61 protein-coding genes and 9 pseudogenes are annotated in these 56,174 nt (G+C 46.5%); 20 read left to right on the forward strand and 50 right to left on the reverse strand.

Annotation, left to right across the window (positions count from 1 at the left end):
* Positions 1 to 134 precede the first annotated feature (134 nt).
* The 9 genes from JCM17471_RS02565 to JCM17471_RS02600 form a co-directional block, all read right to left on the reverse strand.
* A complete protein-coding gene (locus JCM17471_RS02565) occupies positions 135 to 860 on the reverse strand; it encodes a serine hydrolase (protein ID WP_054776694.1) in 726 nt (241 codons plus the stop codon).
* Between the two features lie 34 nt (positions 861 to 894).
* A complete protein-coding gene (locus tag JCM17471_RS02570) occupies positions 895 to 1,143 on the reverse strand; it encodes a hypothetical protein (protein ID WP_054776695.1) in 249 nt (82 codons plus the stop codon).
* Between the two features lie 520 nt (positions 1,144 to 1,663).
* Positions 1,664 to 2,338, reverse strand: coding sequence for an ABC transporter ATP-binding protein (locus JCM17471_RS02575; protein ID WP_054776696.1), 675 nt, complete (start codon positions 2,336 to 2,338; stop codon positions 1,664 to 1,666).
* 4 nt (positions 2,339 to 2,342) lie between these two features.
* A complete protein-coding gene (locus JCM17471_RS02580) occupies positions 2,343 to 3,404 on the reverse strand; it encodes an ABC transporter permease (RefSeq protein ID WP_054776697.1) in 1,062 nt (353 codons plus the stop codon).
* A gap of 4 nt (positions 3,405 to 3,408) precedes the next feature.
* On the reverse strand, positions 3,409 to 3,930 hold the full coding sequence (locus tag JCM17471_RS02585) for a TetR/AcrR family transcriptional regulator (protein WP_054776698.1): 522 nt from the start codon (positions 3,928 to 3,930) through the stop codon (positions 3,409 to 3,411).
* A gap of 140 nt (positions 3,931 to 4,070) precedes the next feature.
* Positions 4,071 to 4,520, reverse strand: a complete 450-nt coding sequence (locus JCM17471_RS02590; RefSeq protein ID WP_054776699.1) for a MarR family winged helix-turn-helix transcriptional regulator — start codon at positions 4,518 to 4,520, stop codon at positions 4,071 to 4,073.
* Between the two features lie 128 nt (positions 4,521 to 4,648).
* Positions 4,649 to 5,065 (reverse strand): MFS transporter, encoded by a 417-nt coding sequence (locus tag JCM17471_RS13275; RefSeq protein WP_369395783.1) that lies wholly within the window; start codon positions 5,063 to 5,065, stop codon positions 4,649 to 4,651.
* A complete protein-coding gene (locus JCM17471_RS02595; protein ID WP_082395178.1) occupies positions 5,010 to 5,861 on the reverse strand; it encodes an MFS transporter in 852 nt (283 codons plus the stop codon). The genes JCM17471_RS13275 and JCM17471_RS02595 overlap by 56 nt, the downstream gene beginning before the upstream one ends.
* 396 nt (positions 5,862 to 6,257) lie before the next feature.
* Positions 6,258 to 7,391, reverse strand: coding sequence for a multidrug effflux MFS transporter (locus JCM17471_RS02600; RefSeq protein ID WP_054776700.1), 1,134 nt, complete (start codon positions 7,389 to 7,391; stop codon positions 6,258 to 6,260).
* Positions 7,392 to 7,730: 339 nt separating this feature from the next.
* Here JCM17471_RS02600 and JCM17471_RS02605 point away from each other — a divergent pair, with 339 nt between their 5' ends.
* A complete protein-coding gene (locus tag JCM17471_RS02605) occupies positions 7,731 to 8,123 on the forward strand; it encodes a DUF1398 family protein (RefSeq protein ID WP_054776701.1) in 393 nt (130 codons plus the stop codon).
* Between the two features lie 104 nt (positions 8,124 to 8,227).
* On the opposite strand, the gene JCM17471_RS02610 is transcribed toward JCM17471_RS02605, so the two are convergent.
* Positions 8,228 to 8,560, reverse strand: a complete 333-nt coding sequence (locus JCM17471_RS02610; protein ID WP_054776702.1) for a hypothetical protein — start codon at positions 8,558 to 8,560, stop codon at positions 8,228 to 8,230.
* A 183-nt stretch (positions 8,561 to 8,743) separates the two neighbouring features.
* Between JCM17471_RS02610 and JCM17471_RS02615 the strand changes: the two genes are divergently transcribed.
* Positions 8,744 to 9,751, forward strand: a complete 1,008-nt coding sequence (locus JCM17471_RS02615; protein ID WP_054776703.1) for a helix-turn-helix transcriptional regulator — start codon at positions 8,744 to 8,746, stop codon at positions 9,749 to 9,751.
* 31 nt (positions 9,752 to 9,782) lie between these two features.
* On the opposite strand, the gene JCM17471_RS02620 is transcribed toward JCM17471_RS02615, so the two are convergent.
* On the reverse strand, positions 9,783 to 10,406 hold the full coding sequence (locus JCM17471_RS02620; RefSeq protein ID WP_162208336.1) for a TetR/AcrR family transcriptional regulator: 624 nt from the start codon (positions 10,404 to 10,406) through the stop codon (positions 9,783 to 9,785).
* 123 nt (positions 10,407 to 10,529) lie between these two features.
* Here JCM17471_RS02620 and JCM17471_RS02625 point away from each other — a divergent pair, with 123 nt between their 5' ends.
* Positions 10,530 to 11,849 carry an FAD-dependent oxidoreductase gene (locus JCM17471_RS02625; protein WP_054776705.1) on the forward strand — a complete coding sequence of 440 codons (1,320 nt, stop codon included), beginning with the start codon at positions 10,530 to 10,532 and terminating at the stop codon, positions 11,847 to 11,849.
* A gap of 66 nt (positions 11,850 to 11,915) precedes the next feature.
* Here the strand turns inward: JCM17471_RS02625 and JCM17471_RS02630 are convergent, their stop codons facing one another.
* The 8 genes and pseudogenes from JCM17471_RS02630 to JCM17471_RS14895 all read right to left on the reverse strand — a co-directional run bounded on the left by JCM17471_RS02630 (position 11,916) and on the right by JCM17471_RS14895 (position 17,882).
* Positions 11,916 to 12,371 carry a hypothetical protein gene (locus JCM17471_RS02630; RefSeq protein ID WP_054776706.1) on the reverse strand — a complete coding sequence of 152 codons (456 nt, stop codon included), beginning with the start codon at positions 12,369 to 12,371 and terminating at the stop codon, positions 11,916 to 11,918.
* Complete coding sequence (locus JCM17471_RS02635; protein ID WP_225354098.1) at positions 12,340 to 12,645, reverse strand: glycosyltransferase family 2 protein; 306 nt, start codon at positions 12,643 to 12,645, stop codon at positions 12,340 to 12,342. Before JCM17471_RS02635 ends, JCM17471_RS02630 begins: the two co-directional genes overlap by 32 nt.
* Positions 12,646 to 12,775: 130 nt before the next feature.
* Positions 12,776 to 14,239 (reverse strand): annotated as a pseudogene (gene xylB / locus JCM17471_RS02640) (xylulokinase).
* A gap of 75 nt (positions 14,240 to 14,314) precedes the next feature.
* A complete protein-coding gene (locus tag JCM17471_RS02645; RefSeq protein WP_054776707.1) occupies positions 14,315 to 15,001 on the reverse strand; it encodes a D-lyxose/D-mannose family sugar isomerase in 687 nt (228 codons plus the stop codon).
* Positions 15,002 to 15,085: 84 nt separating this feature from the next.
* A complete protein-coding gene (locus JCM17471_RS02650; RefSeq protein ID WP_225354099.1) occupies positions 15,086 to 15,439 on the reverse strand; it encodes an HIT family protein in 354 nt (117 codons plus the stop codon).
* 12 nt (positions 15,440 to 15,451) lie between these two features.
* Positions 15,452 to 16,552, reverse strand: coding sequence for a zinc-dependent alcohol dehydrogenase (locus JCM17471_RS02655; RefSeq protein ID WP_054776708.1), 1,101 nt, complete (start codon positions 16,550 to 16,552; stop codon positions 15,452 to 15,454).
* Positions 16,513 to 17,661, reverse strand: a complete 1,149-nt coding sequence (locus JCM17471_RS02660) for an MFS transporter (protein WP_263849396.1) — start codon at positions 17,659 to 17,661, stop codon at positions 16,513 to 16,515. The genes JCM17471_RS02655 and JCM17471_RS02660 overlap by 40 nt, the downstream gene beginning before the upstream one ends.
* Positions 17,658 to 17,882 (reverse strand): hypothetical protein, encoded by a 225-nt coding sequence (locus tag JCM17471_RS14895; RefSeq protein WP_225354100.1) that lies wholly within the window; start codon positions 17,880 to 17,882, stop codon positions 17,658 to 17,660. The genes JCM17471_RS02660 and JCM17471_RS14895 overlap by 4 nt, the downstream gene beginning before the upstream one ends.
* A 128-nt stretch (positions 17,883 to 18,010) precedes the next feature.
* Here JCM17471_RS14895 and JCM17471_RS02665 point away from each other — a divergent pair, with 128 nt between their 5' ends.
* Positions 18,011 to 18,886: an AraC family transcriptional regulator gene (locus JCM17471_RS02665; protein ID WP_054776709.1), complete on the forward strand. Its 876-nt coding sequence runs from the start codon at positions 18,011 to 18,013 to the stop codon at positions 18,884 to 18,886.
* 109 nt (positions 18,887 to 18,995) lie between these two features.
* Here the strand turns inward: JCM17471_RS02665 and JCM17471_RS02670 are convergent.
* The 3 genes and pseudogenes from JCM17471_RS02670 to JCM17471_RS02680 form a co-directional block, all read right to left on the reverse strand.
* A pseudogene (locus tag JCM17471_RS02670) lies at positions 18,996 to 20,023 on the reverse strand (branched-chain amino acid aminotransferase).
* Between the two features lie 194 nt (positions 20,024 to 20,217).
* A pseudogene (locus JCM17471_RS02675) lies at positions 20,218 to 22,199 on the reverse strand (ABC transporter ATP-binding protein/permease).
* Positions 22,200 to 22,415: 216 nt separating this feature from the next.
* A complete protein-coding gene (locus JCM17471_RS02680) occupies positions 22,416 to 23,432 on the reverse strand; it encodes a linear amide C-N hydrolase (protein WP_054776710.1) in 1,017 nt (338 codons plus the stop codon).
* A 172-nt stretch (positions 23,433 to 23,604) separates the two neighbouring features.
* Between JCM17471_RS02680 and JCM17471_RS02685 the strand changes: the two genes are divergently transcribed.
* Positions 23,605 to 24,324 carry a hypothetical protein gene (locus tag JCM17471_RS02685; RefSeq protein WP_056993390.1) on the forward strand — a complete coding sequence of 240 codons (720 nt, stop codon included), beginning with the start codon at positions 23,605 to 23,607 and terminating at the stop codon, positions 24,322 to 24,324.
* A gap of 72 nt (positions 24,325 to 24,396) precedes the next feature.
* On the opposite strand, the gene JCM17471_RS02690 is transcribed toward JCM17471_RS02685, so the two are convergent.
* Complete coding sequence (locus JCM17471_RS02690) at positions 24,397 to 25,263, reverse strand: aldo/keto reductase (protein ID WP_054776712.1); 867 nt, start codon at positions 25,261 to 25,263, stop codon at positions 24,397 to 24,399.
* 82 nt (positions 25,264 to 25,345) lie between these two features.
* On the opposite strand from JCM17471_RS02690, the gene JCM17471_RS02695 reads away from it, so the two are divergent.
* On the forward strand, positions 25,346 to 25,618 hold the full coding sequence (locus JCM17471_RS02695; protein ID WP_054776713.1) for a MerR family transcriptional regulator: 273 nt from the start codon (positions 25,346 to 25,348) through the stop codon (positions 25,616 to 25,618).
* A 164-nt stretch (positions 25,619 to 25,782) separates the two neighbouring features.
* Here JCM17471_RS02695 and JCM17471_RS02700 read toward each other — a convergent pair whose 3' ends face one another.
* Entirely contained in the window at positions 25,783 to 26,430 is a 648-nt protein-coding gene (locus JCM17471_RS02700) for an SDR family NAD(P)-dependent oxidoreductase (protein WP_263849398.1), read from the reverse strand.
* Between the two features lie 226 nt (positions 26,431 to 26,656).
* Here JCM17471_RS02700 and JCM17471_RS02705 point away from each other — a divergent pair.
* Positions 26,657 to 27,576 (forward strand): annotated as a pseudogene (locus JCM17471_RS02705) (NAD-dependent epimerase/dehydratase family protein).
* Between the two features lie 204 nt (positions 27,577 to 27,780).
* On the opposite strand, the pseudogene JCM17471_RS02710 reads toward JCM17471_RS02705, so the two are convergent.
* Together JCM17471_RS02710 and JCM17471_RS02715 are read right to left on the reverse strand one after the other, a co-directional pair.
* A pseudogene (locus JCM17471_RS02710) lies at positions 27,781 to 28,463 on the reverse strand (type 1 glutamine amidotransferase domain-containing protein).
* Positions 28,460 to 28,795, reverse strand: coding sequence for an ArsR/SmtB family transcription factor (locus JCM17471_RS02715; RefSeq protein WP_054776714.1), 336 nt, complete (start codon positions 28,793 to 28,795; stop codon positions 28,460 to 28,462). The pseudogene JCM17471_RS02710 and the gene JCM17471_RS02715 overlap by 4 nt, the downstream one beginning before the upstream one ends.
* A 192-nt stretch (positions 28,796 to 28,987) precedes the next feature.
* On the opposite strand from JCM17471_RS02715, the gene JCM17471_RS13875 reads away from it, so the two are divergent.
* The 4 genes from JCM17471_RS13875 (at position 28,988) to JCM17471_RS02730 (ending at position 30,333) form a co-directional block, all read left to right on the forward strand.
* Entirely contained in the window at positions 28,988 to 29,131 is a 144-nt protein-coding gene (locus JCM17471_RS13875; RefSeq protein WP_156321566.1) for a hypothetical protein, read from the forward strand.
* Complete coding sequence (locus JCM17471_RS02720) at positions 29,128 to 29,544, forward strand: NAD(P)H-binding protein (RefSeq protein ID WP_054776715.1); 417 nt, start codon at positions 29,128 to 29,130, stop codon at positions 29,542 to 29,544. The genes JCM17471_RS13875 and JCM17471_RS02720 overlap by 4 nt, the downstream gene beginning before the upstream one ends.
* Positions 29,545 to 29,635: 91 nt before the next feature.
* A complete protein-coding gene (locus JCM17471_RS02725) occupies positions 29,636 to 30,052 on the forward strand; it encodes a Sir2 family NAD-dependent protein deacetylase (protein ID WP_054776716.1) in 417 nt (138 codons plus the stop codon).
* Positions 30,049 to 30,333, forward strand: a complete 285-nt coding sequence (locus JCM17471_RS02730; protein WP_054776717.1) for an SIR2 family NAD-dependent protein deacylase — start codon at positions 30,049 to 30,051, stop codon at positions 30,331 to 30,333. Before JCM17471_RS02725 ends, JCM17471_RS02730 begins: the two co-directional genes overlap by 4 nt.
* Before the next feature lie 159 nt (positions 30,334 to 30,492).
* Here the strand turns inward: JCM17471_RS02730 and JCM17471_RS02735 are convergent, their stop codons facing one another.
* From JCM17471_RS02735 to JCM17471_RS02755, 5 genes and pseudogenes are all read right to left on the reverse strand, one after another.
* Positions 30,493 to 30,849, reverse strand: a complete 357-nt coding sequence (locus tag JCM17471_RS02735; protein ID WP_162208337.1) for a hypothetical protein — start codon at positions 30,847 to 30,849, stop codon at positions 30,493 to 30,495.
* Complete coding sequence (locus tag JCM17471_RS02740; protein ID WP_054776719.1) at positions 30,813 to 31,142, reverse strand: hypothetical protein; 330 nt, start codon at positions 31,140 to 31,142, stop codon at positions 30,813 to 30,815. The genes JCM17471_RS02735 and JCM17471_RS02740 overlap by 37 nt, the downstream gene beginning before the upstream one ends.
* Positions 31,115 to 31,546: a hypothetical protein gene (locus JCM17471_RS02745; RefSeq protein ID WP_054776720.1), complete on the reverse strand. Its 432-nt coding sequence runs from the start codon at positions 31,544 to 31,546 to the stop codon at positions 31,115 to 31,117. Before JCM17471_RS02745 ends, JCM17471_RS02740 begins: the two co-directional genes overlap by 28 nt.
* A 6-nt stretch (positions 31,547 to 31,552) precedes the next feature.
* Entirely contained in the window at positions 31,553 to 32,242 is a 690-nt protein-coding gene (locus JCM17471_RS02750) for an SLAP domain-containing protein (RefSeq protein ID WP_054776721.1), read from the reverse strand.
* Between the two features lie 227 nt (positions 32,243 to 32,469).
* Positions 32,470 to 32,975, reverse strand: a pseudogene (locus JCM17471_RS02755) (MarR family winged helix-turn-helix transcriptional regulator).
* Between the two features lie 160 nt (positions 32,976 to 33,135).
* Here JCM17471_RS02755 and JCM17471_RS02760 point away from each other — a divergent pair.
* Both JCM17471_RS02760 and JCM17471_RS02765 read left to right on the forward strand, forming a co-directional pair.
* The gene (locus JCM17471_RS02760) at positions 33,136 to 34,077 is read left to right on the forward strand and encodes an ATP-binding cassette domain-containing protein (RefSeq protein ID WP_054776722.1); all 942 of its coding nucleotides are present in this window, start codon (positions 33,136 to 33,138) and stop codon (positions 34,075 to 34,077) included.
* Positions 34,078 to 34,091: 14 nt separating this feature from the next.
* A complete protein-coding gene (locus tag JCM17471_RS02765; protein WP_054776723.1) occupies positions 34,092 to 34,868 on the forward strand; it encodes an ABC transporter permease in 777 nt (258 codons plus the stop codon).
* Between the two features lie 58 nt (positions 34,869 to 34,926).
* Here the strand turns inward: JCM17471_RS02765 and JCM17471_RS02770 are convergent, their stop codons facing one another.
* The 6 genes from JCM17471_RS02770 to JCM17471_RS02795 all read right to left on the reverse strand — a co-directional run bounded on the left by JCM17471_RS02770 (position 34,927) and on the right by JCM17471_RS02795 (position 38,655).
* A complete protein-coding gene (locus JCM17471_RS02770) occupies positions 34,927 to 35,559 on the reverse strand; it encodes an NAD(P)H-binding protein (RefSeq protein WP_054776724.1) in 633 nt (210 codons plus the stop codon).
* A gap of 9 nt (positions 35,560 to 35,568) precedes the next feature.
* On the reverse strand, positions 35,569 to 36,516 hold the full coding sequence (locus tag JCM17471_RS02775; RefSeq protein ID WP_404820155.1) for an NADP-dependent oxidoreductase: 948 nt from the start codon (positions 36,514 to 36,516) through the stop codon (positions 35,569 to 35,571).
* Positions 36,517 to 36,687: 171 nt separating this feature from the next.
* Positions 36,688 to 37,008 carry a MarR family winged helix-turn-helix transcriptional regulator gene (locus JCM17471_RS02780; RefSeq protein WP_156321568.1) on the reverse strand — a complete coding sequence of 107 codons (321 nt, stop codon included), beginning with the start codon at positions 37,006 to 37,008 and terminating at the stop codon, positions 36,688 to 36,690.
* Between the two features lie 191 nt (positions 37,009 to 37,199).
* Positions 37,200 to 37,550, reverse strand: coding sequence for a hypothetical protein (locus JCM17471_RS02785; RefSeq protein WP_054776726.1), 351 nt, complete (start codon positions 37,548 to 37,550; stop codon positions 37,200 to 37,202).
* A gap of 101 nt (positions 37,551 to 37,651) precedes the next feature.
* The gene (locus tag JCM17471_RS02790; protein WP_054776727.1) at positions 37,652 to 38,134 is read right to left on the reverse strand and encodes an SLAP domain-containing protein; all 483 of its coding nucleotides are present in this window, start codon (positions 38,132 to 38,134) and stop codon (positions 37,652 to 37,654) included.
* Between the two features lie 203 nt (positions 38,135 to 38,337).
* Positions 38,338 to 38,655, reverse strand: coding sequence for a MerR family transcriptional regulator (locus JCM17471_RS02795; protein WP_054776728.1), 318 nt, complete (start codon positions 38,653 to 38,655; stop codon positions 38,338 to 38,340).
* A gap of 99 nt (positions 38,656 to 38,754) precedes the next feature.
* Here JCM17471_RS02795 and JCM17471_RS02800 point away from each other — a divergent pair, with 99 nt between their 5' ends.
* Positions 38,755 to 39,510 carry an SDR family oxidoreductase gene (locus JCM17471_RS02800; RefSeq protein ID WP_054776729.1) on the forward strand — a complete coding sequence of 252 codons (756 nt, stop codon included), beginning with the start codon at positions 38,755 to 38,757 and terminating at the stop codon, positions 39,508 to 39,510.
* 68 nt (positions 39,511 to 39,578) lie between these two features.
* Here the strand turns inward: JCM17471_RS02800 and JCM17471_RS02805 are convergent.
* A pseudogene (locus tag JCM17471_RS02805) lies at positions 39,579 to 41,002 on the reverse strand (NAD-dependent succinate-semialdehyde dehydrogenase).
* A gap of 356 nt (positions 41,003 to 41,358) precedes the next feature.
* Between JCM17471_RS02805 and JCM17471_RS02810 the strand changes: the two are divergent.
* Positions 41,359 to 41,550: a hypothetical protein gene (locus tag JCM17471_RS02810; protein ID WP_054776730.1), complete on the forward strand. Its 192-nt coding sequence runs from the start codon at positions 41,359 to 41,361 to the stop codon at positions 41,548 to 41,550.
* A gap of 119 nt (positions 41,551 to 41,669) precedes the next feature.
* On the opposite strand, the gene JCM17471_RS02815 is transcribed toward JCM17471_RS02810, so the two are convergent.
* The 5 genes from JCM17471_RS02815 to JCM17471_RS13285 all read right to left on the reverse strand — a co-directional run bounded on the left by JCM17471_RS02815 (position 41,670) and on the right by JCM17471_RS13285 (position 45,037).
* Positions 41,670 to 42,632, reverse strand: a complete 963-nt coding sequence (locus JCM17471_RS02815; protein WP_054776799.1) for a zinc-binding dehydrogenase — start codon at positions 42,630 to 42,632, stop codon at positions 41,670 to 41,672.
* 75 nt (positions 42,633 to 42,707) lie between these two features.
* Complete coding sequence (locus tag JCM17471_RS02820; protein WP_162208338.1) at positions 42,708 to 42,992, reverse strand: hypothetical protein; 285 nt, start codon at positions 42,990 to 42,992, stop codon at positions 42,708 to 42,710.
* A gap of 23 nt (positions 42,993 to 43,015) precedes the next feature.
* A complete protein-coding gene (locus JCM17471_RS02825) occupies positions 43,016 to 43,288 on the reverse strand; it encodes a hypothetical protein (RefSeq protein ID WP_054776732.1) in 273 nt (90 codons plus the stop codon).
* A 316-nt stretch (positions 43,289 to 43,604) separates the two neighbouring features.
* Complete coding sequence (locus tag JCM17471_RS13280) at positions 43,605 to 44,324, reverse strand: MFS transporter (RefSeq protein WP_263849399.1); 720 nt, start codon at positions 44,322 to 44,324, stop codon at positions 43,605 to 43,607.
* An 8-nt stretch (positions 44,325 to 44,332) separates the two neighbouring features.
* A complete protein-coding gene (locus JCM17471_RS13285; RefSeq protein WP_082395181.1) occupies positions 44,333 to 45,037 on the reverse strand; it encodes an MFS transporter in 705 nt (234 codons plus the stop codon).
* A gap of 160 nt (positions 45,038 to 45,197) precedes the next feature.
* Between JCM17471_RS13285 and JCM17471_RS02835 the strand changes: the two genes are divergently transcribed.
* Together JCM17471_RS02835 and JCM17471_RS02840 are read left to right on the forward strand one after the other, a co-directional pair.
* Complete coding sequence (locus tag JCM17471_RS02835; protein ID WP_054776733.1) at positions 45,198 to 45,623, forward strand: MarR family winged helix-turn-helix transcriptional regulator; 426 nt, start codon at positions 45,198 to 45,200, stop codon at positions 45,621 to 45,623.
* 231 nt (positions 45,624 to 45,854) lie between these two features.
* Positions 45,855 to 46,424 carry an SLAP domain-containing protein gene (locus JCM17471_RS02840; RefSeq protein WP_054776734.1) on the forward strand — a complete coding sequence of 190 codons (570 nt, stop codon included), beginning with the start codon at positions 45,855 to 45,857 and terminating at the stop codon, positions 46,422 to 46,424.
* Between the two features lie 127 nt (positions 46,425 to 46,551).
* On the opposite strand, the gene JCM17471_RS02845 is transcribed toward JCM17471_RS02840, so the two are convergent.
* The 3 genes from JCM17471_RS02845 to JCM17471_RS02855 all read right to left on the reverse strand — a co-directional run bounded on the left by JCM17471_RS02845 (position 46,552) and on the right by JCM17471_RS02855 (position 48,045).
* On the reverse strand, positions 46,552 to 46,926 hold the full coding sequence (locus JCM17471_RS02845) for a nuclear transport factor 2 family protein (protein ID WP_054776735.1): 375 nt from the start codon (positions 46,924 to 46,926) through the stop codon (positions 46,552 to 46,554).
* An 88-nt stretch (positions 46,927 to 47,014) separates the two neighbouring features.
* Positions 47,015 to 47,296: a hypothetical protein gene (locus JCM17471_RS02850; protein WP_054776736.1), complete on the reverse strand. Its 282-nt coding sequence runs from the start codon at positions 47,294 to 47,296 to the stop codon at positions 47,015 to 47,017.
* A gap of 158 nt (positions 47,297 to 47,454) precedes the next feature.
* A complete protein-coding gene (locus tag JCM17471_RS02855; RefSeq protein WP_054776737.1) occupies positions 47,455 to 48,045 on the reverse strand; it encodes a CPBP family intramembrane glutamic endopeptidase in 591 nt (196 codons plus the stop codon).
* A gap of 513 nt (positions 48,046 to 48,558) precedes the next feature.
* On the opposite strand from JCM17471_RS02855, the pseudogene JCM17471_RS02860 reads away from it, so the two are divergent.
* Positions 48,559 to 49,517: pseudogene (locus JCM17471_RS02860) on the forward strand (zinc-binding alcohol dehydrogenase family protein).
* Between the two features lie 462 nt (positions 49,518 to 49,979).
* Here JCM17471_RS02860 and JCM17471_RS02865 read toward each other — a convergent pair.
* From JCM17471_RS02865 to JCM17471_RS02875, 3 genes are all read right to left on the reverse strand, one after another.
* Positions 49,980 to 52,730: an SLAP domain-containing protein gene (locus JCM17471_RS02865; protein WP_054776738.1), complete on the reverse strand. Its 2,751-nt coding sequence runs from the start codon at positions 52,728 to 52,730 to the stop codon at positions 49,980 to 49,982.
* Positions 52,731 to 52,942: 212 nt separating this feature from the next.
* Complete coding sequence (locus JCM17471_RS02870; protein WP_054776739.1) at positions 52,943 to 53,128, reverse strand: hypothetical protein; 186 nt, start codon at positions 53,126 to 53,128, stop codon at positions 52,943 to 52,945.
* Positions 53,129 to 53,312: 184 nt separating this feature from the next.
* Positions 53,313 to 53,504 (reverse strand): hypothetical protein, encoded by a 192-nt coding sequence (locus JCM17471_RS02875; protein WP_054776740.1) that lies wholly within the window; start codon positions 53,502 to 53,504, stop codon positions 53,313 to 53,315.
* A 552-nt stretch (positions 53,505 to 54,056) separates the two neighbouring features.
* On the opposite strand from JCM17471_RS02875, the gene JCM17471_RS02880 reads away from it, so the two are divergent.
* Positions 54,057 to 54,779, forward strand: a complete 723-nt coding sequence (locus JCM17471_RS02880) for a CPBP family intramembrane glutamic endopeptidase (protein WP_054776741.1) — start codon at positions 54,057 to 54,059, stop codon at positions 54,777 to 54,779.
* 293 nt (positions 54,780 to 55,072) lie between these two features.
* Positions 55,073 to 55,339, forward strand: a complete 267-nt coding sequence (locus tag JCM17471_RS02885) for a hypothetical protein (RefSeq protein WP_054776742.1) — start codon at positions 55,073 to 55,075, stop codon at positions 55,337 to 55,339.
* A 658-nt stretch (positions 55,340 to 55,997) separates the two neighbouring features.
* Here the strand turns inward: JCM17471_RS02885 and gpmA are convergent.
* A pseudogene (gpmA, locus tag JCM17471_RS13880) lies at positions 55,998 to 56,120 on the reverse strand (2,3-diphosphoglycerate-dependent phosphoglycerate mutase); the annotation flags it as partial.
* Positions 56,121 to 56,174 lie beyond the last annotated feature (54 nt).

Genomic DNA, 56,174 nt, shown 5'->3' on the forward strand with positions numbered 1-56,174 from the left:
CAATTCAAGCGCAAAAAGACAGTGTCCCCAAACGATTCCACATTGGCCTACGGAATCGTTGGATCACTGTCTATCCGGCGATAGTTAATCAGTAAAATATAGCAAACTGGATGACAAAAGTCTAGTCACACAACTCAAGCAACTATTAAATCCCTGTACAACGCGCTCCCAAGCTGGCGCATCGCACTGATTTGAGCCGCCTCATTGCCATTTTGGCACATCACAACAGCGACAAAAGCGCCCTTCTTATCAGCAATAATGGCTGCATCATTTTGCACACCATAATCCCCGAATTCTCCGGTTTTGTTGTACACCGTAGCTGTTGCGGGCAGGCTAGCGGGCAACTTACTGTGATTCTGCGTCCGCTGCAAAATATTCAACATCTGCGTGTCAGCATCCGCCGAAAGCAACTGATGGCGATACAATCGCTGCAACAAGTGACCCACATCTTGAACCGAAGTGACATTATCTACACCGGCAGTGAGTTTCGCGGTATCCATCATTTTGCGATTCAGCTGACTGTCACGTGCGCCCAATTGCCTAATTTCGGCGTTCACTGCAGGCATCCCACCCACCAAATTGATGATGATATTGGTGGCCGTATTGTCGCTCTGCGTAATCATATCGTTTAATAAATCTCGATATGAGAGTATTGTGCCCGCTGCTTGACCGCCTAAAACCCCGGTGCCACCAACTTTATCAGTTTCCTGTAACGTGTAGTGCTGATCCAAATTAAACTGACCACGGCTCACCTTAGCATAGGCGGTTGCGAGAATAAATAATTTGATCGTACTGGCGGCACGTTGGGGCCGATTGTTGATGACAAGTGGCTGGCTCGCATTCATTGGTGTGACATACACCGAATTTGTGCCTGCTAGTGGCGTGATATATCGATTAATTTCTGCTCGAACCGCCGCCTGATTCCAGGTAACGGCCGCCGAAGTCGCCCGTTTTGAGCTTGATATGGCCGATACCTGAGACGATGCCGTTGCTTTTGAAATTTTGGCTAGAAGTCGTCTGTTTCGCTGATCTCGTCACCTGGCTCGAAACCTCTTCTCGTGTGGATGACCGTTTGGCATGTGGCTTCATGACCAAATAAAAGCCGCCCAGAATAACGACTAATGCGATTACCGCCACAGCCATCACGCCTCCCCACTTAGGCCGTTTTTGGCCCAGATGGCATTGATTGTCGCCGTGGCGGTAAAGCTGCTCGCCGCGATGTCGCTTTATCCCCTGTCACCCACTCAACTCCCATTACTTCTGTCATCCCGTGTCCTCCTGCAAGCCACTGTTTTCTTTATTATACGGTGAATCAAGCGGATGTACCACGACGCAAAATTGAGGAAGCTGTGACAAAAGACGCTTTGAGTGGGAGGATTAACAAGGATTGATGCTAAAGCCCGAACTTAGGCTTTTAAATCAATCCATTAACGTGTTTGAACTCGCAACAACTTGCGCCCAGCTTGGTTCGTTATTGGCATAAAACGCCAATTACACGACCCTATGCTGGTGCTCAGTTGCTAAGCGCGAGTTCGCACACTTCTTTGTTAACCGAAATTTTCAGTCTTTTGGAACGCGATTAGTCTAGTTTGTTCGGAAATTGAAACAGGGGTTGTGACAAAATTACGTTTTTATCACAACCCCCTCTATTTTATTTGCAGTATCAGGCGGTTTCTTTCATCTCACCATCCATAATTTCATAGATGTGGTCTGCGAAATCGCGTAACCGCAAATCGTGGGTAACCACGACGATTGCCTTATCCTGTGACTTTGCCAAATCGTGTAACAACTGGCCCACGACTTCCACACGCGAGCTGTCTAAAGCCGCTGTGGGTTCATCCGCTAACACGATATCCGGATTCGCGTAGAGTGCGCGGGCAATCGCCACCCGCTGTGTCTGCCCACCGGACAATTCACTGGGATACTTGTGCGTGAGATCCGCAATGCCCAATTGATCGAGTAACTGCTCGAGTTGGGCTGCATCGAGATTATCACTCGCTTTGATGCGATCCACCAATTGGAATTGCTCGGCAACTGTCAGATACGGAATCAAACTATAGGCCTGCAAAATGAAGCCAATACGTTGCAGCCGCAGGGCGTCGCGTTGTTTAGCAGACAAGCTTTCGAGTGCTTCATCTTCGACAACAACCTGCCCACTTGTCGGTGTTTGAATCCCACCGGCAATGGTCAAAAAGGTGCTTTTACCGGAACCGGATGGCCCTAAAACCAAGCTCAATTCGCCTTTATTGGCACTGAAATTAATATTTTTAAGCACGTCGATTTGGCTACTACCACTACCAAACGACTTATTGATGTTTGTTAATTCGATTGTTGCCATGTGTTTAACCTCCAATCACGGTCATTGGATCGACCCGTGTAATCACGCGAACAGGAATGAGTGCCCCAATCAATCCAGTAATCAAAATACCGACAGTGACGCCAGCGAGGATTGGCATGTTGAAGCTGATTGGAACAGCCGTTGGAATGGCGACTGCTGTCAAGCCGGTCAATGCCGCACCAATCACCAGACCGCTCACCACAAGAATTGTGGCTTGGCCTAATGTTGAACGCACCAGCACCTTAGCGGGCACACCTTGCGCACGTAAAACCGCATAGTTCTGAATTTTTTGAATCGTCAGAATGTACAAGAACACTGCAATCACGATCAATGAAATCAACATCAAGAAGACAATCATGAAGGTAAACGTCGTATTCTGAGCAGAATAACCCGGCAGCTTATTAATGAAAGCCTTGATGGTATACGTCGACAAGTCACTACCCTTTGCGCGATAGCTGGCTGACTGTGACACCACCGCACCGGCCTTGAAGCTATCAGGCAAGTTCTTTAGCGTACGCCATATTGACAGATCACCATAGACAACTGGAGCAACAGAGAGTTTGGCGTTGTGCGTAAAGCCGACAATCTCATATTTTTGTGAGAGCGAATTGAGCTTAACCTTGTCACCTAATTTGTAACCGTCTTGTTCCAACTGATCATCGGCAACGATTTGGTTTGCTGCTTCAACTTTGTGGCCACTGGTCAATTTGAGATTCTTCGCAATAAACTGTTGGCGTTCAAGCCCAACGAACTGTGCAGAGTCTTTTTGCCGGTTGCTGGCATTCACCACAACAGGCGCCTGACCCAAGTATGCTTCTTTATCCGTTAACTTGAGTTGGCTCGCTTCCTTAGTGGTCAGCATCGACTGACTCATGTTCACATTGGCATCCTTATTGAGCACCACGCGCTGAATCTGCCATGAATCGATGGCTTGCGTGTTCTGTTGCGCTAACCCGAAGGCCAACCCACTCAGAAAATAAACCAGATAACTGATTAACACAATCATGCCGATAATCAATCCATACCGTAACTTTTCGTGTTTGATTTCCTTCAATGCTAAAAACATCTTATCAGTCCTTTCCTAGTGAAATCAGGGTGCGTTGCAACTGCTGCAACAATGCTGATTTCAATTCCGGATACAACATAATCTGCTTGATTGTTTCGTGACTCAGAATCGAAGCCGCCCACACATTACTGGCAAGACTTGTCATCTGCTCCGCTCGAGCCAGATTGGGCTGGGTCACGCGGTCCGTATTATTCGTAAAGTGCTGTTGAATCAATGCATAGTACTGACTGTCTTGCACCTGATCAACGAACTGTTCAACCTGATCGAGATACGTCTGCGCATCGTAATCGCCTTGTGGCCGCAATTGCGCGTGGATATCCTGCATTGCCACACCATAGATGTAGCGATAAGCATCCGCCAAGTCATCAAAGTATTTATAAAAGGCGCCACGAGCGATATCTGCGTCTTTGACGATACGAGCGACCTGCGCCTCATCCAGACTGTATGTCGAAAATTCTGTTAATAACGCACTTGTAACGCGTGCTTTTTTGTCATCATGTAAGCTCTCAAATGTTTTTGAAACCATGTTATGTTCCCCTCTCGAAAAAGTGACACCGTGTCAACATCGAGTAGCATACCCCAAAAGGTGACACCGTGTCAACTTTTTAAAATAAAAAATAATTGTGGCTCAATCGACTGACTGAGACACAATATTTTGAGGTGACCTTATGCGAGCCAAAATTTATCGATTCCCGGTAATGGCAATAAGGCCTTCTTGAGGAGGCTTTCCAGTTGTCTGGCCTCATCCGGTTCAAGTCCTTCTGTGGCAAAAGCATTCGCCTGGCTCGCGATGCGTTTCAACTTTGGATAAGCGTCGTGTGCCTTTTGCGTTGGTGAGACCACCGAACGCCGACGATCGGCTGGATCCTTCGTCATCTCAATCCAACCCTTACTGACCAAGTAACGTACTGCCTTGGTAACGATGCTCTGTTCCCGATAGATATACTGAATCAATTCCGACTGTGCCAGTCCCGGATGTTCACACACGATGAGAATGTAGTAATAGTTACTCTCGTTGAGATCATCGAAATCGCGCAGTTCACGATTGAGCCATTCGCGAATGACCCGATTATACATTGAGACCCATTTTTCGAGTTTATCAGTTACTGGTTCCATGAGGTTCCTTTCCATACTTCATGACATAGATAGCGACAATGACTGTTACCAGTATAACGCCAACAAAATAATGCCCATACTCAATCGATATCCGCTCAATAATTGAGCTGGAATCAGACTGACCATAATCAAATGGTATTGGCAGCCGAGCCACTGATTTGGCGTAAGGTATTGTTCAACGCCGTCCCGTAACCGATCGACTTCAGTGGCAAGTCACTGAGCGATTCCGTCGTGACCGTCGACAACATCATTGAAACACCAATCATCCGCACGATATAGACAAAACCTAACCACCAGAGCGAAGTTTGCGCGGTCATCCAAAAGAATGGCAATGATGACACAACGAGCAGCCCACTACCGATCAGCAGTGGCCACTTGACCCCATAACGATCGTAAAACCGACCCACAATGGGTGCCGTAATCGCATTGGCAAATGCCCCCGGTAACATGACCAATCCCGCAATCAAACTGCTGTGGTGTAAGACATTCTCAACATAGACCGGAATCAGCGCTTCCGTCCCCATGAGAATCGCAAAGATCAGCATCAAGCTCACAATCATCATGCTGAAGCTGGGCTGTTTGAACAGATTCAGATCCAACAATGGTGTTTTGAGATTGAATTGTCGCCGGATAAAGTACAGCGTGGCAATTATCCCAATGACTAACATTGCGCTTGCCAACAACACGTTTGCGCAAAATCGAAATACTACTCATTATTAAGCCAATCCCGAGAATGGAACTGATCACCGAGCGAACATCGATTGTTGTGGCGTGCTTTTCCGTATAGTTGGGCAACCATAACCAACCGGCGATGAAAGCCAGAATCATGATGGGCAAGATGAGGTAGAACAACGCCTGCCAAGGATAGAAATTCATGATTAACCCTGACAGTGTTGGCCCAATCGCTGGACCGGCTGAGATAACCAGTGAGACATAGCCCATGACCAATCCACGTTGTTCAGGTGCATAGAGTGAGATCATGCTGACCATCACGAAAGTCACTAAGACCCCACCGGCAGCGGCCTGAATCAGCCGCCCCAATAGAATAATGGCAAAATTATTGGTGAGCGGTCCAATCAATGTCCCCAGAATAAAGACTAAAACGATGCTCAGGAAAATCTGACGACTGGTGAATTTTTCAATCAAATTTGCTGAAATCGGTGTGATCAATCCCACGGTCAACACATAACCAGCTGTCAGCCACTGAGCCAAATTCAGCGAAATGTGCAGTGTCTTCGCCATCACCGGCAAAGCGGTAATCATCAGCGTCTGGTTCAATAAGGCAACAAAAGCCGTCACCAGTAGAATAATGGCAATCAAGTTTCTTTTCTTCGCGTTCATAATATCCTCTTTTCATTTACATGCAAGTGCATTATTAATAATAGATGCAATTGCATATTTTGTCAATGATTTTCTGAAAAGAGCGCGACAAGGCCCGGGTAACAATCGAGTACTAGCAAACTTTGAACGTGGTGCCAGCCATGGCACGAGTGAAAAGTAGCTAGACGGAGATTGTTGGGACTTGGAGCGCGTTTAGAGCGTGACAAAAGGCGGTTAGAACATGAGGATTAGCAATAGCTTTGTTAGAAGCCGGTCTGTGGCTTCAGCAAAGCTGAGCTAACCGGAATGTTTTGCCTTTTGGAGCGCGTTTAGAGTGTGAAACCCCACGCTTTGGCCGTGAGCACTAGCGAATACTAAAAAGCCGTGACATCCATCTTTGTGGATATCACGGCCTCACTAGTTATTTTTCCTTACTGTCACACCGTATACAATCAGCATGGCCGCAATCACGCCCACCATATAGAGCGGCAAGCGCGTGATGGTGCCATCGTGCATCCGACTCATGAGATACGTGAGCGCGCTGATAAGTAGATAATAGCCAAAGCTAAACATCCCACTCGCGCTGCCCATCACATCTTCATAACCGATTAAAGCGAGATTCAATGCCATCGGTAATGTGATATTTAATCCCAGAAAGACCCCGAAGATACCGACAAGCATGCCGATAAAACTCGTTTGTAAACTCGCAGCCAGTAAACCACCGCTACAAATCAAAGCCAGCACTAACCCACTTTTGGCGACTGCCACTGCTGTGTAGCGCAGAACCAAACGATTCACAAGCATCGCCCCAGCCAAACTGGCGAAGGCGATGACTAACCCGAGCGCACCATATTGAATGGGGCTCAGCTTGAAGTAATCGATGAAAATAAATGGGGCTTCAGCGTAATAACTGAATAAGATCCCATTGATGCCAGCGATCACCAAGCTGTAGGCCCACACACGCTGATCTGTCAGCAATCGGATAATCAGTTGCCACAGATTGACCTGTTGATATTCGGTGGCGACGCGTGTCTCTGGCAACCGCAGACCCGCGTACAGCAGGATCACTGTCGCCATCGCAATCAAGGTACTGAAGACACCACGATAGCCAAAATAGGTCTGGGCTAAGCCACCGATTAGCGGTCCCAATGCGGGTGACAACGCCATGGCTGCACTCACTTTGGCAAAGACCTGGGCGCCGCGCACGCCACTAAAGGATTCTCGCATCATAGTTTGGGTCACAACTGACCCCGCACTAGCGCCGAAAGCCTGGATTAATCGCGCAGCAAGTAATAAATTGAAGTCGTCGGCAAGCCACAGACCGAGATTACCGATGAGATAGATCATAATCCCACCAAGCATAGCCGGACGACGACCAAACCGATCGGCCAAGTTGCCCCAAATAACCACACCAAAGGCAAAAGCGACGAAGTAACTGCTCATGGTGAGCTGCGCGGTTTGCGCGCTCACGTGGAACCCCTGACTCAGTGCGGGTAATACAGGCGTGAAGATGGATTCACTGATCTGTGGGAAGCCTACGAGAACAATAATTAATAGTAATGATGGTACTTTTTCTGGACGTTTTCATGTTTTTCTCCTCAATTGTAATCTGATGAAAAACGTCCTTAATCACTTACGGTCACACTCGCAATATATTGCACGTATTGCATTGACCACACCCCATTTCGTTTGTTTTCAGTCCGGTCAGTGTATCAAATGTTTAGAATAAAGGCAACACAGCCAGTTGCCTTTACGGATGCAGTGAATAACGACAATTCTGACTGTATAACTGCCATGGTTATTTCTATGCGTTGCATCATCGTCTGTAAATATCGGAAACTGTTTTTCAAAGCCACAATCGCTATAATCATTTTAAAAGGAGAAGACACAATGACACTTAACTATCGCGATATTGAAGCCGCCGTCAACAATGAGGCGGATGCGGGTGGATTCGCCAAATTGATGCAAGACTTCAAAGCACTAGGCGTTATTCGCTATGATTATCTCGTTTCTGAAGGCATCTATCGGTACTTTGATGCCAATACGCACGTTGATTTACCGATGAATGGTGTTCCCAAACCGGTGGCAACAAACAGCAGTGCTGACAAAATCAAAGCCGCTGTTCGTGGTGCGCAAGCCGGTGAATTTGATTTTGAGCGCTTCTGTGAACTAGCCGGGGAAGCGGGCGTTCCTGTTTGGCAATCAGACTTGATTGCCAAAACTGTTACTTACTATGACAATCAGCATCAAGCACTCTTAGTTGAACCCATTCCAGGTCTGTAACGTTCATTTTTCTGACACCACCGCGAGTGCGTGAATATTTGACGCAAACAAAGAAGGAGGTGGTCATCCTTTCGGGTGGCTACCTCCTTCTCGCTTGATTCGCATTAATCTGGCACAATCTGCATCGACGCAATCTTGCCTTCATCAGTCAGTACAAACCGAAATGGACTGGTCCCGTTAAAGCCGTTACCAGCCACCGCAAGATGCAGTAACCACTGATTTCTAGATTCTTGGGTTGCATCAACTAATGTAAATTGAGATTTCTTGCCAATATTATCGGTTTGATTCCAACTCGCAATCTGCTTGCTGCCGACGTATTTATTGCCCCAATCATCGATCACACCCGTCGTCGCATCGAATAGGTCAACAAAGCCAGTTGAGTCGCCATTATTCGTCATTGAAATCACATCTTGTAAAACTTGTGGTATTTCTTGCATACTTATCCCACCCTTGTGTTTTGCCCCCATTCTAGCGCAATACATGCCTCGTTCCTATTACGAGGATTCACAAAACAGCCAGTCTTATTCCCATAAACTTTTTGCATCATCCTCTAGGTCACATATTGTCTCCCCTTCGCGTATACTAAAAGTAAATATATTTGAATACTCGGAGATGGTTTAATGAAATCGAGTGCCTATCGACAATTATATATTCTCAATGCCTTACAACATCATAAACAGTTTACCAAGGTTGAACTCGCAGAGCATTTTGATACCAGCTTTCGCACCATCCAGCGTGATATCAGCGCGCTCAATGGCTTCTTTGAAGGCGAAGGGCTAGATCAGCGCATCGACTACAATTCCGCGCAGCACACTTTTGAATTGCAGCTCCGGGACCACCAATTAACGAATGCTCAAATCCTCGTCACGATTAAAATTATTTTGGCCAATCGGGCGTTGAATGTCACGGAAACAAACGAATTGACCGATGCGCTACGCCAATTGGTTTCGCCAGATCAACGACTGCTGGTCGATCGCATCATTAATATTGAGAGCTTCGATTACGCCCCCTTGCAACACAATCAGCCACTGATTGATCGCATCTGGGATTTCAGTCAATTCATCTTAAAAGGTGAATCCGTCAAAATGAGTTACGGCAGTCGCCTGCAACAACAGTCCACACCAGAAATTTTGCCCAAGGCGATTTTCTTTTCCGAGTTTTACTTCTATCTCATCGCCACTGACCTCAACGCACAAGAAGAGCGCTTCTATCGTATTGATCGCATCCAAGAATACAAACGGCTCAAACGCCCTCGCGTGACGACCTACGCCAATCGCTATGATGAAGGTGCCCTGCGCAAGAACATCCCCTTCATGTACAACGGTCCTGCTGAAGATATCGTCTTTGAATTCTGGGGCATTGAGGAGGCCGCGCTCGATCGCCTACCTTCCGCAAAAGTCATTGCGCGCCATCCGCATCCAGCCCCTGCTCGCGACAGTGTCACGATTCGCGCCCATGCTTCTGACAAAGGTTTGAAGATGTGGGTACTGAGTCAGGGCAATATGCTAAAAGTGCTCAGTCCACAACATTTCGTCGATGAAGTGAAAGATGTTATTGCCCAGATGCAATCGCTGTACAATGGCGATATTGGTAACCATGATGGTGAGCAACCGCGATTCTTTATCTAAAAAAGCGTCACCCATTTAAGGGTGGCGCTTTTTAATCTTCATTAGTGTCATAATGTCGCATGGCCGGCAGAATGACATGATCAACAAGATGTGTCAGTTCAGTCGTATCCAGCGTGCGATTACCAACCATGTAGTGATAGCGAATCAATTGAAATATCACTAATTGCGCATCTGCAGTAGGCCGATGGGTTAGTTCGCCTCGCTTCAATGCCTGTACAATAACGTCATCCATAATGGCACGATTGTTTGTCGTTGCAATATCAAGGATGCGGTCCACTCGCTCCTGGTCGCGTTGTTGCATCATTTCTGAGAACAAATTCCGCAAGTACTTCTGGGGTGCACTGCTCACCTGCTGCGCAAACTGTTCACCAACATAAATCAGCGTTGCACGCAGATTACCTTGATCAAGATTATCCGCGCGTAACACGTCGCCAACCGCTTGAATTTGCGCCATGATTGTTTCAAATACCAAATCAAACACATTGTCATAATACCGATACAAAACTGAGCGACTTGTCTGCGCGCCTCGGGCCACTCGCGCAAAAGTAACACCTTGATAACCCTCTGTTTCTAGTAAGTGATAGGTCGCTGCATAGATATCTTCTTGCAGCGCATCCCCCCCGTCGCCGTTGTGCCATATTTGCCTCCTTAGCAACATATTTTCTTCTAGTGTACTCTAAAAAATAAGATTCGCTACGTATCTTATTGACAATATGCAGCAGCCGGCGTATCTTCTTCACAGTAAGATACAAATTGTACTTTAAAGGAGAAAACAAACATGCACATTATTATTGTTGGTGCTTCACATGGTGGCTACGCGGCAGTTAATGGCGTTATGGCGCATTATCCCGATGCCACAATCGGTTGGTACGATCAAGGTAGCATCAGTGTTGCCGCTGCTTGGTCTCACGAGGAAGATGCCAGCCAACGCCGAACGTTAGCTGCCAAGGGTGTCACCTTGTTTGATGGCACACAGGTCACTGCACTGCACACTGAAGCGCATCAAATCGAAACCAAGGTCATCGCGACGGGAAAAACAGAAACCGTTCACTACGATAAATTAATTCTGAGCCCAGGTTCCACCACTCGCCAATTACCCATTCCTGGCATTGAGTTGGACAATATCCAAACCATTCCCAATCGTCAAGCACTAACGACGCTGCGTCAAAAACTCAGCCAACAGCCTGATATGACAAATATTACTATTGTCGGGGCTGGCTATATCGGCGTCAGCATGGCTGAAAGCTTCGCGAAAATGGGCAAACAGGTCACACTAATGGATATCAGTGATCGTATTTTGGCACGATACTTGGCACCTGAATTCACCACTGAACTCGAAGATGCACTCCAAGATCACGGTGTTAACCTCGTTCTCGGTGAAGCGACCAAAGCTTTCATCGGTAACCACGATCACCAAGTCACTGCAGTTGAGACCGATACTGCCACCTACCCGGCAGATTTGGTCATCTTAGCTATCGGTGTCCAACCTGATACCGCATGGTTAAAAGATCAATTGACCTTGCTACCAAACGGTATGATTGAAACTGACGACTATATGCAAACCAGTGCACCAGATGTCTTTGCTATCGGAGACGCAACCATGAGCCGCTCCACCTTGACGGGCGCCCGCCAGCCGATTGCACTAAGTGGGAATACACGTCATGAAGCACGCATCGCAGTCGCCAATCTGTTAACACCAACCATACCTTTTGATGGTATCCAAGGGACATCTGCACTACGATTATTTGATTACACCTTTGCCGCCACCGGCTTAAACCAAACCAGTGCTGAGCAAGCTGGTATTCCTGTGGCAACCATCGCCATCAAGCAACCGCATCTGTTAAGCAATACACCAGCAGCACAGCAGGCCACCGATTGGTTCAACCTCTTCTACAATCCCGAAACCGGTGCTGTTCTCGGTGCCCAACTCATGTCGACGGCCGATTTGACCGCAACTATCAATGTAATTAGTGTCGCCATTCAAGCTCACTTCACCGTTCAACAATTAGCAGAAGCTGATCTCTTCTTCCAGCCTGAATTCAATACACCGGATCATATTGTCACTACTGCTGCTCAAAAGGCAGTCGATATGCTTTAAGTTCCTGTACGCAAAAAGCGCCACCCGCTATGGGTGACGCTTTTTTAAATTCATCTCATACAGGCCCTATAGGCCACGACCGAGCTCGTCCATGTGTCGACGCACCTGTTGTTCTGTGCGACGCATCTCACCGGTGGCACTGTGAATCGTACTGCCCGGCCGATTAATTTTCTGGTACATCACTGCTGGGTTGAACCAGAAATTATCTGATGCCACCACCGCCTCAGTTGTGAACAATAAGTCTTCAGCCAGCGCTAATGATTCATCGTACCGAATCTTGTTTTCACGTAGCAGTGCGACACGGAAGGCCTTGTTCCACACGTAGCCGCCAATCGCATCGCCACGGGCACGCACAGCATCAAACATGGCGCGCTTAGAAACGCGCTGCCAGCCATTGCCGTGTGCACGTGCTGATTCAAACCAGCGTCCCCAGTTATAACCAACTGTAATCACATCCGCTGGCCCTTGGGCAATGCCATCCGCATGGTGCTCAAAAATCGGGTTCGAGCTGATCGTCGCCATCAACAAACGTCACGAATTCTCCCTTGGCACGATCCAGCCCGTAATTGCGGGCCACAGAGACACCACGATGCGTATCGAAGTGAATGACATGATAGCGTTCATCGCTAGCTGCCGCATCAACCCGCTTAGCCGTGCCGTCCGTTGAGGCATCATCAATCAGGTAGACTTCGTAGTTGGCGTAAGTCTGTGCCTGAATGCTTGCCAAGCTATCATCAAAATAATGTCCCAGGTTATATGTTGGGACTACAACCGTAATTAATGGTGTTTCTGCCAAATTGATTCACTCCTCAAGTTCATATAATTGTGGTTAGTTAACCACCTTTGTATCTTGGCGTCAAAGAATCAGTCTCGGCCCATCAAAATAGCGTTGCGAATGCTTCAAGCAATCCCAACGCTATTTTAAATTAAAGGATCTTTGTGTTTGCGTAAATCTGTGTGTAACGTTGATATTGCTGTTGGTAAATCGAAACAGCATCAGATTCTGGTGGGATCGTTGCTTTCTGACTAACGATTGACTGCGCCGCTTCATCGACAGAGCCAAACCAACCTAATCCAACGGCAGCTAGTACAGCTGCGCCCATCCCAGGGCCTTGTTCATTTGCTAATTGAATGACCGGTACATTGAAGATATCCGCTTGCAGTTGTAGCCAAAAAGCACTCTTAGCGCCGCCACCAATTGCCACTGCCTGATGAATTGGTGTACCTGCCTGCTCATAAATTTTAAAGATATCATTCAGCGAATAGGTAATGCCTTCAAAAACAGCACGCGCAAAATCAGCGAGTGTATGCTGACTGTCAATGCCAATAAAGCTACCACGAACATGGCCATCATTATGTGGTGTTCGCTCACCAACAATATACGGCGTGAATAAAAGCCCGTGAGCGCCGGGAATACTGGTTTCGGCCAAAGCCACTAACTCATCAAAGCTCATGTTGGCCGCAAACGTTTGCTTAAACCAAGAGAGGCTATAACCTGCTGCCAAGGTCACACCCATCGAGTAATAACGCTTATTTGGGCCTAATGCCTCAAATTGTAATTCACCTGCATAATCGCCGGCTTGCTCTTCACCTTTGAGAACAACGCCCGAAGTACCGATACTAACCAGCCCTTGGTCCGGATTCAAAACACCCGCGCCAATTGCGCCCGCTGCGTTATCGGCAGCGCCAGTAAAGACGGGTGTACCAGTAATCAATCCGGTGCGGTCAGAAAATGATGCGGTTACCGTCCCCGCTTGCGCATCAGCTGCCAATAGTGGCGGCAAAATCTCTGGCTTGAGTTTGATCCGATCAATAATCACATCACTCCACTGTTGGGTGTGTAAATCAAATAGTAACGTCCCTGCAGCATCAGAGAAATCTGTCGCGATTTGATCCGTTATCTGTAACCGCACATAGTCCTCGGTAACATGATGTGTGCAATCTGTTCATATGTCGCCGTTTCGTGGCGAGCGAGCCACAATAATTTGGTTAATGTGAACCCAGGCAGTGCTTGATTGCCTGTGATTTCGATTAACTTGTCCCCGAACTCATGGTTAAGCCACTGCGCTTCTTCACTACTTCTTGTATCATTCCACAAAATTGCCGGACGAATCACTTCACGGCGTTGATTCAACACCACTAAGGAATGCATCTGGCCGGAAAAACTGATGCCGTAGACTTCACCTGGGGCAATTTCAGTGGATAGCAACGTATGAATCGCGGCAATCGTTGCATTGGTCCAATCTATTGGATCCTGTTCATAATAGCCGGGTTGCGGATTATTCAGCGGATAAGCTTCACTTGCCTGGGCCACAACTTCTCCCCGTGGGTGACACCGCGGAAACTTTGACTGCACTGGTACCTAAGTCGATTCCTAGTACAACTGCCATTTTCATTCATCCTTTCGTTATCAAAAAGGAGATTTGCCGTAAACGCATCGGCCAATCTCCTTTTTGTTCATACCGTTACTTTCTGAGTGTTGGATAATCGGCGAATAAGACGTGCTTGATTGGTTCGTCCTCATCAACATGGCTGAACCGTGGCACTGATTCAAGGAAGTAATTATCGGTATTATCATCATTGGTACTTGAGACTTCCCACACCATGACTTTACCAGTCCCTGGGCGTCCTTGCCAGCGGTGATAGATCCGAGGCGTCATTGTCACACTTTCGCCAGGTTCAAGTGAAATCACACTCCCAGCTGCCACCGTAATCGTTTCACCATCTTTGACCACGTGCACATCATTTTCGTCGAGCTTGTCGTCATCAGTTGCATTGTAAACAGTAATGTCTAGAATGCCACCGCCACGATTAATTGTATCTTCCGACTTTAATTGATGATAGTGCATGGGTAACTCCTGACCATCTTCAAGCGCTAACAGCTTCTCACAATAAATCTTTGGATATTTTTCAGGATTATGGTAACTCCCATTCCGGAAGGTGAAGACTGCTAGGCCTCGCTTAGCAAAGTCATCACTCCCAAAATCAGTCACATCCCAACCTAACATGGTGTCAAAGATTTCAGCATAATGATTATCTGCATTGGCCACCATTTCAGGTGTCCAGGATGCAAACTTAGGGAAATAAACTTTGTGTTCCTCAGCAAAATCCAATAATTCATCAACAATATGGTTAATTTCTGAGCGTTTCATAATTTTGATCGACCAGCTTTCTTAAGTCATTAATCATTGGTGCGAGTTCAGCATCACTTTTGGGAGTAACATCACTTGGATTATTCACGAATGCATCATCCAGTCTGCGTCGCTCGGCAGTTTTGGCACTAAATGAAAATGTAGATGTGAAACGGTATCTCCGTAAATGCCATAATTAATTTTGCTTGCACCTGTGTACTCTTTGAGAATAGCAGCAGCTTGAGCAACATCATCGATAAAGGCCTGACGCATCGGCGCTGTCAATTCGAAAAGTTCATCAACGTGCCAGTCGAGCGCCACAATCGCACGGCCAGGATGTGTCTGGTCCCGATTCAGATAAAATGTTGAAACATCAAGTGGTATGATTGGTACCATGCGTTCAACTTGTGTTTGATTGTGTTCACAGTAGAAACACCCATCACGATAACGAGATTTCATCACAGTCACTTCCTATAAATCACTGATTGTTGGTTCATGGACTTCAGCAGGAATGTTGCCATTATCGTAACGACCATCATCATGCGTCGCATCACAATCAATCATGACATGAATCACATCACCGCGAGTGTCATTACGCAATTGGAAGGCTTCTTCAATCTTAGATAATGGGAAGATGTTGGTAACAGTTTCTTCTGTGTTGATCAAGCCATTAATAACCATGTCACGGCCTTCACGAAGCAAGCGGTGGTTATCAATGTCACGCTTAGGTTCAGTTGTGTAGATGTCAACACGCCGACGATGCATCTTGAAGAAATCAATCGTACTGTCTGTCTTACCAATACCACCATACATGACGAGTTTCCCATTTTGCGCCGTTGCATCGAGTGCATCGATCACAGAGTTACCTTCCAAACGGGCTGGAATAACAACATCGAATCCATCTGGGAAGTCCTTTCCTACAATATCCATGGTGCGGGTATCTGGTGTTGGAATCTTATAGGTCTTTGTCGCGCCAAACTTCTTGCCCAGAGCCAACTTTTCATCGAATAAGTCAGTCACTACTAAGTTCTTAGGACTATATAAGTTAGCAAATTGCGTCAATTGCAACCCACTCACACCTTGGCCCATGATTAAGACATTCTTAGCTTGGCTGATTTCGCCACGTTCCATCGCTGTCAGAATCGTTGGTGTGATTTCAATCAACGAACCATGCATCAGTGGAAATGCTGGTGGCAAAACAACAGCTGAGAACGGATCGCAAGTAATGTATTCGGCAAAGGCACCCCAAACATATCGCAATGCCACATGATCCCCGACCTTCAAACCAACCACATTTGGCCCAACTTCATCGATAATGCCCGCAACTTCATGCCCTAGACGCATCGGATAGGTCAAAAATTCTGGTGTCCGCGCACCACGATAGACTTCGAGGTCGCTCCCACAAATACCAACCCATTTGACATCGACACGAATTTCGCCATCCTTGGCATGGGGAATCTTTGCATACTTAATATCGATCTTGCCAACTGTTTCCATAACAGCAACTTGTTGTGTGTCTGGTGCTTTTTCGTCTACCCACTCCATGTCTGGTACAACCATTTTACGAACCATAATTCTTTTCCTCCTAATGTTTGACAGCCAAAATCAATTTTTGGCCAACTTCTGTGCGTCGTAACATAATCACAATTACCCCTGCGATAACCAGTGCCGCCGCGAGGAACAACATCCCCCATTTGAGAACTACCACTAGTATCGTTTAACCAACCAACAGCATATGGGCTGACAAAGCCACCCAGATTTCCTAACGCATTCACAATCCCTAAGCCAACGGCCGCTATACGTGGGTCAATATTGGTTGTAATGGCCCAATAAGGACCCGACCATGCATAAACCCCAATAGCGGTAACACATAAGAACAGGAATGAGACAACGGGGTTCGGTGCTAGTGCAGCCCCAAACAACCCAATTCCTCCAACAATGGCACTCAGTGCGGTGTGCCAAATCCGTTCTCCTGTCGCATCAGAACTGCGTGCATTCAAGACCAGTGCAATGGCACCTAACAGATACGGAATGGCTGTGAGCCAGCCGACCATCATCGTGGAATTCTTACTGCTGAGTGAACGCACCATTTGTGGTAGCCAGAACGTCAATCCGTACAGCCCCATAACATAGAAAACGTTCATAATTGTCATTAACCAGACCTGTTTATTCTTGAAAGCTTCCTTAAAGGGTGCCGTGATTTCGCCATGTTGTGATGCGGCCAGGCGATCTTCATCTAACGCTGTGGTTAACCACTTCTTTTCATCCGTCGTGAGCCACTTTGCTTTTGATGGATCATCATTTAAGTACCAGAACGTGATGAAACCTAAAACCACGGCTGGAATCCCCACTAAGATGAATAACCACCGCCAACCATCTAAACCCATCACTTGATGAATCTGGGTTATAATTAATGTTGAAACCGGGGCCCCAAACGAGTTAGCCAATGGTGGCGCGATCATGAATAACGCGACAGCTGCCGCACGCTCACGTGACAGCACCCAATAAGTAATGATAAGTGTCATTCCTGGGAACAGTGCTGCTTCCGCCGTCCCAAGCAAGAAACGTAGAACCGATAATTCAACCGCTGAATTAACGAATCCAGTCACCAATGTCACAGCACCCCAGCCAATCAGGATAATCCCAATCCAACGGCGAGCGCCAATTCGTTCAAGCATCATGTTGCCAGGAATCCCAAAATGAAATACCCAATGAAGAAGATCCCTGCGATTAACCCATAAGTTGTCGCACTCAATCCGAGACTTTTGTCCATGCCGCCGATTGAGGCATACGTGATACTACTTCGATCCAAAAATGCCACAAAGTAGACGATAAAGAGATATGGTAGTAAATGCCAACGTACTTTTCGGCGAGCACTTTGGCCAATCTTTGACTCATCCATCGCGACACCTCCCTAGTTTTAAAGTTTTATTGATTAGGCCTAATCGATAAATACATTATAATGTCGAGTAAGCGATTACAATCGCTCACCTGGGCTGTCTTTTTCGCTTTTTCGATAAAGGAGTTTTTATGGTTCGCGATTCACAATTGAATGTGCTTTGGATGAGTGGTCGCTCCTATCAACCAATGCAAACCATTTCTCACCACAAACACCAGTTTTATCAGGCACAGTATGTTGTTTCTGGTCAAATTGAGCTAACGCTTGGACATGAGCACTACAAACTCGTTCCAGGCAATTGGGTGCTCATTACGCCTGATACGCCTCATGAATACACATTCTTAAAGCAAGCACAGATCATTGATTGGAAATTTAATATTGACCCCTCATTGACGCCAATCATTGCACCCATTTTTCAGTATCCCGTCTTAAAAATCGGCGATAGTGCAATTACCATGAACATCACCTACATTCTCCAATTGATTCAAAAAAGTGAGTGGGCAACACTGCTCGATGCCAAAACATTGGCACTAATTGATAGCTTGACCAAAACCGTCCTATTGCAATTGGTTCAACTGGTTTCGACCCAAAATATTTTTACCAGCACTCTAATCGCTCACAATACTTTGCCAGCCGAAGTGAAACCCGTCATCACATACATTGAACAGCATTTGTCTGATTCATTGACGCTTGAAGAACTCGCTACTCACTTTCCTTATAGCAAGGCGTACTTGAATCAACTTTTTCGGCGAACCTTGCATATCACCCCAAATCAGTTTATCCAACAGGAACGTCTACGTTATGGCAAGCAGTTGCTTGAGCACACCGACCAAACCATTGAAGCCATTGCTAATACGGTTGGGTTGAACAATAACTATTTCAGCAAGCTCTTACTAAAGTACGAACAACAAACACCGCGCGAATATCGGCGCACGGTTCGTTTGAGTCACCGCCAAAATGTTATTCTTTCCGATGACTTTGATGTGACGACACAGCCGCAATCCTAAACAACAAAAAGAGGCATATCGCCGCTAACGGTAATTCGTTAACGGCGATATGCCCTTTTTATTGGATTAGTCTTTTTCATTTAACCTTTATTGGCCGACAAAACACGCATTAGTCAACATTCACCGGTACAATCCAACCTTCCGGTGCTTCCACATCACCGAATTGGATACCGGTTAATTCATCGTAAAGTCGCTGTGTCAGCGGTCCCGTGGTGCCATCGCCGAAGAGATGTTCTTGGCTGTGGTAGGTAATACTTTGAATAGGTGTGATGACGGCCGCCGTCCCACATGCGCCCGCTTCGGCGAATTGATCGAGGTCATGGATATCAATTTGGGTTTCGATTGTTTCCATTCCCAACCGTTCGCGAGCCAAGTCCAGAATTGAATATTTGGTGATACTTGGCAAAATGGATGGCGATTGTGGCGTCTGCAATTGCTTGCCATCCTTGGTAATCGCAAAGAAATTGGCAGAACCAACCTCTTCTATGTAACGATGTTCTATCGGATCCAGGTAGATGGCATCCCCATAACCATTCTCATGGGCAAACTTGCCGGCCTGTAAGCTGGCCGCGTAATTCCCGCCAACCTTGCTTTGCCCGGTCCCAAAATGAGCGGCGCGATCGAATTGATCGGCCACAATGAACCGCGTTGGGACCATGCCGCCCTTGAAGTAAGGTCCAACCGGCATGGCAAAAATCGTAAAGATATACTCTGTGGCTGGTGACACACCAATATTGTCACCCACTCCGATTAATGTCGGCCGCAAATACAATGTGGCACCAGTCCCGTAAGGTGGCACATACTCATTGTTAGCGGCCACCACCTGTTTGGCTGCATCAACGAAGCGCTCAACCGATAACGATGGCATCAAGAGTTTTTCGGCAGAGTCTTGCATGCGCTTGGCATTGCGATCAGGCCGAAAGAGTTGAATCTGACCATCCTTTGTGCGATAGGCCTTCATGCCCTCAAACGCGCCTTGACCGTAATGCAGAATCGGGCTGCCTTCGCTGATGGTGAGTTGATTATTTGTACTCAACTGACCTTCATCCCACGCGCCGTCCTTCCACGCGCGATGTAGCGATACGGCAAATCCATATAGTTAAATCCGAGTTCGTCCCAATTGATATCAACAGTCATAGCAAGTCCTTCTTCCAGTATGATTAGAAAATAATGTTAGAACAATGATAAACAATCTCAGCATCAATTACAAGTGTTATTCCGCTGCACAAAAAGGCGTCATCACAACCAGTTGATTGTGGTGACGCCCTTTATTTTTTATGAAGCAAATCTTTCAACTTTAACGATGCGTCCGATTAGGACCTTCTCAAGCATTAATCGGCTGATAATGCGTCGATTGGGTTCATCTTAGATGCGCGGTTAGCTGGCAGAAGTGCTGCCAAGAAACTGATCAAGATGGCTAACACAATCGTTGTCAGGATATTACCACCCGTGATTTGGATGAAGTTGAAACTGACAATACTTGAGAGCGCGCTATTCAATAGTGCCCCAATACCATAAGCTAAGACGAATGCTGGGACCAGTGAGAACAAACCAATCAGGATAGATTCAGAAGTGAACAGCAAGCGAATATCGCCCTTGGATTGGCCCAATGCCCGCAGAATCCCAATTTCCTTGGTCCGTTCGGAAACGGACATGTACATGGTCACAATAATCATCAATGCCGAAACAATCAGGGAAACACCAGCGATTGCGGAGAGTGCTGTAGAGGCTAACCCGACGTATTGTTGCACGGTATCGAGCAAGTCACCAACGTAATCCCTAAGAAGGCATAACGGCCATTCACCTTGATATTATTGATCTTCTTGGCAATCGACTTCACGTTATCCAGTGACTTCGCATTGACCGAAACAAATGTTGGACTGGTATCAGCCTTAACCGATTCTAACATCTTCTTGGCAGATGAATAGCTCATCACCGTGACTGATGTCTGGCCACTGTCGGAGATCCCAACAACCTTTACATCGCGAATGGCTTGGACCGGCTGGCCGGCCTTGGAGAGCCAAGGCATACTGATCTTAATCGTTTTGCCAATGGCCTGCTTCCAGTCCTTGGTCCCCATCAGACCAACAGCCACATTCTTGCTAATCAAAATCGTATCGCCATTACCTGTAGGTGCCTTACCATACGTCACAGAATTATCTGTATAGGCCTTAGTCCAGGTCTTCAGGCCGTTACCATTGCTGTGCTTACCATTATAAGTCGCGGTAAAGCCAGCAAAGGCATATCCGGGTTCAACAGCGTCAACACCCTTTAGATGCTCGAGTGAGGCGAGTTGCTTGTCCGATATGGCCATCTTCGTCGGGTCATTGGCCATCTGCGCCATTTTGGCTTGTGCCGCGGCGCTCCCCAACTTCTTCGTGGAATCCACCTTCATGACATTAATCGAGTGTGGATTGACCAGAGAGTTGATCTGGTCTTGAATGAAGGCATTCACCCCATTCCCCAAACCAGAGAACAGCAGAACCGCAAACAACCCAATCCCAGTCCCTAACATAATCAGGGAATTGCGCCAGAAGTTGTAGGTCAAATGACTATAGGCATTCCGGAATGTTGCCTGAGCAGGCATTTTACGTGGGGCAAGCCCTTGGTCCTCTTGCACGGGATAAGCGTCTTTTAAACGCGTTTCGTTATCAATCACACCATCGGCCAAGTGCACGATACGTGTCCCATAATCGGCCACTTCTTGTGAGTGGGTCACCGCGATGACTAATTTGCCTTGAGCCGCAATGCCATCGAGCAATTCCAGCACTTCTTTGGTGTTCTGTGAATCAAGCGCACCAGTCGGTTCATCCGCGATAATAATCTTTGGATCAGAGGCCAACGCGCGTGCAATCGCGACCCGCTGTTTTTGCCCCCCAGATAATTTGTTTGGGTGCTTCTTCATTTGGTCGCCGAGACCAACCTGGTTCAACAGGTCGATCGCGCGTTGTTTGCGTTCCTCGCGATTGAGCGTGGTCATGTCGAGTGAGATCAAGACATTGTCCAGCACGCTGAGATGTGAAATCAGGTTGTACGATTGATAGATATAACCAATGGTGCCGCGCCGATAGGCATCCATTTCTTTTTCTTTGCTGTGATCCAGAACCTTACCGTCAATCTTCACCTGACCGGTAAACTGACGGTCGAGGCCACCGATAATGTTCATCAGGGTAGATTTCCCGCCCCCGGATTCCCCGAGGATGGAAACAAATTCGCCCCGTTCAAAATCTAAGCTAATACCTTTTAATACTGGGAATTCTTCTTTGCCGAGATAATAACTTTTATGTATCCCGTCTAATTCTAAAAATGCCATACCCACGCTTCCCTTCTTGATGCTAACTGCCCCATAATAAGCAATTTCACTATCAATGTAAAATATTTTCTCGTTTTTCGAGTACAGAAATAACAATACTCGCTTGGGTCAATATTCGCACCGGACTGGGGACTGATTTTCAGAAAAAATTGGGTTAGCAAGTCATCAAAAACCGGAAACAAACGTCGATGTTTGCTCCCGGTTTTTGGCTAAATATTAAAGAACATGAACATTGTTGCCGGTATCAACTGGCGTATAAGTCATTGCTGTTAGCGTCTCATCGATCGTCTTCTCGCTGACCGCTAACCCGTTACCGCTCTGAACGTAGAGCTTGCGTTGGCTCAAATCATACCCCGCCCAGTAACGCGTATAGTCCGTCAGTGGACTGTTAGCATCGGCATGTTCGAGACCGCGGGGAATAATCACGGACCGAAATGCCGCATAGAGTTGGTTGATGCCCTCTTCCTTGGCAAAGTCATCCATATAGTTAGCCACAACGGCTGCGCGAGTAAAGCGTGATACCGAAGTGAAATCACCAGGAAGACCAAACAGCCCATAACCGGTGCCTGCTTCAATTGGCTTCAGGGTCAAATGCGCATTCATTGGCTTATCCGTCGTCACGTTCATGCGATTGAGTCCGATGTAATTGCGCAGATTGGTGGTGTGCCAATTGTATTCTGGGCTATTCGTCACCACACCCACATTGTCATACATCTTGAAGGCACCATCGTTAACGGGTTCGAGCACGACGCTGTCACCTGTTGGATCAACGAATGTGTAATGCGCGGGAATCTGCAAATCTAAGCCTTTGATAAAAGGCTGATCACTCAAGGCAAACTTGGTGTAGTCGGCGCGAATCGCTTCGACACTAGCGTATTGCGTCAAAATATAGGTCACGAACTCTTCACCGATCACCGGAATCTGATGCCGCGCTTCGATGGCTTCATTAGAGGCACGGGTACATTCCATCAAAACTTGGATATCACCGGCCAATCCCTTTTCATTCACGCCATCGTAGAGCGCAATCGTATCCGTGCCGCCGACGCCAACTGCCGCATACTTGCTGGTCCACGACTTCAAGGCACTCTTCATCTCAATGTTTTTAGGCACATTGATGATGCTTGATGGCATCGCGTTTTCCGCGTCTTCACCAAACATACCAGCGGCCAAATCCATTGTGCGACCCCAGAAGATTTCACCACTCACAGCTTCCAACTTAATTCCTGTACACAAACGCTATCGCCCCTTCGTTAATTCATATTATCAACGAGAAAGAATAATCCTTTTGATGTCATTTGGCAAATAATCACATAGTGGACAAATCACTTTCGAATTGGGCACAGTCTGTAAACTCGCTTCCCGCTCTGGTACAATACGAGTAATCAAACCGAAAGCGATGCGATTTTTGAAAAAATGGGCAGTCATTATTGGCATTGGCCTCATCATGATTTGTTTACCGATCACACCCGTATCCGCTCGTGCAGGTGGTTCGACAGGTGGTGGCGGAACGGGTGGAACCTCAGGGGGTAGCGGTGGTGGCTCTACCACCACGAGCTACTACAATGACGGCACGAGTGGTGGTCGATCAACCACCTACTACGGCCGCGGCACGACTAGCAATCGCGGCGCCATTATTGGCACAATGATCACCTTTGGCGTGTTCTTGTTTTACCAAGCCACACTTGCCGTGAGACGGGCACGGAGTAACGCGCAAGCACCGCATGATCCTTATCCTATCGATGATGATTTGGCCAAAGAATTTGAACCACTCTTTTATAAGGTAGAAGATGCCTGGTCCGCAGATGATGAAGCAACACTACAACAAGCATTCACACCCAAATACTTCGGCCTACAACGCGCGATTCTATTTCGTTGGCGCAAACAGGGCAAAATCAATCGCCTCGATAATGTTGCCATTGTTCAATTGGAACAAGAAGCCAGCTCGCCGGACCGACCTCACGTGGTTGTCACAGCTCAAGCCCGCGACTACTTTGAATATCCTGACCAACCAGCAGCCTACAACCAATCGCAACACGACCAGGCCTACATTGAGCGCTTCACTGAAGTGTGGGAATTACAGCGACTCGCGGATGGCCAGTTGATTGTCAGCAATATTCGCCAATGACCTAGCGATGCAAAAAAGCGTAGAAACAATTGACTGCCATGCAGGCAGCTGATGTTTCTACGCTTTTGATGTCTATTCGTTACCCAATGGCAATTTAACCTTGTTCAGCATCTCAACCACCTGCGGATTTCGGGCATCCGCAAAGACCGATTGCTTGGTGTCCAAGGCAAGAATCATCGCCATATCATCCTGGTCCAATTCAAAGTCAAAGATGGCCAAGTTTTCAGTCATTCGCTTGGGCTGACTGGTTTTAGCCAGACTAACAATATGCCGCTGATACAACCAACGCAAGATCACCTGCCCCGTTGTTTTGCCGTATTTGGCAGCGATCGCCATTAATGCAGGCTGTGCGAAAATAGCGTTCTTGCCTTCTGCAAATGAGGCGAAGGCTTCTGTCTGTACCTGATACTTCTGATTCCATGTATCGCCTTCAATGTTTTGGTGCCACGGATTCACTTCAATCTGGTTCACTTGCGGTACAACCGCCGTGTTTGCGACGAGGTTCACCAATTGGTCAGGTGCAAAATTCGACACGCCAATCGCTCGAATTTTGCCTTGTCGTTGTAAATCAGCCAGTGCTTGCCAGGAACCAAAAATATCGCCATACGGTTGGTGCAACAAGAACAAATCGATATACGCAAGGCCCATTGTCGTCAGCGAGTGATTCACTGCGGCGACAGTTTTATCGTAGCCAGTGTGATCAATCCACAGTTTTGTCGTCACAAAAACGTCTTGGCGGTCGATGCCACTCGCCTGAATCGCTTGGCCAACTTGTGCTTCGTTCTGATAGAGCTGTGCCGTATCAATCATGCGGTAACCCGAGTGCAAGGCACTAATCACAAGTGCCTTGGTATCTGCCGGCGCCACTTGAAAAACACCAAACCCGGTTGCTGGCATCAACACACCATTATTGAGTGTCACCATTTCTTGTTCATTCATTCTGCTTATCTGCTCCTATCTTTATGATAAATCAGTATAAAACCTCAAGTCGAGTTGAGGTCAAGCGAAAGAAGAGACAATCATGCGCATCAGCCAATTAGCCGCTAGTACCGGCATCCCTATCTCAACCATCCGCTACTATGACTATCAACATCTGATTCCCGAATCATATATGCACAAGCTGCCCAATGGTCAACGCGATTTCACGGCTGCGGCCATTCCTTTTCTCACCAAAATACACACGATTATTCACGCGGGCGTCCAGATTAACGAGCTCAAAACGCTACTGATTGAACGCCCCCACGCCAGCAGTCATCGATCAACAAGTGGCGGTGGTCAGGCATCGCATCGCTGAGATTGAAAAAACGCAGGCCGAACTCGAGTCTTATAAGCAGACCTTACTATCACTGTTAAATGACAAGTAAGTTGCAAATCAACACAGAAAACCGACGTCGGCCATCACAGGCTAACGTCGGTTTTTATGATGATGATGATTTAATTTGCGATTATGTTACTGTGCTACTTCAATTCGGGATAGATTTCAATGAATTGCCCGTTATGGTCAGCACCATCTTCGATATAAGCCACAATCTTGCCAGCCACATCGTCAGCCGTGTGGAAACCGGGCATCGTCATGTTGCCGTTCAAGTCAGTTGTGGTTGGTCCCGGATGCACGCTAAAAATCGACATAGGCTTATCGGCCTTCTTCAAGTCGATCGCAAATGAATCCATCATGACATTCTGTGCGGCCTTAGAAGCTTTATAAGCTAACGGGTTCCAATTAGGATTAGCCACGGTTGGGATCGTGACATTGACGATTCGACCTCGGTTATTTTCCAAAACCGGTAGTAAGGTTTGCGTTAATTGGAAGGTACCAAAGAAATTGACTTCCATTGTTTGTCGAAGATTATCCTCTGGCACTGTCAGACTTGAATCCGCCATCGCCCCTGGAATCCCAGCATTGTTAATTAATAAACTGAGTTGAGGATAGTCACTGACAACTGTTTTGCCAACTTCACTAATTGTATCTGGCCGACTGAGATCCAGAATCACAAAGCTAGCATGGATGCCATCAGCTGCCAGTTCAGCAACTGCCTTTTGTCCGTTAGTTTCGCTGCGAACACCGAGGACCACTTGCCAGTTTGCCGCACCCAATGCTTTGGCCAAAGCAAAACCAATCCCCCTTATTACCACCAGTAATTAAAGCTGTTTTCATATTGTTATTCTCCTTTTTGAATTAAGTATTTCACAACAAAACTAGCATAAACCTTAGACATAACTCTAAGGAAAACTTTTTAAATTAACCAGTCCTGAGGAGGCCGCTTGACAAGCACCCTGAAAAGTCGTTTAATGGTTTAAAAATATAAACCATTAAATCAAAGGAGTTTTCTCAGTGCAAACCATTCTCGGAAGTAACGGCCAAATTGGCCAAGAACTCGCCAAAGAACTCAATCGCAACTACACACAATCACTTCGCTTAGTCAGTCGTCATCCACAAAAGGTCAATGAAACGGATGAAGTGATGGCCGCTGACCTCATGAACTTTGACCAAACCAACGCCGCCGTTGCTGGCAGTGCTATCGTCTATTTCACAGTCGGCTTACCCATGAATAGCACGATGTGGGAAGAACAGTTTCCTACCATTATTGATAATGTGATTCGGGCAGTTGAGGCCAACCACAGCAAGCTGGTCTTCTTCGATAACACCTACATGTATCCCAAGGACGCGCGGCCACAAACCGAAACCACCGCATTCGAACCCATCGGGCGAAAAGCCACAGTGCGTGCCAAAATGGCGCAGACGATTCTTGGTGAAATGGCAGCCGGTCGCTTGGATGCTGTCATCTGCCGGGCACCCGAATTCTATGGTCCGGGTAAAACACAGAGCATTACCAACACCATGCTCTTCAAGAACTTGAAGGCCGGCAAAAAGGCTATGTCCCACTGAGTGATCGCACCTTACGTAGCCTGATTTGGACACCCGATGCCAGCCGAGCGATGGCGTTAATTGGGAACACACCCGATGCTTTTGGCCAGACTTGGCATCTGCCAGTCGACAAACCACAGAGATATCGTGATCTCGTGCAACTCGCGAATCAAGAAACGCACAGCCATTTTAAGGATACTGTCTTGCCAATGTGGTTGTTCCGCCTTGCACGCCCCTTCAATCAACGCATCCAAGAACTCTTTGAACTGCTCCCCCGCTACAAATACGATAACCTGTTTGTGACGGATAAATTCAATACGCGCTTTCCTGACTTCAAGACGACCACATTTGAAGAAGGCATCCACCAAATATTCAGCGAAGAATAATCAGTGCAAGCGTAACCAAATACGGTTTGGCTGTAAGCAATAACGCAGATAAGCACCGACATTCCCTAAGACGCAATGTCGGTGCTTTTTTATGCGGAACAGCCGGTATGAGTGAACGCGTTTCGGCGGATGAAGCAATATATAAAAACAAGAGGCTGTGACATCCCAAATGGGTCGTCGCAGCCTCTTTTGTCACATCTTCTATTATTTGTTCTCGAGATTCTTAATCAGCAGCTTCGCAACAGACCGGGCAGAGAATGGATTTTGGCCGGTGATCAGATGACCATCTTGAATCGCGTAATCCTTGTAAGCGCGCACTTGTTTGAAGTTGGCACCACGTTTTTCTGCTTCAGCCTTATTGTAGAATGGCACGACCGTTTGTTTGCCCGCCAAGATTTCTTCTGCCTTAGTAAAACCGGTGATTGTCTTGCCCGCAATGTAGTACTGACCGTCCTTATCCTTGAGGTTGAGCAAGCCCGCAACACCATGGCAGACAGAGGTGACAAAACCATTGTTAGCCTCAATCTTCATCGCAATTTTTGCAGGTTCTCATCATCGGGAAAGTCCCACATGACGCCGTGGCCACCCGCGTAATAGATGGCGGAATAGTCATCCGGATTGACTTCGGCCGGGCTCAATGTCTTCACCAGTGCCCGCTGTTGAAAATCCGGCGTTTCGTACAACTTCATAATCGAGGCATCCACGTACTTCATGCTACGGGGATCGAGTGGCACGAACCCACCCTTAGGACTGACAAAATCAACACCGATGCCTTCTTTTTGCATTTCATCAACGAATTCAGCCGTTTCACCGAGCCATAATCCGGTCGCATCATCTGTATCACCATAATGGGTCACATTTGTTTCGACAACCAATACTTTTTTCATGAACGATTGCTCCCTTCAATAATTGTGGTCACGTGTGCCAACAGTTCCTGCAATTTGCGAATCTCGGTTAAATCATGTGAAAGCCGGTAATAGTTCTTGGTGCCTTCTGTGCGATACTCGATCAAGTGGGCATCCCGCAGAATCTTCAAATGATGCGAGACAGCTGGACGAGACAAGCCGAGCAATTCGGTCAAGTCTGTGACCTGCATGCCGACGTGCCCAATGTCATTGATCAGCGCGACAATGATCGCTTGGCGCTTGGTATCCCCTAATGCCGTCAAGAACGGACTGACATCAGTGAACTCAATCTCTAACCCATGAAAATCGGTCATTTCATTCTCCTTTGGTTTAATTATTTAAACCATTAAACCACCAATATGGTTGCTTGTCAAACATGTCGCATTAGTCGCACAATTGACTTGCATTTCGCTTATTTAGGACTATACTCAGCTTAATTGATTGAACATTCAATTTAGAATCAATCAAGTGGCAACCCTACAAAATTAATTATTGGAGCAATCAAAATGAAAAACGTGATTCTTATTGGCGCTAACGGTGCCACCATGCGTGTCTTAACCGAACAACTCAAAGATAATGCGGACGTTCATCTGACACTATTTTACGTGATGCCAAGCGTATCGACATCAGCAAAATCAATGTCCCCGTGACTGTGTTCGAAGGCGATGCCACGAAACAAGCCGATCTCGACAATGCAATCGCGAACCAAGATATTGTCGTGGTCGGCCTTGGTGGCGCACTTGCCCACTTTGTTGCACCGATTCAACAAGCCATGAACAAAAATCATGTCTCTCGATTAATCTTCATTCTAGGACTCGGCATCTATGATGAAGTACCGGGCAAATTTGGCGAGTGGAACGGTTCATTCAGCGGTATGCCCGACTTCAAGGAAGCCGCCCGCCTTATCGAAAATTCTGGGTTGAACTACACCATTTTACGGCCAGCATGGATGTCTGATCGGCCCGAAATCAATTATGAAACGACTGTCAAAGGTGAACCCTTCCATGGCACCGTCATTACGCGGGCAAGTATCGCTGACTTACATCATTCGCCTGATCAATGAGCCCGACCTCGCTAACCGAGGTTCAATCGGTCTCTCTGAACCCGGAACTGACGGTGATTCCCCTTATCCTTTCATCTAAGGTAGGTAGACAATGGAAACTCTTCAAACCCAATTACAACAACTCAAACAAATGATTGACTCGCATCACCACATTGTTACTCTGACCGGTGCGGGTATTTCAACGTCCGCCGGTATCAACGACCTGATTCACACCTCGCGCGAAACCAGTAGCACACTCGCTTCTGAAGCTGTACTAGAGTCTGATCCTGCTCGCTTCTATCAATCGATGCATCAGAATTTTCTCGATCCGATTTTTAATAATGGCCCCACTGTTGCCCATCGTGCACTCGCCCAATTGGAAAAGAGCGGTTACTTGGATGCCGTTGTGACGACAAATGTGGACTATCTGCATGAACTGGCGGGCAATACCAAAGTCGCTGATATTTGGTACAGTTTCAACGAAACTATTGCCTCACCGGTAAACATGAATATTCAATTGAAACGTTGAATCAACCCGGCATCCCGCGCTGTCCCGTTGACGGCACCTTGATTTCACCCGGTCCGACTTATCATCACATCGGGACTTCGCAAACCGCCATCCAAAACGCCATCAAGTGGATGGACTCGGCCGACCTGGTACTCGTGATTGGCTCCAACGGTTACTACGATCGCGTGAACACCCAGGTCCCAATGATTCAGATTAATCCTGAGCCAACCGAATTCGACCGGCAGGCCACACTCAACATCCGAGCGACGGCTGATGAGGTCCTGAAAGATTACGTGAATTAAATAGCTGGCGTTGAGATTTAAACTTGCCTATATAGTTAAAGGGCCATGGACGGTTTGTCCATGGCCCTTTGCAATGTCTAAAGAAGTTCCCCAAAATTTATTTCCAGTGTCCGAGCATTGTTTTTTGATTTTCTGGATCCAGATAGTAAATTGAACCCTCTACATCGGCAACAAATAATAATAGGTATTCGGTTCATCGCCTTTATACCAGAATTTAACCTTAAAGCCGCCAGCACCAGTTTCTTCCACATCACTATCACTCATCACATCCCCTAAAGCGGGATTTTCAAGTTGTAGCACATATTGGTTAAACAGCTGAGCCGTCAACTCAGACGTCAAAGTTTTACCTTCTGTACTGGTAGCGTTCGACTTGATTTGTGGATATTGTTTAGCCAATTCCACACCTAACCATCCGATATCCGCGCCGATTGCTTCGCCTTCGTGTGACTTATCGACAATCACCTTATCTGGCACCTGCTCTAAACCAGCCATGGTATAGCCACTATCTGGCCCCATGCTGTCGACAATCCTTTGACGCAACTGCTCAGCGGTCGCATGAACAGCGGCATCATCTTTTGGCTTGCACTTGAAGCACTCGCCTGTTTACGCGTGCTTGTTGCGTTTGATTGGCTGCTAGCAGATGCGGCGGCCTGATCGCGTTGATTCTTTGCCTTCTGCAGTAATTTTTCAGCATTTGGCTTCAATCGTTTGAGATAAGGCTTCTCACTCCAGACAATGGCCTGGACTTTCTTGACGACAGCTGCTGCCGGTGCCTCTGCTTTTAACTGCGCTGAGATAGCCTTGTCCAATTGTTGATACTCACCCAGTCAGCTTTGGTTGTCTTTTGTAACTGGCTGAGTTTCGCATCTAAACTCTTCGCACCGTGTTTCACTTTCATACCTTGAGCAACTGTCTTGACCGCTTTTTCCGGATTGCCATCAGCCAACTGCTTATCGGTGTTCACATACGATTGTGCCTGCTTCAGATAAGCCGTTGCCTTTTTGTCCTTTGGCTTCTGATCCAACGCATTCGTAAAGTAAGTCACCGCCCGGTCCATCTCATCTTCAGCGACAGCATTTAAGCCCTTGCTGATGGAACTGTCGTAACCTGTATTCTCGCTCGACTGCGCATTGCTACGACAAGCCGTCAGACCGATTGCAATCACTGTGAACAATGCGGTAAGACCTAATGTTTTAAAAATTGTCTTCGTCATTAGCGTCTATGACCAGTACAAAGGATTGTATGGGTTCAGTTGTGGATACTTGTGCGCCAAGGTAATAATAATGGCGCCCACCCCCGCCTTGGTACCTGTGGATTCTTTAATCGTCATATTATCCAAATCAGAATCCGCAATCTCATCCAAAATATCAGCCGGAACGCCATAATTAGCCGCCATCAATCCCCGAATTTCGTTTGGTGTGACATCACTAAAGATATTCCTGCGCGCATACTTACCATCTAACCACTGATTCGTACCCACGCGATACCACGTCTTGCCATTCACAACACTCGTCGCATCATACTTCCAATCAGTCCCATTCTTGAGATACTTGGCAGGACTTGTTGCCTTGCCATTAGGACTTTGACGCAATAATACGCTATAGCCAGGCACATATTTGATGGTCAACATACCGTGGATTGTCTTCATAGGTGCGGCCGTCTTGAAGTAAGTGCCCTCAGCCCATTGATTGGTGCCCAATTTGTACCAAGTAACACCGTTGACCACTTTGGTCTGACTAAACTTCCAACTGGTGCCATCCATCAACTTGCGCCCAGCAATCGGCTTCTTGTTCGCATCTGGTGAATTCCAGAGTGCGATTCCGTAACCTTTCACATAATAAACAGTCGCAACCCCACTAGCGGCGCTGACCTGTTGCGTATTGAGCTGCGTCCCCAGCGCTAAACCCACGACGCCCCCACCGTCAATAAGACGTTCGTCATTGTTTGACTAATCTTCATTCTGATCTCCTCCATCTGTATAACAGAATATTGTGACTACCACTATCATAGCCACCTCTAGGACAGTTATTGTCTATGTCGCTCGATTAGTTCAAATTTTGCCCAAATAACCGACTGTTCCTAACCTGATCTAAAAAAGCCCGCTATCTCAACCGAGACAGCGAGCTTTTACTTGTTCTATTTCTTGTATTGGTTAAGATAACGACTAGCCAATAGCTTGTGGAACTTCACGCCCAACGTTGGTTGGCAGCATCAATGTCATCGTACATCGCCGTCGTAATCTTGTTTAACAGCGGAATCAACTGATCCAATTCATCTTCAGAAAGTACATTTACAAATGGTGGTACCTCTTGAGCAGCCGCTTCAACTTCCTGGCGGCCCGCATCCGTCAGATTAACCACGTTCACTCGCCGATCTTCCTGCGATTTGGTCAAGGTGACTAGTTCGCGTTTTGCCAATTTAGAGACAAATTCACTCACGGCCTGGGGCGAAATACCTAACCGTGCCACGAGTTCGCGCTGAGATAAGTGGTCCTCATCAGTCAGGGCCAATAATATTTTGCCTTGGCCCTCAATGGTCAAACGTGGCCGGGCCTGCTTCACAATGTCATCATAGATTTTGCTGAGCTGCTCATACTCTGCAAGCTTGCCTGCAGCTAATTCCACTTTGGCTGTATTTGCCATGATTAACCTACCCCTTCGTCATTTCTATCAGTATACACCATTTCAGAAGCCTCTATTCAGGCCCCTTGATATTTTTAATCAAGTCCCTTGACAATTTATTCAAGGGGCTTTACTATATATTTGTTCAAGGGGCTTGATTATATAACTAGGAGGCAAAAATATGGATAGCGATACTGCAATTAAAGTCACAGACGTTCAAAAAAGCTTTGCCCAGAAACAGGTCGTGCGGGATATTTCCTTCACCGTCAAACGTGGCGAGATCTTTGGATTACTCGGACCAAACGGCGCCGGGAAAACCACACTCATAAAAATGATGACAACCCTTTTGCGCCCGGACCAAGGCAACATTATGTTGAATGGGTATAGCACGGCCAAGCAGAGCCAATTAGCGCGCAGACAATTTGGCGTGACTGGACAAGCAACGGCCATTGACCAAGATTTAAGTGCCCGGGAGAATCTTTTGATTTTTGGTCAACTAAACGGCCTTTCTAGTAAAGACGCCAGAGCTCGCGCGGCCGAGTTATTGACTGATTTTGATTTAATCAACTCTGCAGACCAAGCATTAGAAACATTTTCTGGTGGGATGCGCCGGCGCTCGGACCTTGCCGTTAGTCTGATTGGCCAACCCAACATTCTATTCTTGGACGAGCCCACCACTGGCCTAGATCCCAGAACACGAACGCAGATGTGGCAAGCCATTCAAAATTTAGTTGCCACCGGTTCAACGGTGTTTTTAACAACCCAATATTTGGAAGAAGCAGACCGACTAGCCGACCACATTGCACTCATTGACCACGGCAAACTCATTGCGCTCGGGACGCCCGATGACCTTAAGCAGCAGGTTGGTGGTATGCAGTTGCGGCTAACGTTATCTGACTCAAGCCGGGTGGCACAAGCACAAACAATCATTCAGACAAGCTTAAATCAACCTGCCAGTATCAGCAATCAAACCCTGATCGCGCCACTTGGCAGTACCGGCATTCAGGCAGTCACCACAATTTTGAATCAACTTCAAGGTGCTAGCATCGCAATCAGTAATCTTAAAATCGAGTCGCCTTCATTGGATGATGTCTTCTTCAAGATGACGGTCGGTAAAAATTAAAGGGAGGTATAACCATGCAAGCAGCAACACAAAGAAATCATGCTATGCGGGACGTTCTCACTATGACACACCGTAACTTACTAAAGACACTACACAATCCGGATAATATCAGCGATGTCATTATTCAGCCCATTATTTTCACCTTACTGTTTGGTTATCTCTTCGGTGGCGTTATTGCCGGCAGTGTCCACGCCTACTTACCCATGCTGGTCTCCGGCATAATGGTCCAAAGTATCCTCAATGCCGCATCGGGCTCGGGTCAACAACTGCGTGAAGACATTAATAGTGGTATCTTCGACCGCTTTAAGACCATGCCCATCTCTCCAATTGCGCCATTAGCTGGGCAACTCGTTGGGGATATTCTCCGCTTGTTGCTCTCCGGTATTATGGCAATTGTGACGGCGGTGCTGATGGGGTGGCGGCCAGAAGTCAGCTCTTCTGCGCTGATTGTCGCAACACTATTAGCCATTTTCATCGGTTGGGCAACCTCATGGATTTTTGCGCTGGTGGGTCTGTTGGTCAAGAACGCAGAGTTAATTGGGAGCTTCTCCATGATTATCATCTTGATACTGACCTTTCTATCCAATGCGTTTATTCCAATCAAAACATTGCCGAACTTCTTGCAACCCATCGTCAATATTAATCCTGTCAGCGTGACAATTAGTGCAATCAGAACCATTTTAAAAACTGGCAACTGGAGTGGCAACGCAACAATGGTCCTCATCAGTGGGGTGATTATCATTCTGATTTTTATGCCGCTCACCATTCTTGTCTACCAGCGGCGTGATTAATTGCTGCCAAAAAAGAAGTCTGTGCTGTCCCTTTTGGACGAGTACAGACTTCTTTTTATTATCCCTGACTGATGGCGATTGAATCGTGTTCGTATTGCGCATCATTCAGAATTAATTTGCTGATAAAATCAGCGACAGACATTCTGGAGATGGGTTGTGCACTTGGCCGAATGCGATCATTGCGACCATCCACCACAACATTTTCAACCACTGGTGCATCGGTCAATGCATTGGGCCGAATAATCGTGGCATTCAATTCCGGTGCCTGATCGATGATATCTGCTCCCACGCGTTCGTCACCAAAGTAGGAATTGGGATCATCGTAACGCCCATAGATTTGGGTAGCGCGAGCCAAGCCTTCATCGGTTGATTCTTCCCCATAGATACCAGCAGTTGCGACCCAAATCAGACGCTTAACGCCGGCATTGATCATCGCTTGGCGCACTGTTTTGGCCATTTCCGCCATGCGGTCCGGGCCCAAGTTAGAATACACGAGGTCCTGTCCCTTCATCGCTTCAGTCAATTGGGCCACATCCAAGGCATCCCCCTGAATAATTGTTGCAGGTGACTTATCACCAATCAGTTTCTTGGGACTGCGAACAAAGAGCGTCAAGTTCACTTGATCCTTGAGATTATCTGTTACCATCTGGGCAATGTTGCCGCTTGCCCCTAAAATCAATACATTTTTCATAATGACCTCCTAGTCAAACGTGATGACGATTTTACCATTCGTGTGGCCTGTCTCACTGAGATGATGTGCTTCAACCAACGAAGCTAGTGAGAAAGGCAGCTGTTCAGCTATGACAGATCGCAATGCGCCTTCCGCCATCAATGTCGCGAGGTATGCTAATTGTTGACCATCTGGACGTAGCCAAATCGACTGATAGTGCTTGCCTTCTTCTTGAGCCAAGCGAACCCCTTCAGGCACTGTGCCAGTGATTGAAATCTGCTTGCCACCTGTTTTCAAATAGCCGATTGCATCAACTGCGCTCTGTCCACCTATTGTATCAAGAACCAAATCCATATTGCTTATCTGAGCCATCGCAGCCGCATCGTGATAATCGACAACGACATCTGCGCCTAAGTCGTGCAATAACGCGTCATTCTTTGGACTCGCGGTGGTCCACACTTCTGCGCCCGCGTGCTTAGCCAACTGGATGGCATACGTGCCAACACCACCAGCACCGGCCTGAATCAGTACGCGCTGACCTTGTTGCAACTCACCGTGTTCAAACAGACCCTGCCATGCAGTCAATCCAGCCAGTGGCACAGCTGCCGCTTCAGCGAAGGACACATTCTCTGGCTTGTGCGCCAAGAGATGATCATCCACAGCCACAAATTCAGCATAAGTCCCTTGCCGCGTCGTATCAGGGCGCGCAAACACTTCATCGCCCACATGCCAGTCGGTGACATCCGCGCCAACTTCAGTAATAATGCCGGCAATATCCCAACCGACAACAATCGGAAACTGCCAGTCAAACATCTGCTTCAAGTAACCTTCCCGCAGCTTCCAATCAATTGGGTTGATCGACGTTGCCTTTGACTGCACTAAGACTTGATGTGCCCCTATTTCGGGTACGGGCAAGTCCATGAGTGATAATTTATCGGCTGAGCCATATTCATTAAATGCGATTGCTTTCAAATTCATCCACCTTTTCCTTTTCATCAGTCGTGCGCGACCAATCACAGCAACGTCGATTACTCAATGCTGTCTGTGAGCTCGCTGATTAACTCATTATTGATTTTTAACGCCTCACGATATTTCTCGATATCGATGTGACTACCCTTAATCGCGTCGGTCACAGCCGCCAGTACGCAATCACGTTTTAGCAGCACCATCGACTGTGAGACTGACAACAAGTTGCCGCTTGTCTGCAGGGTCGCGATGCCGCGTCAACCAGCCGGCTGTCTCTAAGCGCTTGAGCAACGGCGTCAACGTATTGCTCTCCAAATTCAACTGCTTACCGAGTTGATTCAGGGTCTGATTGTCCTGTTCCCACAGTGACAGCATGACAATATATTGCGGATACGTCAGATCAAATGTCTTGAGCGCCGTTTGATAGAACTTATTGAACATCCGCGTCGCATTGTACACCGAAAAGCAGAGCTGGTTAGCTAAATTCATGTCGTTTGGTTCCACGTTGTCCCTCCAATCAATCGTGCGCGATGTATTCCAGTATACACGTTTCAAGAAACGAAACAACCTCAACCAAATAAAAGGAAGCTGCGGCAAAAGACGTTGAGAATGAGGATTAGTCAATAATGTATGCAAAAAATAAGAGGCTGTGACAACCCGCAGGGGTTATGTCACAGCCTCTTTTCTAAATCCGCTTAGTCTTGGATCGGTTTGCTATCAACGTTTGCCCGATCCGCCGCACTGTTACTAGAAATCTGCATTTTCATGGTCACTGTTGCTGAGCCCCAACTGTTTTTCCATGTGCCAAAACTGACGCGACTCCCATTGACGCTATATGGAATCTTGTTGCCCCAGATTGTCAGGTAGTGGCTGTCCAATGAGTAACTCCGACTGCTGACGCCAACATAATTACCCAGCCCAGTCATCCGTACAGTGTTACCATTCTTGAAGTAACCATATTGATACCCATCATGAACCAAATTTTGAGGTGTCTTTGGATTATTCATTGCTTTATCAACGGGAATTCCGTTATACAGCACTGGCATAAATGAAAAAGCTTTCCCCTGCAAGTATGTTGCCGCGATGTCTCTGTTTGTTTTGGCATATCCCATTGCCGCGTACTTACCGGCTAACCATTGATTCGTGCCTACGCGATACCACGTTTGCCACTGACCACACTGGTGCCGGTGTACTTCCAGTTAGTACCATGCTTGAGGTATTTTGCTGGACTTGTTGGCTTGCCATTCGGTGCTTGGCGCAAGAGCACACTGTAGCCCGGTACGTAATTGATATGCAGCACACCACTCACATTTTTGACCGGTGCGGATGTCTTAAAGTAGATACCCGAAACCCATTGATTGGTCCCAACCTTATACCAAGTCACACCGTTGACCACCTTGGTCTGACTAAACTTCCAACTGGTGCCATCCATTAACTTGCGACCAGCGATTGGTTTCTTGTTCGCATCTGGTGAATTCCAGAGTGCAATGCCATAGCCCTTCACATAATAAACCGTGGCCACACCACTTGCGGCACTTACCTGTTGCGCGCTGAGCTGCGTTCCCAGCGCTAACCCCAGTACCGCACCAGCGGTTAGCAGTGCCTTGGTCATTGTTTGACTGATCTTCATCCTAATCTCCTCCATTTGTACATCAGAATATTGTAACCGAGACTATCATAACCATTGCTAGGACACTGGCTGTCCAGGCTGTTGATTTATTTACCTGCAAAATAAAAAGAGCTGATGACAACCAATCAGCTCTATATTTGGATGTGTTTAATCGATGTTCAGTTGCCCTTGTTTCTGCTGTTGGAGCATATCGATTTTGTGCGTTAAAAATTCTTTTGTTGGGCAATTTCGGCGATTTTTTGATCCAAAGTGGCATCCAGCTGACGCAAGAATGCAATGCCCTCATCATAATCAGGGTTTGCCTGTGACATTTCTTGGTCAAACCACAGCGCTTCTTTCACTGACGCCCCTAATCGTCGCATGTGCACCACTCGGTTGACCGCTTCGAGATCAGCTTCCGAGTAGTGGCGAATGCCGTTGTCATCGCGTTGAATCGATGGCAACAGGTTCACGCTTTCGTAATAACGCAGCGTATTTTTTGACACATGAAACTTCTGAGCTACTTCAGCAATTGTATACATTAAAAACCCTCCATCTTTCGCTTGCGTTAGTGTAACACGAACGTGCTATACTCGCACTTGTCTTATTGATAGCAGCGAATAAAGAGAGGAACTTAATTGATGACAAATACAACAATTAGCTTAGTAACCGGCGCCAATCGCGGCATGGGGTTAGAAATCGTGAAAGAACTCGCAACAGCGGGCCAAACTGTCCTGCTGGGATCACGCGACCTCAACAAGGGACAAGAAGCTGCCCAAAAACTAGCAGCTGAAGGCCTCGCCGTTGAAGCCATTCAACTGGATATTACCGACACAGACGCAATCACTCGCGCAGTCGACTTTGTGAGCAACAAGTACGGCCGACTCGATGTTTTAATCAATAATGCTGGTGCCTCTTTTGACAAATTCCAGGATCCATCTATTCTCAAATTGGATGTGATTCGCCGTGAGTTTGAACTGAATGTCTTCGGCACCATTGATATGACCCAACAGTTCATTCCGTTGTTGAAGAAGAGTCCAAACGCAAAAATCATTAACATCTCGAGTATGATGGGCTCATTAACTGAAGCTTTGAATCCACAGTCTAGCGTCTACAACGCATCATCCATGGGCTATCAAGCAACCAAGTCCGCCCTCAACATGTTCACAGTTCAATTAGCCAAAGAATTCCAGCGCAAAGATATTCCAATCACCGTCAACGCCATCGATCCCGGCTTAGTGGCCACCGAATTTGGCGGAACCAGTGCTGATTCCGCCTTAGAATACGGTGCACAGCCTGTTGAAGTCGGTGTTGCGCGGACCGTTGAACTCGTGACATCACCTGATAACGACATTACCGCGACCTTTAGTAATACCCACGGTGAAGTTAACTGGTAATATCGAATCAGTTTTGAGTCACACAAAAATCCCTGACCTCAGTTTCGAGATCAGGGATTTTTCATTGCTTATTCTTCTGCATCCGGTGTGACTAAGCCACCAGCCATATTATGCATATCTGGCCCATCAGCGGTCACAACCAACTGTTCATTCACGAACGCCATGAGGCCGAGGTCGCTCAATTCGCGGCCATACCCAGAGTTTTTAACCCCACCGAATGGCAGTTCTGGTAATGATGCCATGAAGTTGTTCACAAAGACCATCCCGGTTTCAATTTGGGTGGCCACTTCTTCGCCGTGCTTGGCATCACCACTAAACACGATACCGCCCAGGCCGTATTGGGAATGGTTGGCGAGCTCAATGGCTTCTTCTTCGGAATGTACCTTGTACACCTGCGCCACGGGGCCAAACATTTCGGTCCGCGCTGCTGGATTATCCAGCGAGATATTGGTCAAAATTGTTGGCATGAAGAACTGTCCAGGCAAGTCATAGGATTCATTGCCATACGCCACCACTGCACCAGCAGCCACGGCTTCATCCACTTGTTTTGCAGTTTTTCCTTGGCCTTCTTGGTATTCATCGGTGCCAAGGTCGTTGCTGGGTCCATGGGGTCACCCGGTTTCACAGCCGCAAAATTCTTTTTGAGGTTCTCTAAGAATTCGTCATACACGTTATCCATCACGATGAATCGTTTAGAAGAGGTACATACTTGGCCCGCGTTGTATAACCGTGCACGCCAAGCAATATTATTCACGTCTTCCATGTTGGCATCATCAAGCACCACGAACACATCCTGGCCGCCGAGTTCCAGCGTGCTCTTCTTGAGATTCTTGCCGGCCTCTTCAGCCACAGAACTCCCGCCGCGTTCAGAACCGGTGAGTGCCACACCCTGAATACGCGGATCAGCGATGACATCCGCAACCTGATCGTAGCTCATAAAGACGTTGGTCAGCGCGCCTTTTGGAGCACCGGCTTCAAGCACGATATCGGCGAATGCTTGCGCTGACCACGGAATGTTGGCAGCGTCACGCAGAATCATCGGGTTCCCCACCATGAAGTTAGGCGCGAATACGCGCATGATTTGATAGTACGGGAAGTTCCATGGCTCAACCGCTAAGATCACGCCGGTCGCATGCTTATAAACCTTTGCTTCACCGTGCACCTGACTCTCAATCGTTGTCGGTTGCAGGAATTCCTCAGCGTGGTCAGCAAAATAATCGGCAATGATGGCACAGAGTTCTACTTCGCCCTTTGATTCACCAATCAGCTTCCCCATTTCACGCGTCGCAATCTCAGCTAACTCTTGGGAATGGTCACGGATGCCTTGCGCAATCATGTGAAGCGTCTTCGCCCGGTCTTGAATGGTCTGGTGCTTCATCTCATAGTAGAGCTTGTCGGCGGTTGTGATTGCCGCATCGATTTCCTGGTCAGTCGCGTCATCAAAAGTCTTCAACACTTCATTATTATATGGATTAATGGTTTGTCTTGGCATAAGTCTTCTCCTTCATATCGGGTCCTGTCACAATGAATCTCTTCATCGCAGCTTCATCAGTTGCACAATTCATGTCGTTTATCGGATCACTCAGGCGTATTGAAAAAACTCCCTCCAGTCTATCAAGTTCCCCCATATTTAACAGTCAAATATTTTCTGGTACTGCTTTCATTGTAGTGCATTCACGGACCGAAAAACAATTTCCATGCGTTATAGCCCATTTTACACAGGTGATTGCCATCGTGATTGGTTATTCAAAATACTAACTGGATAAAAAGCAAGTTAATTGCACTTCAAGACTGCGGATGTATACTTACTTTAGTTACTGATTATATTCTTAAGGAAGCGGTGATGATATGAAAGCACAACACGTCATGAACTATCTATTGATGGGGTTTCTATTATTTGTCAGCGTCTCACGTTTGTTCACATTACCGATTGGGTTCAAGTTTTGGCTGGCGTTGTTGGCGACCGTTATCTTCGCGCCCCTGATTATTATCAGCATCATCCGCGATGTCCGAGCGCCGCATCAATCTGATTCACTTTAAATATGGCTTTAATTCGCAATGTTTGACATGGTAGCATGACTCAATCAAATTATTTGTACACTAGTCATTGAGGACGCAAAAAAGACAGTCTCTGTGGAGACTGTCTTTTTGATGTAGCGTTATTCTTCTGTCATAACCACGACTTTGCCAAAACTATCATGCTGGTCAAGGGCGTCCTGCGCCTCGCCAACTTGATCCAAATGAAAGACCTTTGCTGGTTTGACATCGATTTGATGATCATCAATCAGCTTGAATAGTTCACTGACTGTCTGGGAGGTAATATCAACACCAGAGCTAAAGGTTGTCAAATATCGGCCTGAAGGGACGCCGCCAAATGGATCAAAGTCTGGAATTGTCCAAACACCATCCAGCGCACCCGTTAGGCAAAGGATGCCCCCACGATTCAGGTAACTCAATGAATCAACAAGGCTGTCTGCACCGGTCATTTCTAACACTTTGTCAACCGTCTCATCCGTGGCCAGTTCACCAGACTGATCTTCAATGACCGTATCAACCCCAACCGCACGCAACTGATCTGCTTTTTGCAAATTACGAGTCGTCGCAAACACTTTTACAGTTGGTTGCATGGCCTTGGCTAGCTTAGCTGCCGCAACGCCGACGCCACTGGTGCCGCCGCGAATCAACAATTTATCATGAGCAGCCAACTTCAAATTGAGTAAAGACCCATAAGCGGTTAAGAACGTTTCAGGTACGGCCGCTAATTCGGGCCAGCTCAGCTGCGTCGTCACGGGATAAATGTTCTCATTGTGCGTCAAAACATATTCAGCATAACTGCCATCATATTCGCGCCCCATGCCCCCTTGCACGGTCACAACTGTTTGGCCCACAGGTAATCGCACACTATCGGTTGTTTCTACAATCTCACCAACCGCTTCAATGCCTATCACTCTTGGAAACTTGACCGTTGGTGACCCACCATTGCGGGTAATAATTTCTGCACGATTAATGCCAAAACCCTTCACTTTAATGAGTGACCAACCCGGTTTAACTGCTGGCGTTGGGATATCTTCCAACACCAAGTGACTTGAATCACCAGACGTGTGCACAACTGCTGCCTTCATCAAAACTGCCACCCTTCAATTACGTTCCTCATCAAACCAAGCCATGAGACCTTCACACATGAATGAAATCCGCGATTATTTGATCCACGCTTCAGCCTTATCATACACTGGCTTGACTGTTTCCGGCTTATCGGAACCGATGCCATCATTGTCAATCTTGCCGCCAGTCTTAATGCGCGTGTAAGCCAGCCAGCGATAAGAGACGCGCAATCCTGCAACCAGTTCCTGATCAATGTTCAAATCTACCCCCGGAATCACTGGCATTAAAGTATCAGCATTATTGATACTGGTCAAATCACTGATTTTCCAGACATCGCCACGTTTCTCAACACGATAAACCAACGTCATGAATGATTCCACGATTGCTTCATTGCTTGATAATGTCACCCAATGTTTAGTGGTTGATGAGACCTCGACGTAGGCCCGAGAACCATTTGGTAAACCAATGGTGTGCCATAGGTGCCGACCATTGGTTTGCTGTAATCAAAATCAACGGGATGTTGACCGACAAATGTGTCGTGAGCAAGCCCTGTTGACCAACTCGTCGTGACCGTGGCATCATCCCAATAGGAATCTGCCAGTGCGGCATCTTGATGCTTCCCCCGCGCTGACCGTTCCTTCAATACTAATTGACTAATCGCTTCAAAGTCTGTCATGGTGAGCCTCCCAAATCAATTGTGTTATCTAGAACCGTTTTCACTTGAATCCAGTGTAGCACAGTGAACTCAATCAACAACATGCCGTTGACTCAACATTTCAAATGGATTGTCACGCTAGTCTCATGTCGAAATGCAACAGTAAAAGTCGCTCGAAATACTACTCATATTGCCTTTTTGAAAATCTTTTCTTTGCGGGTGGCACTATTCCTTTTTCACAGTAACCATGGTGGATTAACCACAAAGCGAGCCCCCAGAGTGGAAAATTCCAACTCTAGGGGCTCGTTTTTTCTAACGATTTAAATGAGAGAACAACTTACGCATTTTTCTTAGGTTGCTTCAAAGCCAGTGCAAACACTACCCCAACGACACCAATGATCGTCGCGATAATCAATGAAGCTTGCGCACCACTGACCAAGGCCAGATGCATGCCATGACCATAAGCGGCTGGATCAGTCTTCAACAAGCTAGCACTTGGTGAAGCGGCGGTAGCCTTGGACTGCATCACAGACACGAGGACGGCGGTCCCAATTGCGGCACCAACCTGGCGGACCACGTTGTTTGCCGCGCTACCGTGACTAATCAGGTCTGGTGTGAGGCCCTGCATACCCAGCGTACCTGCTGGCATCATGGCAAACGCCAAGCCGACGTTACGGAGCGCATAGACAGCGACTAATTCCCAAATGGGTGTCGTTAACGTCAACCGGCTGAGTAATAATGTGCTCAATGCCATGACGATGATCCCGAAGACAACAATCTGTTTGCCTTTATTCTTCTGGACCAATTGACCAGATATTGGGGCCAATAAGAACATCACAACGGCACCGGGTAATAGGGTCAATCCTGATTGTAACGCGGTCAAATCACGCGCATTTTGCAAGTAAACGGGCAGAACGAATTCAACGGCCACCATACTGATCTGTGTAATGGCACTAATGATTGCCGCAACGGTGAAGTTACCACTCGTAAAGACCTTCAGGTTCAACATTGGGTCGTCGACGACTAATTGCCGCCAAATGAAGAGCCCAATGACCACAAATCCGCCTACAATCGGTAAAAGCGTGTGAGCGTTAGTCCAGCCATAATCTGAAACCATTGAAGCGCCATAGAGCACGCCACCAAACCGACCGTTGAGAAGACAACTGACCAGAAATCCAGCTTGGTGGCCTTATGTGGCACCACATCAGCCATGAAGAATAACCCTAAGACAAAGGCAATGGCAACAACAGGTGCAACAATCCCAAAGATAGCGTGCCAGCCGAGATTATCCACCAGATAACCACCCAAAGTAGGTCCAATGGCAGGCGCAATCCCAAAGACAAGACCCAAAAGTGTTGTTGGCGTCCCGCGATTCTCCTTAGGATAAACGGAGAACAAGATTGTCATGGTTAACCCACTCAAGACCCCACCACCGACTGCTTGAAGTAGCCGACCAACCAACAGGGCTGTGAAATTACCCGAGAAAGCCGCCACTATCGATCCGACTAGAAACACACCTAAGGAGCTGGTGACTAACCATTTTGTATTGAAGCGATCAGCCATCCACGCAGAGATAGGGATAAGAATACCACCGATTAACGAGTAACCCGTTGAGAGCCATTGGACTGTCGATAAATCGACTTTAAATGCGTCAATAATGCTTGGTTGGGCCACAGACAGAATTGTCTGATTGAGCATCGTGACAAACGCGCTCAAGATAACCACTAACACTAACATTGTCCGATTATAACGGACATTTGTCTTTTCCATTTCAATACCATCCTCAAAAAATATAATGCAACTCAGGCGCCTAAGTTGTTGATATAGAGGATTATACCCATCGTACTTAGTTTGTCAACATCTTAGCTAACTAATTTGTTAATTGAGTTTGCGGTATAATGAAATCATTGAACAATCAGGAGGAAAAACAATGTCTAAAGCCGATGAAATTAATATTTTGATGAGATCGATTATGCTGTACGAACAACATTTCTTTGAAGACCAAGTCGCTGCATTCAACATCACCCGCTCTCAAGCGCAAACCTTGGGCTATCTCGAGGAACATCCAGGGGTCAACCAGCGACAGATTGCCGATCACTTTTCTCACCGCGAGGCCAGCGTGTCTGGTGTGTTGCGCAATCTAGAAAAGGCAGGCTACATTGAAAAACATGTGAGCACCGGCACCCAAGATCGCTCAAAGAAAATTTATCTCACTCGCAGTGGACAGGACCTATCGCAACAATTACGAACCAGCTTCAATACAACGAATGACCAGAGCATTGGCGGCTTGAGCGATAGTGAGATTGATGTCTTACTTGACCTCCTGACAAAAATCCATAACCACCAGACTAACTGAATAGCTTCAAAGCAAATCTGACAGTAGACCGCCCTTCTCTAGAGCCAACATGACTTTCGCCGCAATCATCTATTGCAACATCGAATTAAAATTAACCTAATCCCTTTTTTCTCATTGACATGCACACAGCATAAGGATAATATTACATTGTTGAGTCAAATGTTACAAAATTGTTACAGGCGAATAATTCTGTACCGTACATATTGGCTAAAACCAAGGAGGAGTTTAATAATGGGTATGAAGCGAACAATTTTCACAGCACTAACAGCAGCGGCGTTACTTGGGGCGGGGGTCTCATTCGCTGGTACAAGTAGTACACCTGTCAATGCAGCAACATCAACACAGCAGTCCAATGATACTGGTAAGGTATTGATTAATTACATCCCAGGTTATGCCATTGCGGTTTGGAACAGTCCAAATAGCAGCAATCAACATGTGACTGGTAAGTTCTTAAAACATGGCACTCAAGTGAACTATACTGCGACTGATCGGAATTCAAACAACGGTATTGTCTGGTACCAGATTGGCAAGAACCAGTGGATTAAGTCTGCTTACATAGCCCCTTTTGGATCACTCGCTAAGACAAATGTGCGAAGCCTGACAGTCACTTATGTCCCTGGGTATTCCATTGCGGTTTGGAACAGCCCGCTGAATAGTCGGAAGGCATTAGCAAAGAAGCTCAAGAATGGCAGTACTTGGAAAACTTACAGCGCTGCCCAGGTCGGACAAGATCTTTGGTATAATCTCGGTGGCAATCAGTGGGTGAACGTCCACTACATCACGCTCAATGACACCAAGTAACCACGCATCAACTGTCATATAGGTACTTAAAAAGAGCATCTGAATCAATAATCCTCGTGGACTTCGATTCGGATGCTCTTTATTTGCGCGATTAAATCAGTCAGCCGCAATCACGTCTGCACACATGTTAAGCGATACTGCGCTTCGTGAATAACCAATGGCCATCAATCAATGCTAACGTATGGGTGATCTGAGCCACCGAGACCGTCTGCAATGAGTCCCTATCAATAATCAATAAGACGGAAGTTGCCGTCGCGGTTGTGGCGGTCAAATTCTGAACGAGAACAGAATTCGTCAGATGAAGTGTCCGTCCTTCTTTTTGCCAAACATCTTGGACCATCTGCTTGAGTGCTTCGTGTCCTGTGGCAGTCCCTTGTGTGCCCTCAATGGCCCCATCTTCAGCAAATAATGCGACATACCCTGCCGCATCCTTCTGCCCTGCCAACTGATCGGCTTGTGTAATCAGCTGCATAATCGTTAACAAATCATCACTTTGACTCATATTTTGCCCTCCTCGTGAAAATCACTTAATTCAATTCAATATTTTGCAGGACTATTCTTCACTTGTGAAATCGCGTCTGTCTGTATACTTATGCGCCCGAATTTTTCTTCCTTTTGCGGTCAAAAGCCGAAGAGCCAACCACGATACCACCAGCCATCAACGGGGTTAAGATGACGCCACTAACTTCCACCTTTGAACTGGAAGTCATTCGCCCCTGTAATGATGGAATAATTTGATTCCGATATAAATCAACAGGCCAATAGCAAACAATGATAAACCTATGCTCGGCCACATGAGCCAACTCGCAAGATATTTTGATCCAATCCCCAAAAGAAGCGCAACCAAAGATATTATCCAGAAAATCAGCCACAGTTTTTCATTTCACCGCCTCCAACGTATTTTTGCACCCCTGCTTCGGTCTTGATCGACTTTATAACACATTGGTTCGCATGATCTTGTGACAGCCGGTACAAAGTGAAACAGCTATTTCTCCAGGCTGATGACTGAAGGCCCCACTCATGGCACGCTTCAGATAAGTGTCAAAATCGCATTGTTGAACATGTGCACCAAAATCGAATCCCGAAGTTTGCCGGTGACAGTATAAACATAACCTAGGACCAAACCAGCAAAGGTGTACATCAGCCATGCAATTAAGTCTCTGGTGTGCACAACACCAAAGATAGCGGCCACAATAATAATCACAATCCACCGCCGTTTTGTGCTCTTAGAATAATTCCAAAGGTTCATCAAAATCCCTCTAAACAGTAACTCTTCGACAATGGGTGCCGTGAATGCACTTGTTAAATACTCGGTGACCGGACTCAATGCGGATGCTTGTTGATCCTCTTGTACATTGCTCGGTAATGGGATGAGCTTCGCAGACACCAAGAAATCAAAACCAAACTGAAAGATTAAAAATAACCCAAATCCCAAAACAATCAGCTTCACTTCTCGGCGGTCAAAATGCGAAAATGTCGTGCGCATTAACGCCCGCATTGAGGTTTGGCTCGCACGTGCGTGTAACCAAACTAGTATCAGTATCAACACACCATAGAGCACAATATAAGTTGGCAGCACGGTTACCATATTATCGACAGGCTTACGCGCACCAAGGGTCAATACAGCCTGCTGGACTAGTAGATACGAAATAAACATCGCAATCCAAACAATCGTCCATATAGTTCCTCTGATGACTCGCCACAATCTTGCCATTATCATCCCGACCTATTCCATTACTCGACCGCACGTTGCTCATGCGTCAAATTTGTAACCTCCGCGCTAAGCATCAGTTTTCAACTTGAATTCTAGCACAATATGGTCGTTTCACCTTTGATAAACCACTCACTGGTCGCGTTGATGGCGATTTTCCTCCACCCATCCAGAGACAAATCAACTAAATCTAGGCCTTCAAATCCCAGCTCGAGAAAGAAAAATATTCCCCCAAAAAGAAATGTTCTAATTTAAAAAGTATTAAAGCAATTTGAGCAAAGAGATGAGTTATCATAAGTCATAATGATTAAATTTCAGTTCAACAGTAGCATAAAAAATTGCAGTATTAATTAATGTACACTTTTAACTGGTAACACTCATTTTTGTCACAAAATTCATATATCTTATTGGAGGTTTTTGTTTATGCACGCAGTTGTTGTTTCTCGAGCGGTGGGCCTGAGGTTCTTGAATATAAAGAGGTCCCAACACCAGAAGTTAAACCCGGATGGTCACGCATCAAAGTTGCTGGGTTTGGCATTAATCATTCGGAAATCTTTACCCGCGAAGGCCAATCCCCTTCAGTTCATTTTCCACGGATACTCGGCATCGAAGCAGTTGGTACGATTGATGCCACATCCGATCCTGTTCATTTGCCGGTTGGACAAAAAGTGATTTCAATTATGGGAGAAATGGGCCGTGATTTCGATGGTAGTTACGCCGAATATGCATTGCTCCCTAATATTCAACTCTACCCGGTTGAAACATCACTGAGTTGGAAAGATTTAGCCGCAATCCCAGAAACTTACTATACTGCTTTTGGGATTTTCAACAGTTTTCAACTCAAACCGACTGATAGCGTCTTAGTCCGTGCGGCCACAAGTGGTGTAGGCGTTGCGGTAATGCAGTTAGCGAAGGGACGCTATCCAGCAATCAAGGTGACGGGCACAACTCGTAACCCCGCTAAATCTCAGCAACTATTAAAGGCTGGATTCGACGATGTTGTGGTGACACCAGATGCCAACCAATTACCAGATTATGTGGGTAGCTTTGATAAAATTGCGGATTTAATTGGTCCATCTGCCACTCGCGATTCACTGCAACACTTAAACGAATTCGGTATTGTCAGTGTGACTGGTGAGCTTGGCGGTGTTTGGACGCTAGATGGCTTCGATCCAATCATGGACATTCCCAATAATCGTTACCTGACTGGTTTTTATTCAGGTGATGTCTCTCAAACACAAATTCAAGCAATGTTGGATTTTATTGCGCACCACCATATTGATGTATCTCCTATCAAGGTATTCGATTTACCCCATATTGCGGATGCCCATCGCTACCTTGAAAGCCAATCAAGTTTTGGCAAGGTCGTTGTTTTGAATTAGTTCACATCAGACAAGGATTTCTCAACAATTAAACAGGCAAAAGCTATCGGTCACCACGGCCGGTTGCTTTTGCTTTTTTATTGGTAAGGCTATGCGATACCTCCAAAAATTTATGCTATATGACAAAAGATAGCCAAAGTGAGTGTCCCTAAGTGAGCGAAAGTGGAAATCCTCTTCTCTCCTCGACTAACCACTCAGGCTACTTCATCACGGACATCTCCCTTCGCTCTTCATTCGCCATCTGTCATTTCTCCTTTAAGCAGAAATAAAAAAGCCTGACATCATCTGTCAGACCTTCGTAGGAATCATATATTTGCAAATTTGGCTGTATCACCAGTGAAAATAAAAAGCGTTCCAGGCCATTAATGGAAAAAAAGTCAAAATAATCAAAGAAACAGTCAGAATCTGATTCAGTCTCGGATCACCATAAATAGTCTGGTTTTTATTGCTTCTCATCACAAACTATTTGATCTCACTCACATCATTAGCATGGATCCATTGATTGGCCCCAACTTGAAGCCAAGTCGTTTTGCCGATTGTTTGCCGCGCGAATACTTTTACCTTAGTGCCACTCTTAAGTGAAGCACTGGAAGTCGTTGCAGTCGGTGAGGCATAGACTGCCGCGGTCACGCCTGGACGAATCGTGCCGGTATTATGCTGAATGGTTTGTGCAGTCGCACTGGATACGGGTGCCGTGAACTTGCTATCAATCCACTGGTTACCACCCAGATTATAGAAAACATGCCCATTGACCGTAGCCTTTGCATAAACCTTCCAGGCAGAACCAGTCTCTAGACGTTTGCCAATAAATTCTGTCCCATTAGGATTACGCCATACGTTAATTCCATAACCCGGTTGGTAATTAATGACCACTGCGGACTTCACGAGCTGGAAGTTACCAAGTTGAATATCATTCGCTTTGACGAATTGATTGGTCCCTACTCGATACCATTTTTGACCATCCAGGGTCACAACAGTACTACTAATTTTCCAAGCTGTTCCTGGTTTGAGCGTCTGGCCAGTGAATGTGCCGCTCGCACCTGGGAGCGTATAAACTTTGACGCCAGAACCAGTAATCACCATGCCGACAGTCTTAAGCTGCTTGCTTGTCGATGGCTGAGCATCAAGAATCACACCGGTCGCTCGAATCCACTGCTTGCCACCGAGGTTATACCAAACAATCCCTTTATCATCTGTATATTGCCGGAAAGCCTTCCAATCAGTGGTCTCATCGAGGAATTTCCCTGTTAGCTGACCATTGGGAGCGTCATAAATTGGGACACCCGTGCTGTGCTGCACAATCGTGGCAACGGTATTGTTTAACGCCGTCCCAAGATCATTACCGGTACTTGGAAGGTTGCCGCCCTCGTTGCCCGAGTTACCAGCGCCATTACCGCCGTTGCCGCCATTACCACCGTTGCCGCCATTATCCTTTGGTAAGACAGTCACGGTATTCGTGACTTTGTGCACCAGACCCTTATCGTCAGTATACGTCATCTCAACCTGATACTTACCCGGCTTAGTCATATCAATTGACGAAACCGGCTGATTGGTCGCCGTATCCGTAATCGTTGTCGTGGTATTTTTATTGATGTCGCTCGCAGAAACCGGCTTGCCGTTGCTATCAAGCGCGGTTAGGCTATCACTCGGCTGCCAAGCAGGATCACCCACATGAACACTCACATCGTGGCCCTTAACCGTATCTTCGACAACATTGACGGTCAAAACGTTAGAAACCTCATCCGGCTGGCCAGCGTGATAGGTGTACTTAATTTGCTGTTTGCCTGTAGTGGACGTATCGACGCCATTTTTAAAGTCAGGTTTAGTGAGGTTAGTCACCGTATAGTCACTGCTACTTAAGGTCTTGCCATTTTGTTCAGGCGCGACCCCCGCGGCTACGACATCATTGCCTAACCCATTGGCTGGATCCCAGGTTGAGCCTTGCAACACATTATAAGTTTGGTTGTTATCGCTCTTGAGTGGCACAACCGGATAAACCGCGGTGGATTGCGTGTAGTCCTTCGCTCCGGACACCGGATTCGTCGCGGAGAACTCCGGATTGACCTTGGTGGCATCATGCGCATCAATTGTGGCTGGCTGCCCATTCGCAACCGCGACAGAGTACCCAAACTTACTGATGGTATCCTGCACGCGTCCGAGCTTCAGTGCCCAGTGACCTCCGATGAAAAGCGTACCTTGCGCATTATCGGTCGTCGGTGCGCCAAAATTATTGACCACTAAATCGGCGTCAGTCGCGCTACCATAGGCCGCTGCTCCCAAATCAGAAACACCCTTTTGAAATGCGGTTTGCACATAATCTGGCAATGATGTGGTATCACCAGATGTGGCGTTCGTCAGCACGACTGGGCCAGCTGTATTCTCTTTGCTTTCGTGAGCAAAGGTGATTTGTGTGTAAGCACTGCCTGCAGGTGACTTGTGGTTAACTTTATCCTGAAGCATAACTTGTGGTTTAAACGAATCTTTCAGTTTAACTGGCAAATCAAGTACAAGCGTTGATTTGGCCGGTAAGACGGCGGCTGATCCAGCACCATACCCTGGGCCCACTTCAAGAATGTGCCCCGCTAAATCATCGATGTTTGTCGCCGCTATTGCTTGTTTAAATGTGCTCCAATCCGAGAAATAAAAGCCATTATAGGGCCCGTAACGCACCATGTTAGTTGCATCGGTAGGTACGTTGTTCTGGTCATAAATCGTTGCTTTAACCCCAGAATCAGCCGAAATCAAATCAGTGTTTGAAGTATCAATGGTAAAAGTCCCTGAAAATGCAGTATCGGAAAGAGCTTTAATCGCTGCATTCATTTGAAAGCCTGAACTTGAGTTATTTTTCACGGTCAACCTAATAACCATGTGATTGCCTTGAGCTGTTGCCTCATCCAAATTAACAAACGCGTTGGCTGGTTTCTTGGCGTCTTTGGAAGCAAATCCGGTACCCGAAAACTGACCTTCTGAATTAACAATCCCAAATTGAATATTTTGTCCAGAGGTCGTATCTTCTAGCATACTCGTCGGACCACTTGGATCAATCGCAATTAAGGAATTAGTGGTGTCGGCTGCCTTCACAACCTGTGCAAGTGGCTGGCCGGTGATTGTTGTATTAATCGCACCGGCCAAGCCAAACCCAGTCAAAAGAATCCCTGCGGTCAGCCAAAATTTGCCAGCTTTGTACATTTTGAACCGAATTTTATTATTCATACTCAGCCCTCCTCAAATTAACCTCGCGATTATTATAACGCGAGATAAAATATAAATGAATTAATGTGTTCCGCCTGGTTTAGCATCATCTAACCCGATTAGTATCATCAGAATGACCTGAATTCGACAGCGCTGTTGATAACAAAAAAGCACACCCACCAAAGTGAGTGTGCTTTTAAAACAAGTATAAACGGGATTCAAAGCACCTAAAGTCAAGCGGCTGGATGCTTCTCGATGATGGCCTGACTATATGCCATCCCTACGACTAACAGGATAGCCACCGCCCCAAAAGGCCATGTGAAACCCGCTGAATAACAAAGCTTCGGGCGACCAACATGTTGCATTGTAGCATTGGCGACGTTTTGCTGGCTGATAATGAAAATTGCAATGTCAATCAAGTTCCTCTGTCTCATCACCTACATCTATGTGTGACAGTGATTGAGCGACTCAGCACAAGTATTATCTTTTGTTCTTTATGCGCGTATCTGCCATTCCTCCTTTAGGCAAAATAAAAAAGGCCTGACATCGCTTAGCAGGCCTTTCTGCGAGTATTATCTCTTCAAAAAGTTGTGCGTTAACCTCTTATGAATCGGAATTCTTCGATGCCTTCACGATAATTGGATATAGAATTACATTCACACTGATAGCACCCAGATAATGCACCAGCTCTTCAAGCGAAATGCCGCTCACTATCCCTTGCAGCATAAAAATAGAGAGTACGACTGTTGATAAGATGGCAACGAACTTATAAACCTTGAGCCCAGTAATTGTCATAACCAGTCCTCCTCATAAATCTTGAGTGAAATGACTACCAAAAGAGAAATCGCTTTCAATATAGACAGATTAGCCCAACTGATTCAAACAGTCAACTCGCTTTCTCGTCTTTTCAATCGTTTTACCCTATAGCCTCCAAAATGTATTTTCAGTATTGAGCCGTGCCAAGCTATCGTCTTACTGTCTCAAGTCCTGCCGAACTGACTTAACCGCACCATAAATAAGCAACCCAAAACTAATTAGACCTAGAACGATGCTCGGCCACATAAAACACTAGCGATATACTTCGAAGCGACACCTAACAAAAGAGCCACCAAGAATACAATCTAGGCAGCCACCCGAAACTTTTTCATTCTACAAATCCTTTTCAAAAGCTCTCAAACTAATTTAGCAGGACAGCATCAATTATCAGAACTTAAAACAACTTAATTGCCCTGCACAGTGTAAGCGGTACAATAACTTATATGTTTGTTAGCCATTGCTGATTGCAGCGTACAAAACACCAGCTTAGGCATTTCAGCTCCAGTAATGATAACTTGGGAGGCGGAAGGTATGCAAAGAAAATTATGGCTATTCTTGGCTGCCAGTATCGTTCTAGAATTTTTATTCTCGAAAATACTGGAAAATTTTACAATGTCAGACTACACCTATATATCCGTGTACAAGGCCATACAGCTTGTGAGTGTCTTGTGTCTAAATCTATTTCTCACGCATGTGCCCTTGCATTGGCGATTCAGAATCAGGCAGATCAACCCCTTATTTCTCATTATCTACGCACTCCTCATAATTACCGCAACCATTCAAGATGCTTCAATATTCTTAAGTGTATTCACGGCAGCACTCTTAACAGCATTCGCAGAAGAAATTCTCTTCAGAGGAATCACTTTTAATTTCTTTCTATCGATTTGGACAAAGAATGGCGTCACTTACAAGGCAACCTGGAAGGCAATCCTTGCTAGCAGTATCCTTTTCTCCTGCGATCATTTGGAAAACCTCACCTATCAGTCTCTTTCAATAACAATTACTCAGATGCTCTGGGCGTTTGGATTCGGATGTTTTTCTGCTGCATTATATTTTAGATTCAATAGTCTCATTCCTTCGGTCGCGGTTCACTTTGTTGTTGACTATTCAGCTTTTCCTAAGGCTGGAGCCTCGATGTTACCATCATTTAGCAATTTTATAGTAGTGGTATTTCAAATGGCTATCTTACTCTTATTTGCTTATCTAATCGTGAGAAAATCACCAGCACTTAAAGAAATTAACGGGAAAGTGTAATCTGATTTTGACTCCCTCGTCACGTGAAACTTGGTGGGAGCATCTATAGGACTTGTGTTGCCAACATTCACGAGGCATAACATAAAAATTGCAATGTTCAATCACTAAATTGGTCTACATTACATTCCCTTCTATAAGCGCTATTTCAACGAACATATTCTAAGCAAAGTGGCGATTAGCATTGCTTCATTTAACGACTTTAATGTTTGGGAAATTTGGTGATTGTCAACTTCCAATATCAGGTGGTATACTTCGTTTGTATCTACACGCATGCACACTGAGGGGGAGATTATATGGCGCTTTTCAATGCTGGGTTTCTCATTTTTGCAAGTGTTGGCGTTGTTCTTGCACTGATCTATCTATTATGGGACAGTCGGAATAACAAAACCGAGTTCAGAAGACATTGGTTCTACCTTATTGTTGGCACGGGCCTGATGGGCAACGCCAATACAATGCTACATTCGGTCTGGTATAGCTTGGTCTTCTTCATCGTCTTTGGCGCTGAACTGATTGCGTTCGGTATCTACTCCTATCGCAATCGGCACATCACCGCAGCCTAAACGGGGAATACGCTTATGAAAAACGATGAAGCGTTAAGAAGGACCCAACTTGGCCTGTTGTCAGTCACTGGCATCTTACTGGTCGTCGCACCCGCGCTCGGTAGCAGCCCAATCAAGCGAATGAGCTTTTTAATCCTACTCACTTTGGGGCTGCTTCTAGCAGCGAAAGCTCTCAGGTATCAGCTCAAGCAGAAATAAAATAAGACCAACCTCAATTGAGGTTGGTCTTTTTAAATACCTGAGATCTCCCAGAAGCAGGATTCCCATTCGCCTACTCTTTCAAGTGCTTATAGCCCACTATGGCCGCATAGATGCCGACCACTCCTATTATGAGAGAAATTGATCCTCGCACATAGCTCCCAGTAGTAAACGTATAGATTGCGAGCCCGATGAGCACAACTGACATTAGCAGACTCAGATAGACTTTCCACATTGATTTCTCCCCCAAAAATAATGTATACCAAAGGCAACCATCAGTTCATTTCTATGAGGTAAGTATGCTTAGATGATTGCAAAAAGTCAACAATTGATTGGATAGTGAGAATGCTAATTTTTGTATGCCAGTCCATAAAAAAGACACCCACCAAAGTGAGTGTCCCAACCAGGAAAGTATAACTACGATTCGAAGCGCACTCAGTTCGGAGTTTCTCATTACTCTAACGTCCAACTTGTCGTCGAAATCGTACACGACTGGTTTGCTAGACGCCATTTCTAAGCTGATGATGTTTTCATCTGAAATGTTTTCGATGTACTTGGTCAAGGTACGTAATGAATTACCATAACCCGTTGCGGCAACCGATCGTATAGCCTTGATGGTAATAACTGCATATCAACC

This window comes from Lacticaseibacillus saniviri JCM 17471 = DSM 24301 (genome assembly GCF_001311785.1).
Classification (GTDB): domain Bacteria; phylum Bacillota; class Bacilli; order Lactobacillales; family Lactobacillaceae; genus Lacticaseibacillus; species Lacticaseibacillus saniviri.

Excerpts from the sequence above, each read along its gene's own strand:
- JCM17471_RS02570 (WP_054776695.1), bottom strand. The coding sequence starts at position 1,143 with ATGGCTGTGGCGGTAATCGCATTAGTCGTTATTCTGGGCGGCTTTTAT.
- JCM17471_RS02575 (WP_054776696.1), bottom strand. The coding sequence starts at position 2,338 with ATGGCAACAATCGAATTAACAAACATCAATAAGTCGTTTGGTAGTGGT.
- JCM17471_RS02580 (WP_054776697.1), bottom strand. The coding sequence starts at position 3,404 with ATGTTTTTAGCATTGAAGGAAATCAAACACGAAAAGTTACGGTATGGA.
- JCM17471_RS02585 (WP_054776698.1), bottom strand. The coding sequence starts at position 3,930 with ATGGTTTCAAAAACATTTGAGAGCTTACATGATGACAAAAAAGCACGC.
- JCM17471_RS02590 (WP_054776699.1), bottom strand. The coding sequence starts at position 4,520 with ATGGAACCAGTAACTGATAAACTCGAAAAATGGGTCTCAATGTATAAT.
- JCM17471_RS13275 (WP_369395783.1), bottom strand. The coding sequence starts at position 5,065 with ATGCTGATCTTTGCGATTCTCATGGGGACGGAAGCGCTGATTCCGGTC.
- JCM17471_RS02595 (WP_082395178.1), bottom strand. The coding sequence starts at position 5,861 with ATGAACGCGAAGAAAAGAAACTTGATTGCCATTATTCTACTGGTGACG.
- JCM17471_RS02605 (WP_054776701.1), top strand. The coding sequence starts at position 7,731 with ATGACACTTAACTATCGCGATATTGAAGCCGCCGTCAACAATGAGGCG.
- JCM17471_RS02610 (WP_054776702.1), bottom strand. The coding sequence starts at position 8,560 with ATGCAAGAAATACCACAAGTTTTACAAGATGTGATTTCAATGACGAAT.
- JCM17471_RS02615 (WP_054776703.1), top strand. The coding sequence starts at position 8,744 with ATGAAATCGAGTGCCTATCGACAATTATATATTCTCAATGCCTTACAA.
- JCM17471_RS02625 (WP_054776705.1), top strand. The coding sequence starts at position 10,530 with ATGCACATTATTATTGTTGGTGCTTCACATGGTGGCTACGCGGCAGTT.
- JCM17471_RS02630 (WP_054776706.1), bottom strand. The coding sequence starts at position 12,371 with ATGGCGACGATCAGCTCGAACCCGATTTTTGAGCACCATGCGGATGGC.
- JCM17471_RS02645 (WP_054776707.1), bottom strand. The coding sequence starts at position 15,001 with ATGAAACGCTCAGAAATTAACCATATTGTTGATGAATTATTGGATTTT.
- JCM17471_RS02650 (WP_225354099.1), bottom strand. The coding sequence starts at position 15,439 with ATGAAATCTCGTTATCGTGATGGGTGTTTCTACTGTGAACACAATCAA.
- JCM17471_RS02655 (WP_054776708.1), bottom strand. The coding sequence starts at position 16,552 with ATGGTTCGTAAAATGGTTGTACCAGACATGGAGTGGGTAGACGAAAAA.
- JCM17471_RS02660 (WP_263849396.1), bottom strand. The coding sequence starts at position 17,661 with ATGATGCTTGAACGAATTGGCGCTCGCCGTTGGATTGGGATTATCCTG.
- JCM17471_RS14895 (WP_225354100.1), bottom strand. The coding sequence starts at position 17,882 with ATGGATGAGTCAAAGATTGGCCAAAGTGCTCGCCGAAAAGTACGTTGG.
- JCM17471_RS02665 (WP_054776709.1), top strand. The coding sequence starts at position 18,011 with ATGGTTCGCGATTCACAATTGAATGTGCTTTGGATGAGTGGTCGCTCC.
- JCM17471_RS02690 (WP_054776712.1), bottom strand. The coding sequence starts at position 25,263 with ATGAATGAACAAGAAATGGTGACACTCAATAATGGTGTGTTGATGCCA.
- JCM17471_RS02695 (WP_054776713.1), top strand. The coding sequence starts at position 25,346 with ATGCGCATCAGCCAATTAGCCGCTAGTACCGGCATCCCTATCTCAACC.
- JCM17471_RS02715 (WP_054776714.1), bottom strand. The coding sequence starts at position 28,795 with ATGACCGATTTTCATGGGTTAGAGATTGAGTTCACTGATGTCAGTCCG.
- JCM17471_RS13875 (WP_156321566.1), top strand. The coding sequence starts at position 28,988 with ATGAAAAACGTGATTCTTATTGGCGCTAACGGTGCCACCATGCGTGTC.
- JCM17471_RS02725 (WP_054776716.1), top strand. The coding sequence starts at position 29,636 with ATGGAAACTCTTCAAACCCAATTACAACAACTCAAACAAATGATTGAC.
- JCM17471_RS02735 (WP_162208337.1), bottom strand. The coding sequence starts at position 30,849 with ATGGGGCCAGATAGTGGCTATACCATGGCTGGTTTAGAGCAGGTGCCA.
- JCM17471_RS02745 (WP_054776720.1), bottom strand. The coding sequence starts at position 31,546 with ATGACGAAGACAATTTTTAAAACATTAGGTCTTACCGCATTGTTCACA.
- JCM17471_RS02760 (WP_054776722.1), top strand. The coding sequence starts at position 33,136 with ATGGATAGCGATACTGCAATTAAAGTCACAGACGTTCAAAAAAGCTTT.
- JCM17471_RS02765 (WP_054776723.1), top strand. The coding sequence starts at position 34,092 with ATGCAAGCAGCAACACAAAGAAATCATGCTATGCGGGACGTTCTCACT.
- JCM17471_RS02770 (WP_054776724.1), bottom strand. The coding sequence starts at position 35,559 with ATGAAAAATGTATTGATTTTAGGGGCAAGCGGCAACATTGCCCAGATG.
- JCM17471_RS02775 (WP_404820155.1), bottom strand. The coding sequence starts at position 36,516 with ATGAATTTGAAAGCAATCGCATTTAATGAATATGGCTCAGCCGATAAA.
- JCM17471_RS02785 (WP_054776726.1), bottom strand. The coding sequence starts at position 37,550 with ATGCCAGTGCTGTATAACGGAATTCCCGTTGATAAAGCAATGAATAAT.
- JCM17471_RS02790 (WP_054776727.1), bottom strand. The coding sequence starts at position 38,134 with ATGAAGATCAGTCAAACAATGACCAAGGCACTGCTAACCGCTGGTGCG.
- JCM17471_RS02795 (WP_054776728.1), bottom strand. The coding sequence starts at position 38,655 with ATGTATACAATTGCTGAAGTAGCTCAGAAGTTTCATGTGTCAAAAAAT.
- JCM17471_RS02800 (WP_054776729.1), top strand. The coding sequence starts at position 38,755 with ATGACAAATACAACAATTAGCTTAGTAACCGGCGCCAATCGCGGCATG.
- JCM17471_RS02810 (WP_054776730.1), top strand. The coding sequence starts at position 41,359 with ATGAAAGCACAACACGTCATGAACTATCTATTGATGGGGTTTCTATTA.
- JCM17471_RS02815 (WP_054776799.1), bottom strand. The coding sequence starts at position 42,632 with ATGAAGGCAGCAGTTGTGCACACGTCTGGTGATTCAAGTCACTTGGTG.
- JCM17471_RS02825 (WP_054776732.1), bottom strand. The coding sequence starts at position 43,288 with ATGACAGACTTTGAAGCGATTAGTCAATTAGTATTGAAGGAACGGTCA.
- JCM17471_RS13285 (WP_082395181.1), bottom strand. The coding sequence starts at position 45,037 with ATGGAAAAGACAAATGTCCGTTATAATCGGACAATGTTAGTGTTAGTG.
- JCM17471_RS02835 (WP_054776733.1), top strand. The coding sequence starts at position 45,198 with ATGTCTAAAGCCGATGAAATTAATATTTTGATGAGATCGATTATGCTG.
- JCM17471_RS02840 (WP_054776734.1), top strand. The coding sequence starts at position 45,855 with ATGGGTATGAAGCGAACAATTTTCACAGCACTAACAGCAGCGGCGTTA.
- JCM17471_RS02845 (WP_054776735.1), bottom strand. The coding sequence starts at position 46,926 with ATGAGTCAAAGTGATGATTTGTTAACGATTATGCAGCTGATTACACAA.
- JCM17471_RS02865 (WP_054776738.1), bottom strand. The coding sequence starts at position 52,730 with ATGAATAATAAAATTCGGTTCAAAATGTACAAAGCTGGCAAATTTTGG.
- JCM17471_RS02875 (WP_054776740.1), bottom strand. The coding sequence starts at position 53,504 with ATGACAATTACTGGGCTCAAGGTTTATAAGTTCGTTGCCATCTTATCA.
- JCM17471_RS02880 (WP_054776741.1), top strand. The coding sequence starts at position 54,057 with ATGCAAAGAAAATTATGGCTATTCTTGGCTGCCAGTATCGTTCTAGAA.
- JCM17471_RS02885 (WP_054776742.1), top strand. The coding sequence starts at position 55,073 with ATGGCGCTTTTCAATGCTGGGTTTCTCATTTTTGCAAGTGTTGGCGTT.